This is a genomic window from Parendozoicomonas verongulae, from assembly GCF_009711465.1.
GTDB lineage: Bacteria > Pseudomonadota > Gammaproteobacteria > Pseudomonadales > Endozoicomonadaceae > Sansalvadorimonas > Sansalvadorimonas verongulae.
The window spans coordinates 1-57,671 of record NZ_SMME01000868.1; the positions used below are offsets into that span (position 1 = coordinate 1).

Here is a 57,671-nt window from a genome sequence, read left to right on the forward strand (position 1 = left end):
CGTGAAGTTACGGAAGCCTGACAAAAATGGTTCGGGGGCACATGAAGCCCCCCTCTACATCCTACGGCTAACAAGGGCTAAAGCCTCTTAGCGTACGATTTTTTCCTTTCTATGGCGTGACCCCAAATACTGCTGCACAAATATGCCTTTGGTGTTCCTGTTGCCCGCCAGTTGCAGGACTTTTGCCTGCGAGGACTTCCGCTGGCACAGGGCACGGTCACGGGTGGACTGAAAGTCATCAAACCTCTGTTTGAACCGGTTGTTGAAGCGATCCGGGAACGAGTTTCTCGTGCAAACCAATGGCATGCTGATGAAACCCGCTGGATGGTCTGGAGTGACGAAAAAGGAGCGGCAAAACACTGGCTGTGGGTCTTTCTGTCCAGTACGGCCGCTTACTACAGTGTGGATGACAACCGTTCAGCAAGTGTCCCCAAAGGTTTGTTATCTGAGAGTAATGGCGTGCTTGTCTGTGACCGCTATAGCGCCTACAAATGTCTGGCTCGTGAAAATCAGGATGTGTTTCTTGCCTTCTGTTGGAGCCATGTCCGCAGAGACTTTATCAATGCGGAACGAGGCACAGATGGGATCAAAACATGGAGTGCTACGTGGGTCAGACGGATAGGCAGACTGTACCATCTGAATCATCAACGACTGGGCTGTCTTAATGACAATGAGGAATTCTCAAAACACGACAATGCTCTGAAAGGCCATCTGAGCAACATGGCGAAATGGCGCGATGAAGAGCTGGCCCGGCCCAAGCTGAAGAAACAGTGTCAGAAGGTGCTCACCAGTCTTCAGAATCATTGGGAAGGCCTGTGTCTGTTTGCCGCATACCCAGAAGTACCGATGGATAATAATGCCGCTGAACAGTCGCTTCGTTCACCGGTTGTCGGGCGAAAAAACTTCTATGGTGCAGGCAGTGACTGGAGCGGAGAGCTTACGGCCTGGTTGTTCTCCGTGTTCATGACCCTGAATCTGTGGGACATCAACCCCTGGTTCTGGCTGAGTGAATACCTGCAGGCCTGTGCAAAGAATGATAGAGAAGCCCCCAATGACCTGGCCGACTGGCTCCCATGGCTAATGACGGATGAGCGTCTTGAATCATTGAGGAATCACAATCCTCCAAGTGGTGCAAAGCAACCTCCTCCAGATAATCAAGACACTAAATAATATACGCTAATGGCCAACAGCCGGTGGCGGGGGAGCTATGGGTTCACGGAATACTTACAATTTTTGTCAGGTGTTTATTTGTTCCTGTGTTGCTATAAGGACACCTCCCGTAATACGGTGAATCTGCTCCAGAATATACGTCACTGGCGCCCTGCCAAATCGAAGAACTATTGTGCAGGCAAATCCGCTTATCGTAACTCCAGCAAACACATCACTCGGATAATGTACTCCCAAAGCCATGCGTGAATAGCCAACCACCAGTGCCCAGATAAAAACGACAGCGGTTAATGGTTTTGTTCGATAGAGTGTTGCAACCATAAAAGCAGTAGCAAAAGCGACGGTTGTGTGTCCAGAAGGGAATGACAGTCGGCTGGCATCTGCCAATTGAGTGATTAAGTCCGGGTACGTCACAAACGGGCGTGCACGGTGCAGCCCATGTTTTACCAGCAGTGCGATGACTGCAGAGGCTCCTACGCCTACAAATAGAAGTGCAGCTTTGTACTGAAGAGCTCTGGAACGTTTTACCAGGGCCCGTAAACCAATAATCGCCATACACAATGCACTGGATAAATAGGCCGTGTTGGTGAAAAAGTGCAATGCGCCATCCAGAGCCGGCAGGCGCACAGTGTTCAAGATATGAAGAAGCTGAACATCAACATTTAACAGAGAATTAACGATGGCACTCATAAGCTGTTGTGTGGGCTGTTTGAAAAGGAAAAGCAGGTTAGGGGAGGTGGCTCAGCGGGACAATACGAATACCTCCTCTCAAATTCCTCTTGAGCACCTAAGCTTGTCACTGTGAGTTTCATCAAAAGAGGAAGGGTTGTGGCAACACGTATAGAGTGCGACAGCATGGGGGAGCTGGAAGTACCAGTGGATGCCCTCTACGGTGCACAAACCCAAAGGGCGGTGAATAACTTTCCGGTAAGTGGGCAACCTCTGCCGACTGCCTTTATTCGTTCGCTGCTCATAGTGAAAAAAGCCGCTGCTCTCGCTAACAGCAGGTTAGAGCAAATTTCCGAGGCACAGGGGCAGGCTATTGTTGAGGCCGTGGATTCACTACTGAACGCACCCGATTTCATGGTGCATTTTCCAGTGGATGTTTTTCAAACCGGCTCCGGCACCAGCTCCAATATGAATGCTAATGAAGTACTGGCAACACTGGCGAGCAAAACCACCAGTGAAACTATCAGCCCCAATGACCATGTGAATTATGGTCAGAGCAGTAACGATTCCATTCCCAGTACCATTCATATCAGCGCGGCTTTGGAGTTGCATCAGCGCTTGCTGCCAGCAATGGAGTATTTATCAACAGTGATAAAAACCAAAGCCGCCACCCTGAAAGGGTATGTAAAAACCGGACGCACTCATTTAATGGATGCCATGCCTGTTCGTCTCGAGCAGAGTTTGCTCAGTTGGGCCACGCAGATTGATCAGAACAGAGTCGCGCTGGAAGCCTTGCAGCCCACTCTGCAAAGCCTGGCCCAGGGGGGGACTGCAGTAGGCACCGGAGTTAACGCACATCCTGATTTTTCCACAGTGTTTTGTGAGGAGTTGAATACAGTTTCCGGTTTAACCTTCACCCCCGCCTCTAACCTGTTTACCCATATTGGCACGCAGGACATTGCTGTTTCTGTATCAGGCGCATTGAAAACCACAGCTGTTTCCCTGATGAAAATTGCCAACGACTTGCGCTGGATGAACTCAGGGCCACTGTCCGGGTTGGGAGAGATCGAACTGGAAGCTTTACAGCCTGGTTCTTCCATTATGCCAGGAAAGGTGAACCCGGTTATTCCTGAGGCAACAGCCATGGTAGCTGCCCAGGTGATTGGCAATGACACAACTATCACTATCGCGGGTCAGGCCGGTAACTTTGAGTTGAATGTGATGTTGCCGGTGGTAGCCCGTAACCTTTTGGAGAGCATTCACCTGCTTGCCAATATCTGCCCCTTACTGGCTGATAAGGCTATCCGTTCCTTCAAGGTGAATGAGGATAATCTGAAGCATGCTCTTGCCCGCAATCCTGTTCTTGTCACGGCACTCAACCCGATTATTGGTTATCTCAAAGCTGCAGAGATAGCTAAACAGGCTTATAAAGAGGGCAGGCCGGTGCTGGAGGTGGCACTGGAGAATACAGAGCTTTCCCGAGATCAGTTGGAGGCGCTTCTTGATCCTGCAAAGCTGACCCATTAATAACAGGTTTGTCAGGTTCTTATTGGCCGGCTTGGGAACGATAAGGGTTGTTAAAGTCTCTCTTCCATTAGCGGATGAAAATTGATGGAGTAAGAATGGACAGCCTGACATCGAGAACTTCGCCATCCCCTGGCGATCGCCCATCTTCAGTAGAGGGTACCGAAAAAGCCAAAGCAACGGCAAAAGTATCAGGAAAAAATAGCCCGGCACTGGTTGGTGCTATCGGGAAACAGGTTCCACCGGTATCGGAGCAGAGCAGCCCGTCGGCCACCTCAAAGCACATTGCTGCTGATGTGTCGTCGTCAGCCACAGCGCAGCCTCAGCAGCCAGAGCCGTTGAATATGCAGGTTTACATTCCCGGCATTTGCCATGACCGTGGGCTGGAGGCGATAGCCAGCGAGGTTTGTAAGCTTGAGAAACGGGCTAATGAAGTGAAGGACCCTGATCTTTTACCTTTGCTGCCCCTGGAAGAAAAGCAGCGCCAAATGACAGATGTTATGGCCATTTGGATCGAATCTTTCCAACTGATGCGAAAGTATTGTAAGTATCTGGACACATACCCTGACGAGCGGCAGTGGCTTGCGAAGCCCACACTGGAAACCCCTTCCCAGCAGCAATACCTGCACATGCACCTGGAAATTGCGATGGTGCTGGATCGCAGAGTGTCTCAACTTCCCCATAGTCACTTTTTTAACCAGTTTATTGTGGGTGCTTTTGTACTGCAGGGAACGGGTGCTCCTTTATCGGCCAACGCTGCCAGCCAAACGGATGTGGGGCAGGCCGTCCTGGGTAGTTCGCTGGAGGAATATTTGGGGTGTTTGTTGAGCTTATCTCACCTGACCCGATCAATATCTGCATCATTACCTAAAGAGGCTCGGGATAAGCGACAGGGGTATCACAATGAAAATATTGGTGTGACATTATCCTTCTTCGCTCAGTGTTTCAGCCACTTGAAACAGAGAGGAGGGTTGGAACGATTCAGGCCGGCACTTACCCAGCTCTTTTCAGAAGAGTGGTGTAAGAATCTGTTGGCTGAAGTGGATTACGACACACTCACAAACCTCCTGAAAAAAGACTCCGATGACAATATTGCCCAAAGGTGTGTGCATCTGTCTGCGCGACTGCAATTAATAGCAGAGTTTGAGCCATTGGAGCGGGCAATCCCTCTTTTGTACTGGATAAATAATAATCAGCAGCACTTTTCCGCCGATGGAAGAGAACAGATTACAGACGCTTGTTGCCGTATGATTGCCCGTTACATTGCTGAGGTACGAAGGCAACTTCATCCAGATCATGGTGTACCCGTTATAAAGGCCATTGTAAGGCTCTCAGAAGCAGCAGACTGGGGGGTAAAGCTGAATGGGGCTATCCAGTTACTGAAAAACAAACTGCCTGCTTATAAGAAAAAAACGACTGAAGACGTATTACGAAAGCCGAAGAAGCCACTTTTTCTGTCAGAGCCTGTGGAAGGACGTTATTGGAAACCGGAAGCCGCTCCCTACCCAACTCAACATCCGGATCCCTCATCAGTTATCGCCTGCCAGCGCAATGCGTTGAGTAGAACCAGAGAATGGCAGGTCACAAAGCACATAGACCAGGATAAAGCGCAGAGTTACGTCAAGAAACAGGATTTTTCCCAGCTTCAGGGTTTGAGCCAAAAGGCATGGGCGCTCTCAGCCCAGATCTGTCATCAGAGTAAAGGGAAGCGACAGCCAGCAGCTGAAACCATGGCACAGCTCTTTAAGGAAGGCGCACCGCATGCCGGAGCACGTAGAAAAAAGCCAAAATCAACCTGGCGCCAACAGGCCTTTGAGCTGAACTGCCAGTACCAAATGTATCTTGATGAAAACCCGGCAGAGCGCTGGGTTCTGCAGCTGGGCACTTACAGGCAATTTCAATATGTGCTGGAAATGCACAAACACCTTCAGGACTTTTGCCGTCACTACGCCTTTGGTGTGACAACTCAGCGAGACGAAATGACGAAAGCCTGTGTCCAGTATCAGCAGGCTTACTGTGTGGGTAAAGAAGAAAAAGCCAAAGCAGAGATGCTGCATATTATTGAGTCTCTGCTTGATGCCTATTTCTCTCAGGCTGTAGTCTCTTTCTACCTGGCGACTTCTCTGCGTAAAAAAGGGGAAGGCGTCGAAGTTAAAGAAGTTATGCCTTTACTGAGAGAGGTGAGCAAAAGCTGTCTGGAAGGCTTGAGTGAGGCCGTGAACCTACTGGAGGCAATCAAAGAGAACAAGCCCCGAAGCTCAGAAAAAACAGCGGATGGTGAGTCTTGTACTGCCCGCTGGAACAATCTGTGGACAAGTGTTATTGAAAAGGTGAAATCGACGCCTTTGTACAACTCCCGGGATATAGCCTTGCGCTATGAAATGCCTACATATGCAAGACAACCAGAGGCAGAGCTCGCCAAATGGCATAGAGTCAATGAAGGGCGGCTATTGACCGCATTTTTGCTTGAGCAGTGGTGTGAAGGTGAGCCTGAGAGGGTTTTAGAGCGATTAGATGAGGTTCGACCAGCATTCGACAGGGAAGATATAAGATCCCATGTTTTCAGTGTGTTTCGGGAGTGTATGCAGCTTTGTGTCAAAAGCGCGGTTGCTCTTAATAAAGAGGGCAGCAGTGAGGCTGTGCAGAGAAAAAGCGTGGCAACTCTGCAGGCGATTTCCCATTCCTTAAATTATGGCTGGTTAGGGAAGTACTGGTTTGTATGGACGAGTTTCAACGCCCGGCAACATGGGAAGGCTGTGACCAGAAGTAACAACCTGTATAGCCTGATTGGTAAGGAACTGCCTAAATTGCGGGAGGTAGAAGCGACTTTACAAGCCCAGGATGCCAAGGCTAAGGATGAGCAGGACACGGCTCATGCATTCGCTATTAAGGATATAGAAACCATGAGGCCTGCACCGCGCAAGATCAAGCAGCAGGCTGCGCCCTCTTTCACCCCCCGCACATCTGATGCCTGGAAGCCTGCAAACCCCAAATGCCCAGAGCCTGTGGAAGAGCTTTCACCCCTGGAAAAAGTCTTCAAACCTGTGGACGACATGGTGGCTGGTAATCCTAGAGCTGCAATGGAAAAGGTCAAGGCCCTGATCAAGAAGTACAGTGGCAGCAAGACTGGTGAGCAGGGGCATGAAGAGTATGTTCACCGGGGACAGCTCACCAAAGCTGATGCCGCTATTGTGTTACTGCGAAGGGCATTGCATCCCCTTTCTGGTATGAAAAAAGATTGTGTGGCTTATAGGGAAGCTCTGGAGCAGGCGATTGCTACACCGCCTCATCAATATCCGCCCCATGATCAGTATGAAAGGGTCATGAAACATATACATACCGCCTCATTGCTGCTGCCCAGCCTGGATGGACATCTGATGTCGTGTACAGAGGCTCTGCAAAAAGTGGCGGAGCTGCCACCGAATTTCAGCAAGGATATTGACTCCGGGGTTGTGCTCATGGTGCGCAAAGATTGTGGTGATATTAAAACAGAGGTGGACACGGTGATGGGAGTGGCTGCCAGTTTGAAACGTATTATTGAGTTACGTGGACAGCTGTTCGAACTTAACCCGCCAGCCAAGCCCCTGAGTGAAGAGGCCAAGGCGCAAGGCAAAGAGAATCGGGCGGCGATCAATAAAACCTCAAGTACGCTTACCAAGGTAGAAGGCAAGGTGACATCATTGCTGGGTGCTGTTAACCGAGTTGTTCAAGAGAATGCAGTATTGGAAGAGCTGTCTCATTTTGATGCGGAAGCTGGTTTATAATAATGTTCGCTACGTGGTTGCTCGCGCTCTATTCGCACAATAAAAGGTATAAGAATGCAGTTTCGACCCTGTATAGATCTGCACCATGGCAAGGTGAAACAGATTGTCGGCAGCTCCCTTACGGATGAAAATAACTCTGCTCAGGTGAACTTTGAGAGCGAACACTCTCCAGCGTACTTTGTACAGATGTACCGGCAGGACAGCCTGCGGGGCGGCCACATCATCAAGTTGGGGCCGGGTAATGAGATGGCTGCTCAGGAGGCTCTTGCCGGTTGGTCTGAAGGGCTGCAGATAGGTGGTGGAATCACGGCAGAGAACGCCATGGACCATCTTGATATGGGCGCTTCACACGTGATTGTGACTTCCTATGTATTCCGGGATGGTCGTATAAATTTCGCTAACCTGGAAAAGCTGGTGGCTGTCACCGGTAAAGAGCGTCTGGTGCTCGATCTCTCCTGCAAAGCCCATGACGGGCAGTATTTTATTGTTACCGACCGCTGGCAGACGTTTACCGATACCGTGATTTCTCAGGAGACGCTGAACCAGCTTGCCAGCTACTGTGATGAGTTTCTGGTGCATGCTGCCTCTGTGGAAGGTTTAATGGCCGGACCAGATCTGAAGCTGGTTCGATTGTTAGCAGACTCTTCGCCAATTCCGGTCACCTACGCTGGTGGCATTGCCACGCTTGAAGATGTTGAAGCTGTGCGCTCTGCCGGCTGTAGCCGTGTTCACATTACCATTGGCAGTGCCCTGGATATTTTTGGTGGCCCCCTTTCTTACAGGAGTGTTGTACAAGCCTGCCAGTAATTCTTCATTACTGTGATGAATCGAATACCGGACCTGTCAATTCAAGGTAGAATAAGTACCCACACCATTGATTTCATATATTCTGGCAGTGTCTTTTTCCGCTCGCCATCATTATGCGAAAACAATGGCCCGGGTACTTAAGTTCACTCAAGAATCTGATCTGGAATGAGAAATGGAAGATGTAATTGAACTTTTGCGGGAGCGTAATGAAGACGTCCCCGCACCTCTTGAGCTGCCAGACGACGATGATCTGGTGATTGTTCAGGAGCAAATTCTGATTCACCTGCCCGATGAGTACAAAATCTTTCTCAAGGAAGTGAGTGATGTGATCTGCGGCTCGCTGGAGCCTGCCACGGCTATTGATGAGCATTCCCACACTTACCTGCCAGAGGTAACAGCGCTGGCGTGGGATCTGGGCATGCCCCGGGAAATGATCGCGATTTGTGAGGTGCCAGACGGTTTTTACTGTATAGAGCAGGATGGAAATGTTCGTTTCTGGAATCGAGAGGATGAGGATATGACTGACGAAGAATGGCCTTCTATCTGGCACTGGGCCAGAGATGTATGGCTGGAAAGCTGATTTTTAAACGTCAGCTTTTACGAACCCTGTCGTATGTGGGAAATCGCAGCCCTGGCGGTTGTTTCGGGAAATCTTGAGTGTGCAAACATTGACCTTCCAGTTAGGGTAAGAGTTATCTTGATCTCATAATCTTGTAGGATGTTGTGATTATGAGCACTTTAAATGACTCATTTCTGACTTTGTCTCTGCCCGGTATATCCTGTGCAGGGTGCGTTGGAAAAATCGAAAAAGCCCTTAACGCTGTAGTCGGAGTATCCTCTTGTGCGGTCAATCTTGCAGAGAAAACCGCCCGAGTATACGGAACAGCAGAGTCTGATGCTGTACTGGCGGCTGTTGCCGGTATCGGTTTTGACGTCTCTCTGGTAGAAAGCGAGGCGGAAAACACACGCAAACAGGAACTGAGAGACAAACAGGAACTGGTACGGCGAAAGAAACACACTCTCTTAGCCCTCGGCCTCAGTGTTCCGCTGATGGCCTACGAGATGACTGGCGGCGATATGACCGTAAGCCCGGGCATCAGCCAGATGTACTGGGGGCTGGTGGGCCTTCTGACGCTAGCAGTGCTGGTGATCAGCGGTGGCCACTTCTTCCGTGGTTTCTGGGTATCCCTGAAAAACAGCAGTGCTTCTATGGATTCTCTGGTGGCACTGGGAACCGGCGCCGCATGGCTCTTCTCCATGGTCGTTGTGCTTATCCCCGAAGCTTTGCCAGAAGCGGCTCGCCATGTGTACTTTGAAGCCTCTGCGATGATTATCGGTCTGATTAACTTTGGCCAGATGCTTGAGCTGCGAGCTAAAGGAAAAACCAGTAATACTATTAAACGTCTTCTTAACCTGCAGGCTCCGGTTGCACGACTGGTGACTGCTGAGGGTGAAAAGGATGTACCGGTTGAGACGATAAAGGTTGGCGATATCATCCGCATCCGCCCGGGCGACAGTATTCCCGTTGATGCTGTAGTGACCGGTGGCGAAACGCTGATGGATGAATCCATGCTCACCGGCGAGCCTGTTCGGGTTCAAAAGGTTGTCGGTGACACAATCAGTGCCGGTACCTTAAACGGCAATGGTTCTATTCTGGCCAAAGCGGAAAAGGTGGGAAGTGATACTGCGCTGGCAAAGATTATTGCTCTGGTTAAGCAGGCGCAAAACTCCAAAATGCCTATCGCACAACTGGCAGACAAAGTTGCTTCCATCTTTGTTCCAACAGTGATTGTGATTGCACTGCTGGCCGCTGCGGTGTGGTTTACCGTTGGCCCCGCACCTGCGCTGACTCACTCTCTTGTTGTGCTGGTGACAGTGCTGATTATCGCCTGCCCCTGTGCGCTGGGTCTGGCTACGCCCATGTCTGTCATAGTGGGTGTCGGCAAGGCTGCCGAGCTGGGTATGCTGGTGCGTAAAGGTGAAGCGCTGCAAACGGCAAGCACTCTGACCACTGTTGTTCTGGATAAAACCGGCACTATCACCGAAGGCCGGCCCACCGTGACCACTGTTGAGACGACTGATGGCTTTGATAGTAAGCGCGTACTTACGCTGGCTGCGGCTGTAGAAGCCGGTTCTGGCCACCCTCTGGCAGAATCTGTGGTTAATGCTGCACAAAATCAGGCACTGGTTCTGCCTGCCGTTGCAGACTTTTCTTCTATCACCGGCATGGGGGTTCAGGGCACTGTGGAAGGGCAGCAGATCCTTCTTGGTAATGAACGACTGATGTCATCCCATCAGGTTGAGCTTTCTTCTTTGGCCACTAAAGCTTCCGAACTGGAAACGGAAGGACAGACTGTCGTTTATCTGGCTGTAGATAACATACTTGCCGGCCTGCTGGCGATTACTGATTCTGTACGGGAAGACTCTGCCGACGCCATTGACCGACTGCATAAGCTCGGCCTGAAAGTAGTCATGCTCACCGGTGATACCCCAAAAACTGCCAAACTGGTGGCTGAGAAAACTGGTATCGATACTTTCCATGCCCAGGTGCTGCCGGAAGATAAAGAGCGTTATGTGCGTGAGTTGCAGGAAAAAGGTGAAATTGTTGGTATGACCGGTGATGGCATTAACGATGCGCCTGCACTGGCCCGTGCCAATGTTGGTCTGGCGATTGGCGCAGGTGCTGATGTGGCCATTGAAACGGCAGATATCACCTTGATGCGCTCGTCCCTCCACGGTTTGGCCGATGCGGTTGAGCTGTCCAAGGCGACTTTGAAAAATATCCGCCAGAACCTGTTTGGTGCGTTCCTGTACAACTCGCTGGGTATTCCTGTGGCGGCAGGTGTGCTGTATCCGTTTATCGGTATGTTGTTGAATCCGATGGTGGCGGGCGCTGCGATGGCACTGTCGTCTGTGACCGTGGTAACCAACGCGAACCGACTGCGCTTTTTCAAGCCAGAAGGAGGACGTCGTTCATGAATATTTCCAAAGCGGCAGAAACCACCGGGCTTACGGCGAAAACGATTCGTTATTACGAAAGCATTGGGCTGATGAGCCCTGCCTATCGCAAAGCAAACGGTTACCGGGATTATGATGATCAGCATATACGGCAGCTGAATTTTCTCCGCCATGCCCGTGAGTTGGGCTTCTCTCTGGATCAGTGTGGTGAGCTGCTGGGGCTCTACCAGAAGAGTGACCGTCGCAGTGCCGATGTCAAAGCCATGGCCCTGGCCCGTATTGATGATATCGAGCAGAAGATTACTCAGTTGCAAACTATGCGGGATAGTCTGAAAGAGCTGGCGTCATGCTGCCATGGCAATGATCAGCCGGATTGCCCGATTCTGGATAATCTGGCGAGGGATGCTTAAGTCTGACTTGAAACAGTTGACTTGCGCCCTCATTGATTTAGGGTGCAAGTTCAATTTCTCGTAGACTTGAGGAGTTCTGACGAAATCCCATGATGAAACGACTTTTTCCGGTATTGGCTGTTATGCTGGCCTTTACCATGACTCTTGCCCCGAACGATGCTTACGCCAAACGGTTTGGCGGTGGTAAGTCTTTCGGCAAGAGTTTCCGTACAGCGCCTTCCCAGAATAGTCTGTTTAAAGCGCCGCCTGCGAAAAACACATCGCAGCAAACAGGTTTTAATAATGCCAGCACATCCAACCCGCAAAGTGCCATGAAGAGCCAGAACCCATCCCGTAAAAGAGGTTTTCTTGGCGGCATGATGGGTGGTCTGCTGGGTGGTATGCTGATGGGCGGTTTGATAGGCTCGATGCTGGGCGGTGGTCCGTTCCACGGTATCCAGTTTATGGATATCCTGATTTTTGCGGGCCTGGCTTTCCTGCTGTTTAAACTGTTCCGGATGATGAATCGTCCCAGGGCCTCGGCCATGAATGGTGGGTATCAGAGTCAGCAATCGCCCTGGCAGGGCGGTCAGCAGCTATCCCAGCAAAGCAATCCATTCCAGAGCAATATGTCCCAGAGCAATCTGTCCCAGAGTTCCAGCTGGGCGGATGATGTGAGCTTCCGTAACGACAGTAGCTCATCCAGGGATGCTGATTTTGGCAGTTTTGAACCAGCATCACCTGGGGCCAGCCATCAAAGCAATGGGTTTGGAGCCTCGGAGAACGATGTACCGTTTAACCTGCCTGCAGATTTCGATCTGAACGGTTTCCTTAATCGCTCCCGTAACCATTACCGTGCGATTCAAGAGGCCTGGAACAGTGGCGATCTGGAGACTATTCGGGATTATGTTTCCCCCGACCTGTTCGACCACCTGAAACGTGAACGCGCAACCCTGACTGGCGACCAGCATACAGAAGTCATGTATGTGGATGCGGAGCTGGTGCGTGCTGATCATCTGATGGGTAAGACTGAACTGAGTCTGAAATTCAGCGGCCGTTACCGTGACAATGTGGAGCGGGTTGAAGAGAAGATTACCGACATCTGGCATTTGGAACAGGCCCGTGAGGGGGCGCCATGGCTGATTGTTGGGATTGAATATTCCGAGTAAATCCTCAAGCGCTATACAATCAAAAGCCCCGCTGCAGAAAGAATTGCATCGGGGCTTTTGAAAGCCCCATCAGCATGGTGCTCGCGGTACCGCTTGGAGCAGTGTTTTACCGGCCGGTTAGCTTAACGGCGGCTTTTCGATTTTCGTGGTGTTCTTTGCGACTTTTGTGAACCGGCACGACGGCCGGGTAAAGGGCGGCTGGAGGCTGTGCTGGCACCTTTAGGAACTCGCTTAAGCAGATCAGCCGGAGCTGGAATGGTTTTCCACTCACCGGGAGCCAGATTGTCAACTGTCCAGGGGCCAATGGCATAGCGTACCAGCCGCAAGGTGGGGAAGCCGATGGCTGCTGTCATCCGGCGAACCTGTCGGTTACGGCCTTCTGAGATTTTAATCTCCAGCCAACAGTCTGGAATGCTGGCTCTCTCTCGAATCGGGGGATTACGAGGCCAGATATCAGGGGCATTCATTCGGCGTACCCTGGCTGGGCGGGTCGGGCCATCCTTCAAGGTTATGCCCTTGCGCAGCTGTTCGAGATCACCCTCCTGTGGCAGTCCCTCTACCTGAACCCAGTAGGTTTTTTCCATTTTGTGCCTGGGGTCGGAGATTTTATTCTGAACGGTGCCGTTATTAGTGAGCAGGAGCAGCCCTTCACTGTCTCTGTCCAGGCGCCCGGACGCGTACACGCCCGGGCGCTTGATATAATCAGCCAGCGTTGCCCGACCTTCTTTATCTGTAAACTGACAAAGCACCATGAATGGTTTGTTAAAAAGAAGTATTTCCGGGCTGTCTGACATGAGAATCTGGGTGTTGCAGGAAAAGAGCGGTGATTATACGTGGCTCATTGCAAAACACCTATTCCGCCGTTAGGGTCTGTTGAGGTTTTATGATCGAATCTTATGACTTCTATGTGTGATGTAACGCCAGGCCAAGTGTCCACTGAGCCGCTTGTGGAAAAAGAAACCCTCGAAATTTTGTATCAGGACGAGTATCTGGTAGTGGTGAATAAACCATCAGGGCTTTTGGTGCATCGCTCCATGATTGATCGCTATGAAACCCGTTTTGCCATGCAAATTGTACGGGATCAGATGGGTCAGCATGTTTTCCCGGTGCATCGGCTGGATAAACCCACCTCTGGCGTTCTGGTGTTTGCACTCAGCAGCGAGATAGCCCGTAAGTTGGGGGAGCAATTTCAGGACACGGGCGTTGAGAAAACCTATCTGGCAGTCGTACGAGGAGTGCCCCCTGAAGGTGGTTTAATTGATCACGCCCTGAAAGAAAAGCACGATAAAATAACGGATAAAAAAGCCAGAAAAGATAAGCCTGCCCAAGAGGCAGTATCAGAGTATCGTCGTCTGGCCACAGTGGAGCTGCCGGTTCAGATCGATCGTTATCCCCAAAGTCGTTACTCTCTGGTGGAGGTGAAGCCTAAAACCGGCCGCAAGCATCAGGTTCGACGACATATGAAGCATATCGCCCATCCGATTATCGGTGATGCAAAACATGGAAAAGGGAACCACAATCGCTATTTTGCCAAGCACCTGAATGCTGGGCGCTTGCTGCTGGCCTGCACAAGTATGAGTTTTCAGCATCCGGTAACAGGTGAGAGCTTGCATATAACCGCACCACTGGACTCAGTGTTTAGTGAATTGATGGTACAATTTGGCTGGTCTGATTTTCTGGTTTAGCTTATGGTTGGCTTTCTTTTACTAGTTCAAAACAATCAACGTGTGCTCAACATCGTAGATCAAACCATTCAGAAAGTAGGTGGTTTGAGACGTAAACGAGCAGGCAATAAACACGCAGCTTGCCCAAACCGTCAGCCAAAATGTTTTACGGAATGAAGGCTTTGCTGTTTTATGGTTAAACAGCAATTGGGCCAGCACCGCACCGGGCCAGCCTCCGAACAGGGAAAAGAGATGCAGTATTTTTTCGCTGATGCGCCACTTGCCTCGCAAGGCAGCGTACTTGTCTTTGGCATATAGCAAAATCGAGATAATACTGTTGATGCAGATTACATACAGAATCTCGATGGGATATTGGTTTGTGCAAACCGAATAACAGATAAAGGCGAAAAAACAAAAAGCCATAACAACACTGAATAGCAGAGAGGTTCGGCTTTTGGGCTGGAGAGTTTTCCTTGCAGTCATATCGCACCTCCTTTGCTGAATCGTCCGGATTTAATCAGATGTGCGCATTTAAAGCATATCGGTAACATTTCAGTGAAGCGATAGGGCTAACTACTCGTTTATTTGCGCCATGCATGGGTGTAGAAAAACAATTGCGTGGCTACCTCTAGGTTTTATAGGCCTTTGCTTCTATGATTGCGGGCAATTGATCCAGTTTGTGAGAAAACTCATGAAAATGCTGAACCGTTCAGCTTTGCGCCTGCGTGCTCGTCCTGCGTTTTTGGAATGGTGTGCCAGCGTGGCACCGGACGATGCCGAAGAACTTTCAGCACTGAAAGTCCAGTTGGAGCAAACGGGTACCGTTTATTTGATTGATGAAGTGGAATCCGAGCAGGACTTTATCAATGCGGTTGTGAATAGTGCCGTGAATATTCTCACTAATGAGTTATCAACCTGGTGCGCAGATACCGCTTTATGGCCCCAGAATCTGACCCTCGAACTGCTGGAAAACTGGTTCACTATTGATACCGAGCTGATGTGTTTTGATCTTTCCGCTCAACCACTGCTGGTGGCCGACCCGGAAGCACTGGGTGGCGATGGTGAGATCATAGAAGATTTTTAAAGCCGGTTAAGGTTTCTCTCTCTGTCCAGCTCCCAGCAACCGTGGTCTGTGGCCAGGGTTACGGTGCCTGAGAAAACAGATTGTGCCTCCTGTCGCAGTTCTTCCACACCAAATTGGCCAGGGCGCGGCTTTTTCTGGTAGCGGTTGCTGAAGTGGGTGAGAATCACATGTTTTACACCGGCCTTCTCGGCTGCATGACCCACTTGTTCTGGCGTGCTGTGCATCCACTGGCCGCCCACCTTTTCCCGTACAGGTGTGGAAAAGGTGGCTTCATGAACCAGTAAGTCGGCTTTGGAGAGTACATCGTGCAGAAGTTCGGGGGTATCGTTGTCACCGCCAATAACAGCAAAGCGCCCTTTGCTGGGTGGCTCTCTGACATCATTCGATGAAATCATTCGTCCGTCGTTGAGAGTGACAGATTCTCCCTGTTGCAGTTTGCCCCATAAAGGGCCTCTGGGCACATTGAGTTGCTTGAGCTTGTCTTGACTGAGTTGCCTTTGCTCCGAGTGCTCATCAAAACCATAGGCAAAGCAGGGGACACGGTGGGAGAGTGGGTGCGAGGTGACAGTAAAGTCGTGGGTTGTGTGGGAGAAATTCTCACTGTCGGAGCGGTAAAATACCAGCTCAAAAGGAAGCTGGGTGACTGCTGCACAGGAAAGGGCGTGGCGAACAAAACTTTCTACACCTTCCGGCGCACAAATTACCAGAGACTCGGTGCGACCCTGCATACTGGCGCTGGTTATTAAACCGGGCAGGCCAAACATATGATCCCCATGAACGTGGGTGATAAAAATAGCTTGAAGGTTTTTCAGGGTGTAACGGCTGGATAAAAGCTGGTGTTGCGTCCCTTCTCCGCAGTCAATCAGGCACCACTCCCGGCTATCATCTTTGGCAAGAATCAGAGCTGTGACATTTCTGTCCTTTGAAGGCAGGCCCGCAGCTGTGCCGAGAAAGGTAAGACGCATATATAACCTCGCTTAAAACAGGCCATTCATTAAGGTATGCCTGTCGGTGCCCCTCCGATACTATCGCAAAAGCTTTAATGCAAATCCAATATCCCTTAGATAAGTCAGTCGGAATCATCAGAGGGGGCTGCAGATAACAAACTCAGCTGTTCATCACTCTTTGGGGTCGATATGTCATGATTTGATGTTGCCAAATCGTACAGAAAACGGTCAATAAAGTTATCATTGAACCCTTCTGTGGCTGTCTTGAGGGGCAGCGTATGTTGCTTGGGCATGTCTGGCGTAGAGAGGGAATTCAGCTCCGGAGGCGTGCTGACAGGTGGGGCCCGATGCTTGCCTTTAGCCTGAGCACTTATTGCTGGCGTCTGTTCCATCATCGTGGGCAGAGGGTTGCTTGACGGACGTAGTGACTTTTGGGCTGACTCGCGACGGATAAAGGCCGCAACCAATTCTCCTCTCATGAGCAGATTAACTGGTGGACTTACGGAATCAAATGCTTCTCCATTAGCTAATCTGCGCAGCTTTCCATTTGCAAGTAAACAAAAATCTTGCCTCTCGAAGAGTGAGGCATGGTAGAAGTGAGGTTCAGGAGTTTGACCCGCCCCACTAAAATGTCCTTTATCCAGACCTGACTGCACAGCGGTCTCATAACATTTGAGAGCTTTATCATAACGCTTGAGAGCTTCGATTGTGAACAATATCACATCGGGTTGGGATAACTCTTTTTTTGGGGTGGGCCGTTCTATAAACAGAGTTTTTTTCTCGAACTCGGTCATGTCTTCCAGACCGTAGGACAGTCCTTGATTTTTCAGCTTTTTTATCTCTTTTTCAAAGTCAAAAATCGCCGGTATGTATCTTGGGGTGACGAGCTCACGAAGTATATCGATCTGTTCAAACTCCCCCTTCCTTCTTTTAGAAGAAGTAAAGCGCTGTCGTGCCGCCCTTGCAGGTGTCAATTTAGTGGGTTTCTTTTGTTTTGGGGGCGTTTTCTTTACTCCTCTGAGAGGTCTTGTCGCAGGAGAAGCCTGTGAGTCACCGCTGCCACAACTTTCATCCGACTGGGTTGACGATACTAAATTCTCTTGAGGGCTCTGGAGCGACAGTGTTCTTCCACCTAACCCCGTTGGTTGCTTTTGATCACTGGTGCCGGAAGCACTGATAGAGTCGGCTTGATTATGGCTGGAGCCGGTGCCTTTGATGGGTAAAGACATGATTGTAGCCCTCACAAAATGAATATGGCTATAAATATGTACGGGATACTGACCGGCGACTATTAGACATTAGTAGAAGGTTGGAAGCCTTTGTCTTGACAGGTGAGCGGCCACAATACGGAGACTGAGATTGTGAAGCGGTGTTCTAACCGGTACCATTTCCCGATTGATGGTATGTTTACCTATTAATTTTCTATTCCACCATGCAGATGCGGAGTGAGTACATGATATCTGGCAGTTTAGTGGCTCTGGTGACCCCGATGCTGCCCAACGGTGAGCTGGACTGGCAGCGCTTGCACGACCTGATCGAGTTTCATATTGAAAAGGGAACCGATGGGATTGTGGCCGTAGGGACAACCGGTGAATCGGCAACTGTAACCATTGAAGAGCACTGTCAGATACTCAAACGGGTAGTTGATCAGGTGAATGGCCGTGTTCCGGTGATAGCTGGCAGCGGTGGTAATGCGACTCAGGAAGCCGTTCACCTCACTGCAGAAGCCAAGGCTATTGGCGCTGATGCCTGCCTGCTGGTTACGCCTTATTACAATAAGCCGACCCAGGAAGGCCTGTATCGTCACTTTGCCACCATCGCGGAGGCTGTGGCGATTCCTCAGATTCTCTATAATGTTCCCGGTCGTACCTCTGTAGATATGCTTAACAGCACAGTTGATCGCCTGGCAGGCTTTGACAATATTATTGCGATCAAAGATGCCACAGGTGATCTTGCCCGGGGTAAGGAATTGATTGAAATGTGCAGCAATCGCATTGATATTCTCTCTGGTGATGATGCCACTGCAGCAGAGCTGATTTTGATGGGCGGCAAAGGCGATATCTCGGTAACCGCTAATGTCGCGCCAGCTGAAATGCACAAGCTCTGTGCACTCGCCATGGCGGGCAAGGCGGAAGAAGCACGAGCATTGAATGACAGACTCATGCCGCTACACAAAAAACTGTTTATAGAATCCAACCCTATTCCTGTGAAGTTCGCCCTGCAGGAAATGGGATTGATTGACAGCGGCATTCGTTTGCCTCTGACGCCTCTGGATACGTCTCATCACGCGATTGTGTGTGATGCTCTGGCTGCCTGCGGGCTGGCTGTTACGGAATCAGTGGGATAATAAAGGGAGAGTGCATGAAGCACATATACAAGCTTACGACACTGGCCTGTGTCTCACTGGTTTTGGGTGGGTGCAGCAGTTTCTTCGGGAAGAGTGGTTACATCCGTGACAAGGGTGGCGACTACATTAATGAAGAGATGACGCCAGCCCTCAAGGTTCCATCTTCACTGAATGTGGTGCAATCCACAGAATTTATGGTGATCCCCGAGATCTCTAACCATGTGAAACCCGTTGAAGGTGATGTGGTGCCTCGTGCAGATCGTCGTGTTGTGCGCGATGATGGCGATGCGTACCAGATTATTTCCGGACTGGATGGTCGCCATCTGATGGCAGAGCGTGCACCGGATGAGGTGTGGAGCCAGCTGGTACATTTCTGGGAAGCCAACGAGATTTCTCTGGCAGAACAGGAACCCCGTGAAGGCGTAATGGAAACTGACTGGGTGCAAATTAATGGCACGTCCAACCCTGGCCTGATGCGCCGCATGATGGGGCGGGTGCTTGATCTGGATAATTCCCGGGACAGTCAGGAAAAATTCCTTGTGCGTGTTCGTCAGGGCGTCCGTGCAGGAACCAGCGATATCCAGCTTCTGCATGCTCGCAGAGCCACCGGCTCTGACTTATCCACTCCTGTGGACTGGAACAGCGTGACTGACAGCAGCGACGCTCTGGAAAACGGTATGCTGAATGAAATGCTGGTGTTCCTGGTGCAGAACCGCGATGATGTCAGCGTTTCCCTGTTAGCCAAAGATCTCGGTGTGGGCGAGCAGACCAGCATTATTCGGGACGGTAACGGAAACCCGGTTCTCAAAATCGACCTCGGTTTTGCCCGTAGCTGGCAAGGTGTAGAGCTGGCCTTGAAAAAAACTGGCATTAGCGTGGTGGATAAAAACCGGAGTGCGGGGTTGATCTTCATCAACCTGCCAGCAGGCAACCTGGATGGCGATGAACTGGAAAAGAAGGATAGTGGCTGGTTCAGTGGCCTGTTCGGTTCCAGTGATGAAGACGAAGCCGCAGGAATGGAAGAGTACCGCATTCGTGTGCAGAGCGTGGGCAGTGCAACCCATGTAACGCTGGAGAAAAGTCTGGAGGCTCTGGCGACAGAAGAGCTGAGTCTTAAGTTCCTTGAGCGTTTGAGAGAAAATCTCGGATAAAGTGTGATCAAACAAAAAACCAGGCCCTGCGCCTGGTTTTTTGTTTTCATAAGTAAAAAAGGTGAGTGCGGCCAGTGTTGCTCACCCACGGCACTGGCCCCGGGAATAATCGTGAAGCTATATCAGGAGTGCTCGCGTATGTCTCTTGCAGATAAAATTCTGGCGGTAAATAACGACCTGCCCATTCGTACCAACAGCCCTGTTCACAGCGGTAAGGTGCGCTCTGTGTATTGGCTGACAGAAGACGATAGCCGCCGTTTGATTAAGGAGAAAGAGTACAACGTCGCTGAAGATACGCCGTTAGCTATCATGGTGATCAGTGATCGTATCTCTGCCTTTGACTGCATCTGGCACGGCGAAGGTGGTATAAACGGTGTGCCGGGTAAAGGCGCGGCGCTCAATGCTATCTCCAATCACTGGTTCAAGCTGTTTCGGGAGCAGGGGCTGGCAGACAGTCATATTCTCGATATACCTCATCCGCTGGTGTGGATTGTCCAGAAAGCCCGCCCTGTGATGATAGAAGCCATCTGTCGCCAGTATATTACCGGCTCCATGTGGCGTGCTTACGACAAAGGAGAGCGTACTTTCTGTGGCATTGAATTGCCTGACAACCTTGAAAAGAATCAGAAGCTGCCGGAGGTGCTGATTACCCCATCCACTAAGGGCGTGCTCGCAGGCATCCCGGGCATACCAGCTGTGGATGATGTGAATGTTACACGTAAGGATATTGTCGATAACTTTGCTGCCTTCAATTTCACCAAAGAGAGTGATGTTGATCTCTATGAAAAGCTGCTTAAGGATGGTTTTGAGGTTATCAGTCACGCACTGGCCGAGCTGGATCAAATCTTTGTAGATACCAAGTTTGAGTTTGGTTATGTGACCGATGTCCATGGTCAGGAAAAGCTGATTTATATGGATGAAGTCGGGACCCCCGACTCTTCCCGTATCTGGGATGGCCCATCCAGACGCAAAGGTAAGGTGATAGAAAAATCCAAAGAGAGCTTCCGTCAGCTGCTGCTCAATCACTTCCCTGACCCGGATATTCTCCTGAATAAAGACCGTATGGATGAACGGCAGGCACTAGCGCGGGATAATGCCTTACCCGAGAGTGTGCTGGTGGATATATCCCGTACTTATATTGATATTGCCGAAAAAGTGATCGGTGAAAAAATTACGTTGAGTGATAACCCCAAGGTGGAGATTGTGAACATTCTCCGGGATGAATATGGGCTTGTTGATTGAAGTGAGTTCCTGCCTGCTTGTATGACCTGGTGTCGTATAAGCAGGCTCTGATACCGCACCGGTAAAATGCTCTTATAAAGTTATGCACCGCGACATCTGTGATTAACTCTTTTTTTTAAACGGCCATGTTTTTCTAAGTATGGAAAAAATCCATAAATAATGTGGTTTTGCAAGCAAAGCTTACGTATTTCTACGTGTTTATGCACAAACTAATGGTGAAAGTTGTCTTATGTCAATACTTTCTGGGGGAAACTTTAAAAATATCCTTTAACTGCGTAACCTATTGAAAAATAAGCAAAAAAACTTCTGTATAAAAAACGTACAATTTGCTGGAATGCAAGTAACTGCAAGGGTTCTGGAACTATTGCAATTGGATATCCACAAAGTTATCCACTGATATGGTGGATAAGAGTTATTAACAGAATAAAGTCTGTTTTTGAGGTTAGATAAGTGCCGTTGTCAAGATTTTTTCAGTACAATTTCAGCTGTTAATAGAATATTTTGTGAGATAAAAACTCCATGAATGATCGCTCGGTACACGACCATGGACAAGCAACTTCAGAGGCCTTTATTCCTGTCGTTGAGGTAACTGCCACCAACCTGAAGGCAGAGGTGCTGGAGGCGTCTCAGCACGTACCTGTGCTGCTGGATATCTGGGCAGAATGGTGTGCTCCCTGCAAAGCGCAGCTGCCGATACTGATGAAACTGGTAGAGGATTATCAGGGCAAGTTTCGTTTAGCCAAATTGAATGCGGAAGACCCAGATCCTGCAACCGGGCAAATGGCACAACAGTTGATGATGCAGTTGCAGGTACGCAGCATTCCCACTCTTGTTATGATTCATCAGGGGCAGCCAGTCAAGGTTCTTACCGGTTTGCAAAAGGAGAGTGACCTCCGTGCCTTATTGGATGAACTGACCATGAGCCCTGCGGAATTGATTCAGCAACAGATTGATCAACTGATTGACGCAGGGCAGCCTGAGCAGGCTCTGGGGCTTCTCCAGCAGGTGCTTGAGGATGAGCCGGGTAACACTGCTTTGCAGGTGTTGCAGGCCAAACTGCTGCTGCAGCTGGGGCGTATAGACGACGCTCGTAAAGTGATTGCTGCTCTACCAGACGATGCACCCGGCGCCGGGCAGCCTAAGGCTAAGCTGGCATTTCTGGATATGGCAGAAGGCTTGGAACCTCGCCCGGTAGTGGAACAAAAGCTGGCAGCTGATGAATCTGATCTGGAAGCCCGCTATCAACTGGCTGTGCATCAAGTGCTGGATGATAACGAGGAAGCAGCCTTTGAAAGTTTGCTGCTGATTGTGCGTAAAGACAGAAGCTTCCGCGACGACGGTGCACGCCTGCTTATGCTGAAAATCTTTGAGCAGAAAGGCGCGGCAGACCCTGTCGTTCGCCGGTACCGTAATCGTTTATTCAGTTTGATGCACTGACTTTATACCGATAAGCTTCCTTCCCCTTCTCTTCAGATTGGCGAGTGGGGGAGGATTAAAGTTGAGCCACTTCCTGTGTATAACGCCTTCGCCAGATTAACAGCCTGTCTATCTCTTCGAGCATAATATTGAAGAGTGGCCCGCAATTTTTCAGCCCTTCATCTTCTTTTAAGTTACGTTTGAGGTGTAACTCCAGCTCCTGACAAGCCATCCGCAGAGGTCGTGTCCCGCAGTAGCGCGCGGCACCGTGAAGTTTATGGACTTCTGTCAGCAGTGCCTCGACGTCGTTTAATTGTTGACTGCTCAACAAGGCTTCCCGCGTCTCTTCCAGCGTACCAAGCAGCATACTTAAAAGCTCATCAGCCAACTCTTCACGCCCTCCTGCCAGTTGTATGCCTTCTTGCCAGTTTACCGGCAAATTACGAGTGCCCTGTGGCTTTATTTCAGCCCAGTAGGAAATGGTATGAAGGAGTTGCTGTTCACTCACAGGCTTGGTGAGGTAATCATCCATACCAGCATGGGTCAGCTCTCTTTTCTCCTCTGCCAGAGCGTGGGCTGTGAGAGCAATGACTGGCAGATGATGACCGTCTGACTCCTGATCTCCGCATACGAGGGTGGTTTCCAGACCGTCTATTCCCGGCATCTGAACATCCATAAACACCATGTCGTAAGTGTGTTGAGAGATCAGATCCAGTGCATCAAAGCCGGATGCTGCCGTATCGGTTGTAATACCTGCATCTGTAAGAAGAGTATGGAGAAGTTTGCGATTGGGTTCGTTGTCATCCACTGCCAAAACTCTCAGACCTTGCTGTGCAATGGATGAGGCTGTTTTATCATAGGGGTGATCCAGTGACTGTCTCTCGGGGCAGATGCGTGTCAAGGCTTCCTGCAGGCGTTTTTGTGAGAGAGGATAAGAGATGGCAGCTATACGATCTTGGTCGAGTATGCCAGAGAGCTTTTCTATACGTTCAGCGGCTGTGACCATCACAATGGGGCAGTTGTCCGGTATGTGCCGGATGTCTGTTATGGGTTGATCCCCCATAACCACCAGAGATGGTTTGTTTTTCTCCAGTTGTTCCGGTGAAGGTAAATTGTCCAATGCAGACACTTGATATCCTTCGCTTTCCAGCAGCAGGCACACGCTCTTTCTCGTCGAGCTTTTCGCCTCTATAACCAGTGCAGTTCCACAAGGTATTGGTTCAATAGGAATAAACTGCGGGTTCAGGGGCAATCGTAAGGTAAACCAGAAACGTGCACCTCGTCCGGGTTGGCTGTCGAAACCGATAGAGCCCTGCATTTGTTCCACAAGGCTTTTACATATTACCAATCCCAGCCCTGTACCATTGGTATTGCGATTCCGGGATGAGTCTACCTGAGAAAACGCTTTGAACAGTTTTCGGGCATCCTCCGGATGAATACCGATACCCGTATCCTTCACGCTAATATGCAGATTGGCATGGGTGTCTGAGTGTTTGTCACTATGTACCTGAATTACGACAGAGCCTGAATCGGTAAACTTAATAGCATTGCTGATGAGGTTGGAGAGAATCTGCTTCAAACGATTTGTGTCGCCTGTCAGGTGAACAGGTACGTCATTGGGTACAATGGCTGTCAGTTCTAACTTCTTTTTGTTTGCACAAGGGCTGTTCATGGCCAGTACATCGTCAATGACTGTACGCAGATTGAGAGGGCTTCTTTCCAGTACCAGTTTGCCTGCTTCCAGTTTGGAAAAGTCGAGAATGTCATCAATGATAGCCAGCAGCGAATCAGCTGCAGTGGTAAGCGTGCGCAGGTGCTCTCTCTGGGAGTCTTCCAGCTGTGAACGCATAAGCAGCTCGGCATAGCCGAAAATACTATTGAGAGGCGTACGCATTTCATGGCTCATATTGGCAAGAAAAACAGTTTTGGATTTGTTGGCCTGCATAGCCCGCTTACGGGATAAATCCAGCTCGGCGTTGTTCAACTCAAGGGTTTCCATATTCTTTTTCAGCTCATCGGCCACCATCTCCACTTCGGCCCTTGCATCCCTGTAGCTGATCTGGAGTTTGGCTAGCAGGATGTTGAGGTTGCGGATAAGTACATTGAGGTGAGGGTTGTAGCTGGGAGGGATACGGGCCGTTAAATCATCCACGTTAATCTGGGACAGCGCAGTGGTAATACGCTCAAGAGGGATAGAAATGCTGTTACCAAGACGAAGGCTGAAAACCGTTGCCAGTAGAAGACACAGTGCGCATATCAAGCTGCCCAGCAAAATCCATTGGTACTGATTCACCAGGTTGGCATTGCGGTCGAACTCCAGCTCCAGCCAGAGGCCCTGATGATCCGGGTGGGAGGTTGCAAGCCGGGTGGTAATAAGAATACTACTGTTGTCTTCCAACTGTTGCGGCCGTAGTACGGGGGATACTGCCCAGTCTCTCATTTGCAGAGGGGGGCCAGCATCATGCAAGGCTTCACCACGACTGTTACTCACTCGCAAGCTGCGTAAACCTTCGTGCTGAAGGGATACCCGTGTAACTCTTTGAATGGTGATACGGTCGTTCATGTCCAGAGCAGCAGCAAGCAGGAGTGAAAGCTGGCTGCTGGTTAAGGATACTTTTTTCTCAAAGATGATTTGGCTTTGGTGCAGGGACAGGAGTGTTGATAAAACGCCAAAGCTGAGGGACAGTGCCAGTATGGGGATCAGGCCGGCTTTGAGGATGTGGTTTTTAAGGCCCCGGTACATGTGGGTCATAGCAACATTCTACTATTCGTTATTCTTCTAGTTATATGAAAAAGCATTATACAAATCTTTCGCCCAATACCGTTACTATGGCCGTCAAAATTGAAAACAAGACATTGATATGACCATTGATTCTTACCCCACTATCGAGTCTCTCATTGGAGGGACTCCGCTTATACGCTTACAGCGGCTCGGGCCAGCCGACAGAAACAATATCGTGCTGCTGAAACTGGAAGGGCAAAACCCCGCAGGTTCCGTGAAAGACAGGCCAGCACTCTTCATGATACAGGAGGCGGAGCGGGCCGGGCGCATTTCTCCAGGCGACACACTTATCGAAGCGACCAGTGGCAATACCGGCATTGCCCTGGCCATGGTGGCTGCTATTCGCGGTTACACCATCAAGTTGATCATGCCGGAGAATATGAGCGAAGAACGTAAGACGGCGATGTCAGCCTACGGTGCAGAGCTAGTACTGGTAACAAAGGAAGAGGGCATGGAGGGCGCGCGGGACCTGGCGCTCGACATGGAGGCAAGAGGAGAGGGTGTTGTGCTGAATCAGTTCAGCAACCCTCACAATACGCTGGCCCATATACGGGGTACCGGCCCGGAAATCTGGGAACAAACCCAAGGGCAGGTGACTCACTTTGTCAGCTCTATGGGAACGACGGGTACGATTGTTGGTACATCAACCTTCTTGAAAGAGAAGAACCCGGATATAGAAATTATCGGCCTGCAGCCTGCAGATGGCGCCAGCATCCCTGGTATACGGCGTTGGCCCAAAGAGTATATGCCGGCTATTTTTGATGCCACCCGTGTGGATAAAGTGATGGATGTTCTGCAGGAGGATGCAGAGAACACTATGCGCGCTCTGGCCAAAGAAGAAGGTATTTTCTGTGGTGTCTCGTCTGGTGGCTCTGTATCAGCGGCACTGGCACTGGAGCGGACTGTAAGGGATGCAACTATTGTCGCCGTGATCTGCGATCGCGGTGATCGTTATCTCTCCACCGGTGTGTTCACCGAGCCTGCTGAACGGTAACTGGACGCGCCGGTGCACTGCGGTCCGGCGAGCCTCATAGTTATTGGAAGAGGCTTACCCAAGACAGAATCCCAATAAGGCTATACAATGCAGCTCTTTTCTCTGTCTGTTCCTTTCCATGCACATCAAGCGTAATCAGTCTTCCCGCTCCGGCGGTTTTCGCCGTACCGGTACAGCGTCCCAGCGCAGCGCCAGCGCCCAGAAAAACGGCCCTCTTGAGGTTGTCATCAACTCTCTGACCCACGATGGTCGCGGTGTTGCCAGAGAGAAAGGGCGGGTCGTGTTTGTTGAGGGAGCTGTACCCGGCGATAGGGTGAAAGTTCGCCTGATCAGGCAGACATCCAAACTGACAGAAGGTGTTATCGCCAAAATTCTTGAACCATCTTCTGACAGAGTGGAACCGCCATGCCCCTGGTATAGCCAGTGTGGAGGTTGCAACCTGCAGCACCTCAAAGCCGAACGTTTGCTGACAATCAAAGAGCAGACAGTGCTTGGGCAATTGAAGCGCTTCGGCGATTTTGAGCCGGACAATCTTGAGGCTCCTCTCACCAGCCCGGAACTGGGTTATCGTACTCGTGCACGCCTTGCTGTACGCTGGTGGAATGGCAAGCTGCACTTTGGTTTTCGGGCGTCTGGCAGCAAGGATATTGTGGCGATTGAGCGTTGCGCCGTTTTGGTACCGGAACTGTCCCGCCTGCTGCCTTTGCTTCGTGCCACTCTGGAGCAAGGCCAAAACAAACGCGCGGTGAGCCATATCGAACTGGCTGCTGCTGAGAATGGGCACGGCGTGTTGCTAAGAACTGTAGCCAAACTGCCAGACGAAGATCGGGAAAGCTGGTTGAGTCTGGCCCGGGAACACAACTTGCACCTGTATCTACAGCCGGAATCAAGCTCGGATTCTTTAACCTGTGTTCATGCTCCTGATAACTCAGAGGCTTTGCACTACACGTTGTCTCAGCAGAATGTAAAGCTGCAGTATCTGCCTGTTGATTTCACTCAGGTGAACACCCATGTCAATGAGAAAATGGTTACTCAGGCCTTAGAATGGCTGGATTTAACAGGTAACGAGCAGGTGCTGGACCTGTTCTGTGGTATGGGCAACTTTACCTTGCCACTGGCCAGAGCTTGCCGCAAAGTTGTGGGTGTGGAAGGTGTTCAGGCGCTGGTAGAACGGGGTGAAAAGAACGCTCTTTTGAATAATATTGAAAACAGCAGCTTTGCCAGAGCGGATCTGGCTGCAGAGCCAGGACGCAGAACCTGGCTGGACGAAAAATATGATGCCTTGCTGCTCGACCCGCCCCGCACCGGTGCGCTGGACATTCTCCAGCTGATGGGCAAAAGCCTGCCGAACAGGATTCTGTATGTGTCCTGCAACCCGGCAACACTGGCGCGGGATGCTGGATTTTTGAAAGAGCAGGGCTACCGTTTGTCACGTTTTTGTGTGATGGATATGTTCCCCCAGACAACCCACGTAGAGAGCATGGGATTGTTTTTGAAGGGTTAAAAGCTACCAGAGGTTAAAGCGGAATCCTTATGGTTAAGGTGCGTGAAGATCACCCGGTCACACCGGATGGTGCGATAGATATCAACTCCTGGCTGACCAAACAGAAAAGCCACGTCACCCTCAAGGACGAGCAGGCTGTGCGTGATGCTTGCGAAATGGCCCGGGAAGCAGCGATGCGCCCTGGAAAGGGGAGTGTCTGGTCTGATCAGCAGGGGTTGCTGGCCATTGGTTTGCAGATGGCAGATATTCTGGCGGAACTGAAGCTGGACCAAACCTCCCTGATTGCTGCGGTGCTGTATCGTACCGTGAGGGAGCACCGCCTGAGTCTGGACGTGATTGAAGACCGCTTTGGCTCTGAGGTAGTACGCCTGATCAAAGGTGTTCTGGGTATGGCGGTGATCAGCGCCATTCAGAACCCGGCTCGCACTCAGGTGCTGGGGCAGCAGCAGGATCAGCTGGAGAAAGTCCGCAAAATGCTGGTGTCTATCGTGGACGATGTGCGGGTGGCCTTGATCAAGCTGGCGGAACGGACCTGTGCGATTCGTGCCGTGAAAAATGCCGACCGTGAGCGTCGTCAGCGAGTAGCCCGGGAAGTGTTTGAGATTTACGCGCCTCTTGCTCACCGTCTGGGTATCGGTTATATCAAGTGGGAGCTGGAAGATCTGGCGTTCCGCTATCTCAAACCCCAGGATTACAAAAAGATTGCCCGCCTGCTGGATGAAAAGCGCCTCGACCGTGAACAGTATATTCAGGACACCATGGACAGCATCCGTAATGCACTGGCTGCTGAAGGGATTACGGCTGAAGTCAGTGGTCGGGTAAAACACATCTACAGTATCTGGCGGAAGATGAAGCGCAAGGGCGTGGAATTCCGCGAGCTGTATGATATCCGCGCCATGCGTATTTATGTAGATCAAGTACAGGAATGTTATGCCGCATTGGGCATTGTGCACTCCCTGTGGAACCATATTCCCAAAGAGTTTGACGACTACATTGCCACCCCAAAAGAGAATGGCTATCAGTCTCTGCACACAGCCGTTGTAGGGCCATCTGGGAAAACTCTGGAAGTGCAGATTCGTACCCATGCCATGCACGAAGAGGCAGAGCTGGGCGTATGTGCCCACTGGAAATACAAAGGCACCGACACCAACAGCGAAAGCGACAGCTACGAGGAGAAGCTCAACTGGCTGCGTCAGGTGCTGGACTGGCAGGAAGAAATCGGTCAGGGCATGGAAGGACTGGCGGACCAGTGGCGTCTGGATGTGGAGCCGGATCGTGTGTATGTATTCACACGGGATGGCCATGTGGTGGACCTGCCCGTTGGCGCTACGCCTATTGACTTCGCCTATCGTGTGCACACAGAGGTGGGCAATAAGTGCCGGGGAGCCAAGGTCGCAGGCCGTATTATTCCCCTGAACAGTCAGTTGAAAACCGGCGATCAGGTGGAGATCCTTACCGCCAAAAACGCTACCCCGAGTCGTGACTGGCTGAACTCTAACCTTGGCTATGTTGGCACCAGCCGTGCCCGGGCGAAAATTGTCAGCTGGTTCCGTCAGCAGGATCGAGACTCCAATATCTCGGCGGGTCGCGGCATGCTGGAAGCAGAATTCAAGCGGATGGGTATTTCAGGTGTGGACTTTGCCGCACTGGCGCATTCCATCAAACTGCAGGATGTGGATGAGATGCTGGCCAAGGTAGGGGCTGGTGATCTGCGGACTCTGCAGGTTGTTCATGCTGCCCAGCGTTTGATCGAACCGGAGAAAGAAAAAGATACATTCGTATTCAAACCTCGGCCCAGCAAACAGGTGCATGGCGATGGCGACATCAGTGTAGAAGGTGTTGGTAATCTGATGACTCAGATGGCCAGGTGCTGCCACCCTGTGCCCGGTGATCCGATTATTGGCTATATCACCCTTGGGCGCGGTGTATCTGTTCACCGTATGGATTGTACCAATGCACTCCAGCTTCGTGAGCAGGAACCGGACAGGGTGATTGAGGTGAGCTGGGGACAGAAGCAGGAATCCACTTACCCGGTGCGTATTGTGATTGATGCCTATGACCGTCCGGGGCTGCTTCGCGATATTACTGTTGTGATTGCCAATGAAAAGGTGAATGTGCGGGATATGAGAACCAACACGAATCTGGCAGACAATATGGCGAAGATGTCGTTTGTTCTGGATATTTCCAGCCTTGAAACACTGGGTAAGGTGTTAGCAAAGCTCAATCAGTTGCCTAATATTCTGGATGCCCATCGGGATCGCCAGACTGTGAAGACTGCCTGATAGCTTGAGTGCTGCTTTGCGATGAAACAAAATCAATACACCCTTAATGACCTGCTGGCCATCATGGCTCGTCTTCGTGATCCTGAAACCGGCTGCCCCTGGGATAAAGCGCAAACCTTCCGCACGATTGCGCCCTATACCCTTGAAGAAGCCTATGAAGTGGTGGATACCATTGAACGGGATGATATGGCTCACCTGAAAGAGGAACTGGGGGATTTGCTGTTTCAGGTGGTGTACCACGCACAAATGGCGAGTGAGCTGGAGCAGGGAGCTTTTGATTTCTCCAGTGTTGTACAAAAGCTGGCGGAAAAGCTTGTACGACGCCATCCTCATATCTTTCCAAATGGCTCACTCACACAAACAGATACTCCTGAACTGACGGCAGACGAGGTAAGGGAGGCCTGGCAGAATATTAAGGCTCAGGAGAAAGAGCAAAAAGAGAATGCCTCTTTATTGGATGGCATCTCTAACAACCTCCCTGCTCTTGTTATTGCACAGAAACTGCAGGACAAAGCTGCCAGAGTAAACTTTGACTGGCCTGATGTACGTCCTGTTATCGCTAAACTCAAGGAAGAGATTACCGAGATAGAAGAAGCGATTGAACAAGGCGATCAGGACGCCGTGGCTTCGGAAGTAGGGGATTTTCTGTTTGCAGCAACCAATATGGCCCGACACTTGAAAGTTGATGCGGAGCAGTCTGTACGGGGCTGTAATCAGAAATTTCGTAAGCGGTTTGCCTTTATTGAACAGGCTGTTTTAGCGCAGGGTAAAGAGATGAAAGATTGTACTCTCGAAGAGCTGGACCGCTTTTGGGATAAAGCAAAAGAAGCGGGTTTTTGACTCGATCGTGCGGAAAAGACGCCACATCATTATGCAAGAGCAATAGTCCGGATACTTACTGGCAGGATAGCTAAACACTTCGATTATACCTTTCTCCAAGACTGTTTTGTGATTGGGTAAATATTTCTAGAGGACGATAAAAAACAAGGCATTTCTTGGCATAAGACAATGTTTTTCTCTCTGCCTAGTTCACTATGTAGCACTACGTAAAAACGAAAACTTATTTGGTCCGTACACCCGCGGCTGATAGGTTGGTATGCCACGATGTGGACATGTGAAATAGGTAGCCATACCTAGAGCTGTACTTGAAACAGCCTAAGGTCGAAATGGAAGAGAAAGGGCAGTATTCATGCTGGAGAATTTCGGATCATATCTGAAAAAACGGCGCAAGGAAGCCGGTCTGACACAAGATCGGCTCGCCATGGCTTTATCATGCTATTCACCGGTTTTGTCCGGTATTGATTCCGTGACAATCAGTCGCTGGGAACGTGCCACCACAGAGCCCACGGGCGAACGTCAGCGTCAGGTGATTGCATACTTCCATGATGACGTGGAAAAGATATTTCCGTTCCGTTCCAGCCGCTCCCAGATTTTGACCCCTGATCAGTCAATGGAATATTTGACTCGTCATTATCTGAATTCCCCCAAGCTGGGACACAAGGTGGGTACCTTTCCTGAGCAGGAGGGGCGGCGCTACCGGCTGGAAAATCTGACGGCTGCCCCAGAGCATCACCCGTTCCTCGATATGATTACAGAGTATGATGATGCTATTTATGAAAGTTCTGTATCCACCGACAGAAACCGGCTAGCGGGCTGGGTAAATCGCTGTAATCGACTCAGCATTGTTTGCCGTAAACACAGCCATTACTTTGGTCATGTTGTTGCGTTGCCTCTCAAGGAGGAAGTGTTCTGGCAGTTGATTCATGCCAAGCGAGAAGAAGCCTCTATTGCTCTGGACGATATTGTTTCCCCCCACGAACCCCACTGCCTGTATATCTATTCGCTATACGGCGCAAGTCGTTTGGCCGCAGGCCGACTGATTATGGAAATCATCCGTTACCTGGGCCGCCACTACGACCATGTGAATTATATCGGCGGTTTGTGTGCCACCAGTGATGGGACTCGTCTGGCGCGTTCTTTCCATCTGGAGCCACAGGACGTTGGGCCATCTATGCCTAATGGTGCTGTGCGTTATCAGGGGAGGGAAGTGAAATTTGTGACTTACGCTGCGCAGCTGGCCCATATCCTTGAAGATCCGGGCCTGCGCAAGCTGTTACCTTCCTGATGACTCTTCTTTGTCGTCTTTTACAGCCGCGTTCTGACGAATGCGGCTCAACATTCCCCTCAGAATATTTATCTCTTCCTGCTCCGGGCGGGCGCGGTTAAAGAAGCGACGCAGTTTGGTCATGATCTTGCCGGGGTGTTGGCGAATGATAAAGTGAATATCTCCCAGAGCCAGTTCCAGCTGCTCGTAGAACAACTCCATCTGACGAGTATCAGGATAAGGTGCAGCATCCTCTGTCTCTTCCTGTTTCTCTTGCTGGGCCAGCAGAGCCTGACGCACCTCGTAACAAAGAATCTGAACGGCAGATGCCACATTCAGTACCGGGTAATCCGGATTGGCATCAATAGAGACATGGAAGTGGCACTGCTGCAGCTCCTCATTGGTCATCCCGGACGTTTCCTGACCGAACACTAAGGCTACTTCGCCAGTTTTCGCCTCTTTCACAAGTTTCTCGCCACACTGACGGCTGGTGAGCATCGGCCAGGGAAAGCTGCGGCTTCGAGCAGATGTGCCAATCACCAGATTGCAGCCATCGATAGCCTCTTCCAGAGAACTGACTACGTCTACGTTATCCAGCATATCCGCAGCCCCGGCCGCCATACTGGTGGCAATGCTTTTAGAATCACCGTGGGGCCACTCATTGGGGTCCGCCAGAACCAGTCGGGTGAGGCCCATGGTTTTCATGGCGCGCAGGGCCGATCCAATATTGCCCGGGTGCCAGGTGCGAAGCATTACGATACGGATGGAATCAAGCATGGGGAAGCTTTCAGATACGAAAAAACCGGAGATTATACGTGAAATCTCCGGTTGGGTGAGTGTTTCGAGAAGAGTTAGAAGATCATTTTAGCGATCAGCACAATCACCGGAAGAGTGACAACAGGCCCTAAGCGTCAGCCAGAAACTCTTCACTCAGATGCAATTCCTCGTTGGAATTGATGCTGATACCGCTTTTCAGAACAGCTTTGGCAATGCTTTTAGCATCATCCAGAGAGTGCATAGTATAAGTGCCGCACTGGTATTCATTCAGTTCAGGAATATCATCTTCACCGGGAACCTTCAGCACATCGTTCATAGATGCTGTCCAGGCGTCTGCAACCTGTCCTTCAGCGGGAGTACCGATCAGGCTCATATAAAAGCCAGTGCGACAGCCCATGGGAGAGATATCAATAATCTCAACACTCTCGCCATTGAGATGGTCACGCATAAAGCCTGCAAACAGATGCTCCAGAGTGTGGATGCCACGCTCTGACAGCATGTCTTTGTTTGGAATGGTGAAGCGCAGGTCGAAAACGGTAATGGTGTCGCCACCGGGAGTTGTCATGGTTTTGGCAACTCGTACGGCGGGTGCCTGCATGCGGGTGTGGTCAACACGGAAACTATCGAGCAAAGGCATACTGCGGCTCCTTATTATCACAGCCAGAGCGGGGGAAGGCCGCGATTATACGCAGTCTGTCTGGTTGGTGACAGAACTCCATTTCAATAATTGACGGGAAAATGCGTGATCACTCCTAATGTGCTGCCGCCTCTCTGCTTGGTAATGTACACGACACTTACACGGTAATAGAGAAGGTCTTCAGTAGTGACCAGAGAGAAGAAACCTGTTGGTATTATTGGCGCAATGGATCAGGAAGTTGATCAGCTGCGCGCAGCACTGGAAAATAGGCAGGAAATGTCTCTGGGGGGCGTAACCTTTTATCAGGGTGAGCTGGACGGCACACCCGTTGTTCTGCAGAAGTGCGGTATCGGCAAAGTAAATGCTGCTATCGGGACCACGATTCTTATCGATCGTTTTCAGCCATCCGCTATTTTGAACACTGGCTCTGCCGGTGGTATGGATCATTCCTACAACGTGGGTGATGTGGTGATTTCCACAGAGGTGCGTCACCACGATGTGAACGTAACCGCCTTTGGTTACGAGTTCGGTCAGGTGCCGCAACTGCCACCGGCCTTTATGCCCTGTGATGATCTGGTGAAAAAGGCTGTGAAAGCCTTGGAAGGGTTGAAAGAAAAAGAAGAGGGAAAAGATTACCGCATTGGCCAGGGTCTGATTCTGACGGGCGACTCCTTTATGCAGAGCGCTTCTCAGGTAAATGTGGTGCGCGAGCGTTTCCCGGGCTCTACCGCTATTGAGATGGAAGCTGCTGCTATTGCGCAGGTTTGCCATCAGATGGGTGTACCGTTTCTGGTGATTCGCTCTCTGTCTGATATTGCTGGCAAAGAGTCCAACGTAAGCTTTGACCAGTTTCTGGAAACAGCAGCGACTCACTCTGCAGATATGATTCAGGCGATTGTGCACCAGATTGCGCTGGACGCCACTTCCGATCGGGAAGCGGCTTAGTAACTTCCAAAATTCTCACATTTGTAAATTTAATAAGTAGTATTGAGTAAATCAATTGGAAGGGTAGTGAATACACACTAGGTACAAAGCCTGCAGATGCGTACAATACATGCCCTTTAGATTTTGTGTTTATAAAGTCAAGCAGGTATTGAATGCATAAGGAACGGGAACAGGTATTGCAGTCCTGGCTCCAGCTCCGTCAGGCAGCGGTTCGTCCATTGATTGGTCGCACTGTGGCTTTTGGATTTGGCCAGTATTTTTTTGTGGTCATTCAGGCAGCTCTGCTGGCCTGGATTATTGATCAGGCAGTGATGGGGGGAACCCCGGCCGCGGATCTTATCCTTCCCTTTGTATTGCTGATTGGCTGTGGATTAGGGCGTGCCCTGTGCGCAAGAGAGCGAGAGCTGGCCGGTCACAGGGCCGGCGCTGAACTGCGTCAGGGTCTGCGCAGTGAGATTCTGGATAAAGTCTCGGCTTCCGGCCCGGCCATTCTTGCAGACAAACAAGCGGGCAGCTGGCTCACCCTGATTATGGAACAGGTGGATAATCTTCACGATTACTATGCCAGCTACCTGCCCCAGATGATGATGGTGCGGGTGCTGCCTGTGCTCACTGTCATTCTTGTGGCACCTTTCAGCTGGGCCGTGGCGTTAATACTTTTGTTTACGGCACCACTGATTATCCTGTTTATGATTTTTGTCGGGAATCGTGCTGCTGCGGCCAGTCGTCGTAATGTGCAGGCGCTGTCCCGCCTCAGTGCTCATTTCCTCGACCGCCTCCAGGGTCTTTCCACCCTCAAACTCTTCGATCAAAGCCAGCAGGAAAAACAAGCCATTGCTTCGGCTGCTGAATCTTTCCGTGATAAGACCATGCAGGTTTTGCGCATGGCGTTTCTCTCATCAACGGTGCTGGAATTTTTTACAGCGGTGTCCATTGCCATGACCGCCGTGTATCTGGGGATGAGTTATCTGGGCCATTTGAACTTTGGCTTTTGGGGTAACCACCTGACGCTGTTTACCGGCCTGTTTCTGTTATTGCTGGCCCCTGAGTATTACCTGCCTTTGCGGGATCTGGGCACTCACTACCATGCTAAGGCTGACGCCATTGGTGCAGCAGATGATATTGAAACGTTTCTGAAAGAAGCTCCTTCCGAGTTAAGCGCAGGTGAAACACAATGCCCTGCGCAGCAGGCTGCAGGGATCTCTTTTCAGAACGTGTCTGTCGTGACAGCGAGCGGTCGTCGTATTCTCGATGATATTTCCTTTGATATTGCCCCTGGAAAACGGCTGGCCATTATCGGGGAATCTGGTGCGGGAAAAACCACTCTGCTGAATGTGCTGCTCGGGTTTATGCCCTATGAAGGGACGGTACTGGTGAATGGTATTTCTCTGCGTAACCTCAATCTGGAGAGCTGGAGACAACAGGTGGCATGGCTGGGGCAGAACCCTCAGTTATTCCACGGTACGTTGAGGGAAAATATTGTGCTGGCCGCCCCTGATGCCAGTGATGGGCAGGTGAATGAGGTGATAAAAACCGCTCATATCAATGAGTTTCTGGAGCGTCTTCCCAAGGGTTTAAAGAGTGTTATCGGTGATGCTTCCGCCGGATTGTCTGTTGGGCAGGCGCAGCGTGTGGCGTTGGCCAGAGCCTTGATCAAACCTTTTCAACTGTTGGTGCTGGATGAGCCAACGGCCAGCCTCGACAGTCGCAGTGCCAGCATTGTCAGCGATGCCGTGGATGCTTCAGCGGCAGGGCGAACGATTGTCACTGTCAGCCACCATCCGGAAAGCCTGACTTCTGTTGATACCATCCTGATGCTGAAAGATGGCCGTGCTGTGGCCTGCGGTTCCAGGCATGAACTGTTGGAAACAAGCACAGAATTTCAGCATATGAGTAGCTACTGGCAGCAGCTCAATACGATAGAAACCAGAGCGTTTGAAGACAGCGAAGAGGTGACTTATGTTTGAGGCATTACGAGACCTCTGGCCTTATCTGCGCCTCACTGGGCACTATGGCGGGCGCTTTACGGCTGGCTACCTGCTCGCCCTGGCGACCCTCGTGGCCAGTGTCGGCTTGCTGGCTTTGTCTGGCTGGTTTATTACAGCCACAGCCATTGCCGGATTAAGTGTCGCAACGGCTCAGGTGTTTAACTTTTTTACTCCCGGTGCCGGTGTGCGGGGCTTTTCCATTGCCCGGACGGCAGGTCGTTACGGTGAACGGATTGTGACCCACGATGCAACGTTTCATCTGCTGGCTGGTTTGCGAGTCTGGTTTTTTGAAAAGGTGGAGCCTCTGGCTCCCGCCGGGTTGAGGCGTTTTCGTCAGGGAGATTTGCTGAACCGGCTGGTGGCTGACATTGATACCCTTGATGGCCTCTACTTACGGTTGATCAGCCCACTGATGCTGGCTGTTATGGCAAGCCTTGCGCTGGTGATTCTCAGTGTCATTTTCACAACAGATGTCGCTTTGTTTCTGGCTGTTGTGCTGGGTGTGATTGTACTGGTTTTGCCAGGGTTGTTTTACCGTTTGGGCAGTAAACCCGGCGATAACCTTGCTCGTACACGGGGGGTGCTGCGTACCCGCCTGCTGGACTTTGTCTCCGGTCAGACAGAACTGCACCTCTCCGGAGCCACTGGTCGTTATCGCGCGCGTATTGAGGAGGCAGAGCAGCAGGTATTCAATGACGAGCAGCGTATCGCCAGTGTCACAGGTTTTTCCCTGTTTCTGGTTACGCTGCTGACAGGTGTCACCGTAGCGGGTGTGCTCTGGCTGGGAATACTGGATAAGGAAACCACAGGGCTGGCTGGCCCACTGGTCGTGATGCTGGTGTTAGCCACTCTGGCAGCCTTTGAAGCTATTATGCCTTTGCCCGGTGCCTTTCAGATGCTGGGGCAGACCCGTCGCTCGGCGGCACGGCTGACAGAAGTCGCGGAGCAGAAACCCGCTGTCGTGTTTCCTCGCGCTTCCCAGGGTACGGGTGAGCCCGATATCCTGTCTGCAGGCAGGCTGGAACTCACCGGTATTCACTTTACCTATCCAACCAGCGATCCGGTTTTACAGAATTTTAACCTGACCCTGGAACCGAATGAGCGAGTAGCACTCACAGGCCCAACCGGTTGTGGTAAATCCACCATCTTGCAGTTGCTGAGTCGGGACTGGCCCTGTGATGGCCAGATTATGCTGAATGACAGCTTGCTGGACAGTTATTCGGAATCTGATCTGCGCAGACAAATGGCCGTTATGCCTCAGCGTATTCACCTGTTCAGTGCAACACTACGGGATAATCTGCTGATGGCCTGCACACCTGAAATGCCAAAGCCCAGTGATGAATCCCTGCTGGAGCTGTTGGAGGAGGTCAGGCTGAGTCATATCGCACCGGAAGCGGAATTGCTGGATATCTGGCTGGGGGCCGCAGGACAATCTCTCTCCGGAGGGGAGCAGCGTCGCATAGGGCTGGCCCGTGTACTGCTGCGCATGCGTGATCCTGAGTGTCGTTTTGTTCTGTTAGATGAACCAACCGAAGGTTTGGATCCCGATACAGAAGGGCGCATGATTGCAGTGCTGAATGAGGAGCTGCTGGGGAAAACCTTGCTGGTTGTCACCCATCGCCCTGCGGCACTGGAGCTAGTTGAGCGGATTGTCGCTGTTAGTAGCTGATTGAGCTGAAGGCCGGTGGAGCATAAAGCTCCACCGCGTCTGTCGCCTATATAAGGTTCAAGTTGCCTCAGCATTAATACGATGGAAGTCGATATGCTCTTCTTGCACGCCGGCCTGGGGATCATTGAATACATCAACATCCAGCATGCCTTCTGACTTTGCCACCACGCAGGTCACCGCACAGTCACCGGCTACGTTCATGGCAGTGCGGGTCATATCCAACAGGCGATCCACCCCCATAATCAGTGCTACACCTTCCAGCGGCAGGCCAACCTGCTGCAACACCATAGCCAGCATGACCAGACCAACGCCGGGTACACCGGCCGTTCCAACTGAAGCCAGTGTAGCGGTCATAATCACAGTAAGGTAATCACCGGTGGTTAGAGGAATGCCGTAAGCCTGTGCGATAAAGACAGTTGCCACGCCCTGCATAATCGCTGTGCCATCCATATTAATAGTGGCACCCAGCGGGATAGTGAAAGACGACACACGGTTAGAAACACCTAAGCGCTGGGTCACGGTTTCCATAGTGACAGGCAAAGTTGCATTACTGGATGCGGTGCTGAAAGCAAACATCATGGCATCTTCCATTTTCTTCAGGAAGATACGCGGGCTCAAACCACCTGCAAGCTTCAGCAGGGAGCAGTAGGTGATCAGCAAGTGTGCAGCCAGAACGCCCAGTAGCAGTACAAAGTATTTGGCAAGGTTGCCGATGGCGCCAAATTCGATGGTAGTGAACAGGTGGGCCATCAGTGCGAACACACCGTAGGGCGCCACATTCATCAGCAGGGCGACCAGTTTCATCATCACTTCATTCAGGGATATAAACAGGTCGGCTACCTTTTGGCCTTTTTTGCCCGATGCGGCAATAGATATGCCAAACAGCAGCGCGAATACAATAACCTGCAGAGTATTGCCACTGGCCATGGACGCAATAGGGTTGCTGGGGAACATGCCTATCAAGACTTCGCTCAGAGCAGGTGCGGGCTTGCTGGCAAAGGCATGGGTGGATTCCAGGTTTGCACCAACACCTGGCTGAACCAGCAGGCCACCGAGTATTGCCAGTGTGATAGCAATGGCTGTGGTTATCAGATAAACACCAATGGTTTTCAGGCCCAGGCGACCAAGGGATGTTGCATCACGCAGGGAGCAGGTACCACACACCAAAGAGGTGAAAATCAGAGGGACAACCAGCATCTTCAAGCAGGTGATGAAGATTTTTCCAATCACCAGAAAAAGACCATCGGTGATGTAGGTGTGTACGAAAGTGCTATTTGAGAAGACGTTTCTTGAAATCAGGCCGAGGCTTACGCCCAGTACCATGCCGATAAGAACTTTGGACGTCAGTGATAGGGTATTCCAGCGTCGAATTGCAGGCATTCAGTCTTTCCTTTATATAAGTTGGACGAAGCCATAAGTCAGGTCTGTATCAGAAAGCCGTAAAGAGTCAGCGGCCGGCACGGGATGGGGTTAACCTTCGCGTGACGCCGGTGGCTTATCAGAGCCTGAACTATGGGTTCGTAAGGTCCGTTCGGAGGAAAGTGCTTTGAAGGGTTATTTCTTTCCGGAGGGTCAGCAAAAAAACGAGGCTGACGGTGATCTAAAAAATGCAGATCTAAAGACAAAGTTGCCGAACGGTATGGATTTTGTAAGGCTGACTTTGGGCAAAATATCAGGAGGGTCTGTCACTAAACATGGCATATGTCGTGTATTTTTTTTGTTGATCGTGCCTAGTTTGAGTGTTATGTGCTGGTTTTACTTTGTTTTCAGGGGGAAGTTTTGCGCTTTATATGAAAGCCCTGGAGCGCGGTGGGCCCTGCGCTCCAGGGCAAAAGAGTCACTGTTGGGAGAGGTTGAGTTTTGAGGCTTCTCTTGCTAACTCTGTGATAGTGCCCCAATCATTTCTTGCAACAGCATCCTTCGGAAAAATCCACGAGCCACTTACACAGGTCACGTTAGGGAGAGCAAGATAATCTGGAGCATTGTTGATATTGATGCCTCCACTTGGACAGAACGTGATTTCCCGGAAAGGGCCCGCCAGTGCTTTCAGAGCAGTTGCTCCACCGTATTGCTCTGCAGGGAAGAATTTAAGAATTTCGAATCCGGCATTGACTGCTGTCATTACATCACTGGGGGTTGCTACGCCAGGAATGAAGGGAATAGCCATATCCTGAGCCATGTTGATCATGTCGTCGTTCATTCCGGGGGAGACTATAAAATCTCCACCTGCCCAGGCCACTTGCTGGAACTGATCGGTATTAATAACCGTTCCTGCACCGATGGAGCATTCTGGCATGTTCTTCTTCAGAAGTTTAATAGCATCAAGAGCACAGGCTGTGCGGAGGGTAACTTCAAAAACAGTAAGCCCGCCATCCTTTAAGGCTTGTGCCATAGGAAGGGCCTGTTCGAGTGAGTCAATGACCATCAAGGGTATGATGGATTGCGCCTGATCGATAATCTCTTGAAGCTCATCTTTCATAACCAAACCTGCTCAGAACGAAAGGGGTTAAAACAGTTTATCTGTGAGTTTACGCAGGGCAATGGCACCTTTATACAGAATCCTGAAGGAAAAAGTGCCGTGCGGTGAAAATCCGTTCACTGATGAACTTATTGTGGGGTAGGTGGTTGTACGTATCAGATCAATATAGTGATTCGTAAAAGCCGTTATCATGGGAATCAGGCAAGGAAAAAGGAAACAGGTTATGCAGTTGCAGTTTTTCGGTGGTGCAGGCTCTGTAACGGGTTCCAAGTCTTTGGTGACATCCCATGGGCGTCGCATACTTGTAGATTGCGGTTTGTATCAGGGAGTGAAAAACGAAAGGGAGCGTAACTGGCAAAAGTTTCCGATTCCTGTTAATCAACTCGATGCCATAGTGCTCACCCATGCTCATATTGATCACAGTGGCTATCTGCCAGCGCTTGTTCGCCAGGGTTACGAAGGGCCTGTTTACTGCAGTCCTGGAACCTATGATCTGTGCAAGGTCCTGTTGCCAGACGCAGGGTTTCTGCAGGAAGAAGATGCCCGCTTTGCTAACAAGAAAGGCTTTTCCCGGCATAGCCCGGCGATGCCTTTGTACACGGAAGAAGACGCTCGACGTTCGTTGAAGCTGTTTCAGGTGCGGGAATTTCATAAACAGTATGAATTGCCCGGTAAGCTGACCATGCGCTTTCACCGTGCAGGACATATTCTTGGCGCTGCCAGTGTAGAGCTGTTTAATGGCAAGCATATGCTGGTGTTTAGCGGTGATATCGGTCGTATGAACGACCCTGTGATGTACCCGCCTGAGCCCGTGCCCAGAGCTGACTGGCTGGTGTTGGAATCTACTTATGGTGACAGGTTGCATCAGGACATAGACCCTCTGCCTCAGCTGGAGAAAATTATAAACCGCACCATGAAGCAGGGCGGCTCGGTGCTTATTCCCGCCTTTGCCGTTGGCCGTGTTCAGCTGGTACTGCACATGATTCAGCAACTGAAAGACAGTGGCCGGATAGCTCAGGATATTCCCGTTTATCTGAATAGCCCCATGGCGATTACAGCCACAGAAATGTTCTGCAAAAATCACCAAAAGCACAAACTCACTCAAGAAGACTGCGCTCGTATAGATGCCAATACCCGCTACGTGCGTACTGTTGATGATTCCATCGCTCTCAATAAAAGCCGTTATCCTGCCATTATTATTTCTGCCAGCGGCATGGCCAGTGGCGGGAGGGTTGTACATCACCTAAATACGCTGGCTCCTGACCACCGCAACAGCATTGTACTGATGGGTTTTCAGGCACCGGGAACACGTGGTGAGAAACTGTTGAATGGCTGTGAGAGTATTCGGATATTTGGGCAGGATGTGCCAGTGAAAGCCAGCGTGCATAGAATCGATAACCTCTCAGCTCATGGAGATTATGAAGAGATTCTTAGCTGGCTGGGCGGTGTGCGGCAGGCACCTAAAAAGGTGTTGATCAATCATGGTACGCAAGAATCTTCCGAAGGTTTGGCCCAGCATATCCGGGAGCGGTTTGGCTGGGAGGTTGAAGTGGCTTGTATGAAGGATTTGGTTGTTATTCCAGATGGGGCGTGAGCTCACTGCTGGTACAGATATGCCCACATGCAAGATGTGGGCATTTTCGTGTTTGTGATTATTGATAGAGAGATCACTCTGCGGAATGACAGCAGTGTGAGTCTCTAATACGTTTGCAATATCAACTTCTCTTCAACGGTTCGGGTTGAGCTCAGCGCTGGCCTCAGGGTATTGAGTACTTGCTGGACATCAATCGCTTTCAGGCACTGGTTATCGGTACAACTTGTTTTTCTATGATTACCGGCACTGACACAGGGGGAGCAGGGCAAATTGGCATAGATAGGCGTTGAGTTTCCGAGGGCGCCATAAAGCGCTGGCGTCTCAGGGCCAAAAATCACAAACGTTTTTAAGTCGGTTACCGAGGCAAAATGAGGAGGCCCTGAGTCATTGGATAACATTATCTCTGAAATAGAGTACAGAGGTACCAGCTCGTTGAACTCAAATACCCCGGCACTGTTGACACATCGGCCATGGCTAACCTGCATCTTCAGTATATCTGCTTCAGGGCGCTCACTTGGTGCACCTGTGATAACTACCAGAATATCAGAATACTCTGCCAGCAAGGCCTGAATCACTTTCACATAACGGTCTTTCATCCACCGGCGCTGGGGAAGTAAATCGCTGGCATTGGGGTTAATAAGTACCAGACGCTGTTTATCAGGCTGATAATCACTGTAGAGTGTTTTGATTTTGCGAATCACAGACATCCGCAAATCAGGATTAATCTCGGCCCGTGCCAGCTTGATGGGCTCCTCATTGATATTTTTCTGATAAGGCTGATGAGGGCTTTTCAGTGAAGCCTGTACCAGAGTCATAAAGTTTTTGGATATATGGCGGTGCGGATTGTACATCACCGGATGGGTAAGGTAGTTCCCCCGGTAGAGGCCTTCTTCATGCACGCGATCAAACCCGACCCGGTTATCCGCCCCACTGAGCCGACTCAGAATGGATGTCACTCGAGAGAACAGTTCAAGGTCAATAACGGTGTCAATTTTCTTTTTCCGGCACCATATCAGAAACTGCAGGCTGCTTATGGCAAGGCTGAAAAAGGTGTCGGCCTTGATTAGAAAAATATTTTCTCGATCAATGGTGTTAAGCAGTTTCAGGCTCGCTGCGTTCTTTTCAAAGATAACAAAATGCAGTGTTTTGCCTTGTTCTTTCAGCCAGCGCATGGAAGGATCGGCAAGGATCGCGCTGCCCATTTCAGACAATTCAATAAACAGAACATTTCTGGAGTTCGTTGTTTTGTTGCGCTGCAACCAGTCAAACGGCCAAAATATCAGTTTCAATAGATAACATAGGGGGACGCCGATATAACGATCCACCCAACGCATGGTATCAACTTTCACAGACTAATTCCTCAGACCATGCTGGACTTTTGTCCTGTAAAAGACAAATGTAGACGCAATGGTAAAGTTGAACAGCATACCAGCAAGGACGCCGACAAAAAGTGCCAATTGCTTGTATTGCGTAAAGAAAGGGATAAATGTTGTCAGTAAATAATAGGAGCCCCAGTTAGGAATAAAGCTAACCAGACACATGCTCAGATATTTACCCCACTGCTTCAGCTTCTTTTCCCTTGGGGCATGGGAAAATGTGAAGGTTCGGTTCCAGAACCAGTTCCAGCTGGCTGCAACCCAGTACGACCCGCCTCTGGCAACCAGGTGGGGCGCTCCCAGCCATTGACCGATCAAGGTATATACCCCCATGTCCACAACAAATCCACTGGCGCCTACCAAACCAAATTTGATGAACCTCTGTCCTTGACAGAACAACTTATTCAACAAAGTTCCAGGCTGTTTAACGCGACTTTTCAGTTCATCCTGATAGAGAGAAACTGCACAATAGACAGATCCCGCGAGTGCCAGCACAGCAAGCACTATTTGCTGGTAAACAACTACGGTAAATGTACGAAAACCATTGTCATATAACGGGAGAAGGCCTACGCACAGCAGCCCAAGTAAAATAAAGGCAATCCGGGCTTTTATGCCTGAGTTTGTCTTACTAACGAGATAATCTCCTACTACGGCCGACATAATACCCACCCAGGCTCCCAGAGCCAAATCTAGGGGCCAGTGTGCTCCAACAACACTCCGGGAGAGTGCACACAGGGTTGCAATCAGTACGACCAGGGACCGGAGCCAGCCTCGCAAATACAGAAGTGCCAGACCTGCCGCAAGAAAAACAGTTGCGGTATGACCAGAAGGCAGAGAATGTGCTTTTAATACCGGCCCCAGTACATGGACAGCATCAACACCCAAAACACCAACCGGCCTTATGCTTCCAAACAACGCTTTGGCACCATTGATAAAAATAGCGCCAGCCAGCATAGTGAATATAACTGCCAGCTGCTTATCCGGCTTTTTACAGAAAAGGAGCATCACAAGGGGGAAAAGAAAAAATCCATCCCCCAGGTTGGTCAGAACTACCCAGACGTCAGGTACAGGCCACATGGCGTTCCAGCTGTTGATCTGAAAGAAAACAGTAGTATTCAGGGAAGTTAATGCCAAAAGGGCAACTAAAGGCAATAGCAACCCACTGGCCATTAAAACTATGGAACGGGGCCGATTAAGGTCAGCCCCTGAAATCTTCAACATCGTTTACCCTCAATGGCGTTTTTTTATTTAATGAGCGGGTTCACAGCGATAAAACTGAAACCTGTTAATCACGATTCTATCCAGAGTTGCTTCGGTCTGATCAAATAACGAGCAGGAAAAACCTTTGAGTGTGAGATGGCCACTCTCTGGCGCAGATTTTTTATCGCGGATCAATATACCGTATGTATCCGGCCCTGGTTTGCCATGCCAGAAATCAAACTGGGTTAAACGGTCTGTCACTAGCTGGACTGGCTCAGGGTAGGCATACCAGGCAATACGGCTGGCTTTACTCCAGTTATCGATCAGCAGAACCGGATCTCTGCCTTCCTCCTTTCGCCATTCCTGCTTGAGTGCCACGGCATGTTTTGCCGCTTCATTCCATCCTACAAGGTCTTTTATCAAAGGCGACATAAAAGGGAAGGTCGACAGGGGCATGAATGCCAGAAATATAAACAGGAAACTGATCAGTGCGAGTGATAGAACAGAGGAGACAACCACGAGGGACTTGACCCAGAGCTTGTGCCAACCCCGGCAGATCCAGTAAGAGGATAAAGGCGCCAGCAATGTCCAGCCTAAAGCTGGCCAGTTAGGTAGAAAAGTACCGTCACCTGCAGACCAGCCGACGACGAGCAGTAACGGCAAAGCGCTCCAGATAATCAACCAGCAAGATGCCCTGTCCTGTTCAGGAATATTTTTGCGCAATACTGCGACAATAGCGGCAATGGCCGCCACATACGCCAGAACAGAATACAGAACCACCTGGGCCAGCTGCATGGCAACAACTTTTCTTGCCGCCCAGCTTTTTACTCCGACTCCTCGATCAAACTGATAGGCCAGAGAGGCCCAGTCATTTTGAGCGTTCCATATCAATACCGGCGAAATGATTATCAGAGCAATCAGAGCTGCCAGCCATGGCCCCCGCCCCTTAAGCCACTTGAGGCCGTTGTACTGAATCATGAAAATGATCATACCCGCGGGTAAAAAAACCGCCGTGTATTTGCTCAATCCAGCCAAACCATAAACAACCCCCAGTGCAATCCAGTGTTTGTGTTGATTGTATTTATGAATACTCAGAATCAGCTCCAGTGACAGCAGCCCTAACGCCATTAAAGGCAAATCAGGTACCAGACCCCACCCCATCAATTGGAATATAGGGGCAGAATTTATCAGCAAAACAGAGAGAAGCCCCACATATGCAGGGCCTTCAGGAAAGAGTCGATAACTGACTCGAAACGCCAGATAGCTGCTCAGGGCATAAAGCAGTGCAGGTATAAGCCTGACAGTAAACTCGTCATAACCCAGTGGCGCAATCAGCATCTGTAGCCAGCCGACCATTGGTGGGTGGTCAAAATAGCTAAGCGCCGGGTGCAGCGCATAGAGTGCGTAATGGGCTTCATCGACCCCCAGAGGTACGCCGGATGCCATCACCAAATGTATAAAGAGCACGCCGATAATGATGCCCAAGGCGTGAAGCCGCCCTTGCTGCTGCATAAGGATTATCCTGAAAATCAGAGAAGTACTGAAATACTTAGTCGTTGGAGAGTTGATACTTGTGCATTGTCTAACGGTGAAAAGAGGATTCTGGATTTTCGTCACAAAGATGTCCACAAAACGTCCACAAAAAGCTGCTGTGGGCTTTAGCAGACTGTCATTTTCAGTCTAATGCCCTTCATCAATGGTCTGGGTAACTGGCAGGTGCTATTTATTAACCCGCTTCAGTCTGGCTCTGGCGCAGTAAGAACTGAGCAATCGATGCTTTGGGCATGCGTCCCAGCTTTTTCATAAACGGGAATGTGAGATTGTCCAGTTGATGGTCCGCCTGAAGATCATCCAGTATTTTTATCCACAGATTTGCCGTCATTTCGGCATCCGCAAGTGCTCTATGAAACTCACCTGCCAAGGGTAGCTTTTTATAGCGAACCAGTGTCCCCAGCTTATGGTCTGGTGCATTCTGGTAGATGCGTCGTGCAATCAGCATGGAACAGGCAAACGTCCCCTGGTAGGACTGTCTGGCCAGTGCCATCTCAGCATCCATAAACTTTTTATCAAACGACGCATTGTGAGCAACCAGATTATGGTTGCCGATAAACCTGGCCAGCTCCTTGAAAACACCGGTAGCAGAAGGTGCGCTCCTCAGCATTGTGTTGGAGATGCCCGTCAGGCGTTCAATAAATGAGTCAACTCGGAACCCAGGGTTTATCAGGCTCTGGTATCGGTCTGTGATAGAGCCATTTTCTAATAGAACTGCACCCACCTCTATGGCGCGATCACCAAGGTTGGGAGAAAGGCCAGAGGTTTCGAAATCCAGTACAACAACGGTATTGGCCTTGGGGTGTCTGGATGGCATGGCTTGGATTCATACTTCAGTTAGATGACAGTCTCAAAGCATACCATGCCAGAAGGAAAATTTTGGAGTCCTGGAACGGATGTTTTGGCTTTCTGTGCGCTTAGTCATCCATATCCTGTACCGGACTGACAGGCTTGTTAGCTAATTAGAAAAAATTGTGTGATTAAGTAACCTGCAACTGCTGTCAAAGTCTGGTATGTCATACAGTGGTGTGGAAATTATGGAAGCCAAAATAAGTGGGAGAACTGGGGAGAGCCCTTGCACGCATGCTCATCAGAAGCCGGATAGCGTGGGGGTAATTAGCGGAAAGGCCGTCACTGAAGTGAGTGTGGATAGTACAGAGCCCAAGCAGTCCAGCAAACTTTTGCGGAGCAAAGCTGTTACACAAAGGCCAGTTGTGTCTTGCCAGCAAAAAAAACGCGAACTTATAGATTCGCTCAACCTGCTTTATCAACAGTGCTGGGAGAGCAAAGAAACGAAAAACCAGTGGCAAGTCATTAAGGATTTCAATCAGACTCTTAGTGATCTCTTGCAGATCAACCCTGTGCTTAGAAAATACCTTGTTATTCGTGAACAAGAAATTGATGGAATTAGATATGCAAGACTCACCCAGAAAGGAATAACGAGAGCTTTGGAACTGCGCTTTCCTGACCAGATTAAATCCGGACATCTGGAACATTGGCATCTGGATTTCCAGCCGGACAAGGTCTGTTTAGGGCCAATGAAAACATGGTTGCGGAGCCAATATGGGGAGAAAGAAAGCTCTCTAATGTATAAGGATGATGATGAATTACGCAGTCTGATTAAAACTTTGGGGAAAGGAGGGAGGCTCAATCAATTAACATATCCTCGTTCATTAGTATGTCTGGGCGCAATGCTGTGTAACAAATTGCATGGGCTCAGTGATGAAGAAGACTGTATTGTACTGGTTGACTTTGGGGTGCATTGCTCTGTTCTCTATTTGCGAAAAAAGAGCAGTTATGAGTATCGGATCTTACTTCTGGATAGTCTTGAAGCATTTTTGGATGAGGATGACTATAGAATCCATATGGATTCTGAAATGTGCTTGGTTGCAATTCAGGCAGCTGTAATGGATCTAAAGGCTACGGCCAATATGTATTACATACCAGGCTCAAGGCAAAGTTCAAAAGTGCATTGCTATGAGTTCGCTTTTCATGACATTGAAGTTCTTCTTGAATCACCTATGATTCCGAAAGCAGGTTATCAAGCCTCTCCCGCTAAGGGTGTTGGTGTCCTATCTGTTTCGCAGGCATTCTGCGAAGCCATGTTCGAAAACAGAGGATGTGGGATATCTATCAATAATCAACCATCCCTGGAAGTTTCAGCCAAAGGAGTAGAACCTTTTGTATCCTGTCTGAAGGAGGTGTTGGCACCACGCATGGGTGTGCAGGCGACGAAAGTACCTCTTAAGGAAGAATTTAGATGCAGACTTTTGAAACTGGGAGCCTTCCCGGTCAGTTTTCTTGATTTTACCCAAAGCACTAGAGAGTTGGAGAGAATTGTGAGCAAACTGCCTCCCTCTGAGATAAAAATTGCCAAGAGCCGGATTGAAAAAACCAGTGGCCTGGCCCGTACCGACAAGGGAGAGGTTAAACGACTTAATCTTGCAGCCCAGCTCCGTTCGATGAGAACAATCATCAGTCTTGCCGAATTAAGCTAATAAGTACCCAAATAAGCGGCCAAATCAAAACCCCTAATCATCTTCACCCCAGGTGTCTGGATTAATATGGCTGTCATCTGCTTTGTTCGCATCAGGTATCAGACCAAGATTTACTAATGTTTCGTGAGGTGTAAGAGATAAAGCTGAATTCCTTGAAGGGGAAACCAGTAGGTAGGAATTTAAAGAAGGGGCAAAAAACATATTATCTTCTGAGGAGTCTTCGCCGGCTAACTCTGAGAAAAGGTGAGTGACGGTTGGATCAAATGAAGACTCTTCTAACCCTGGATGTATAACAGCTGTTTCTATCGTTCTAGACAGCTGTGAAGGTGAAAGATTACCAGCTATCGAAAATTCAACAGGTACCAGACTAGGGATAAGCTTTGAGCCTTTTCCGGGAGGAATTATTTCAATCCCTTCATCCGAGTCCGCAGGAAAAGTTAGAAACTTCCTGTTTATGGCTGGCAGGCCAAAAATCGTAGATGGAAAGTCAAAAGTAGATCTGGGTATAAATAAAGGTGTTTTATAAAGTAATGTCCGGAGTGGATAGTGGAGATCATGTCTAAAATCCTTGGAGATTTGTGCAGACACGAAGTGAGATCTGGCATCATGCCCCTCCGATGATACAACACGCTTTTGAGGAAGTGCCTGCCAATCCACCTTCTTAAGATTATGAATATTCCAAGTGTTGTGTAGCCGGGGCTTTGGACCTTTTGAAATTCTTGGCAAACTACGCGAAGTTAATTGGTAATAATGCATCTCAGCAGTCGCACTTTTTGCACCTTCTGGGATTGAAGTTCTGACAAGACCCTGTACAAGAGTGCTGAGATTCGGCAAAAACCTTATAAGCCAGAAGTAATCATTTTTAGATGCTATAACAATCTCAGGTATAGTGGATAAAAAAATGAAAAAGATCAGTCGGCTTAAAAATTGCATCTTGTTCTCAATTCTTCATCAGGGATGAGTTTACTGTGAGCGAATTTTATTAAATGCTGACACTTCTCTCAAAGTATACATATTCATAACACTATGATGTTTTATATGTTTGGGTTCTTTCTCGATTAATAACGTGGTTTTCGATTGCACTTATTACTTGAATCCAGCATTGCTATTGGTTATTACGGGTGCCACTTGGATAATTTCCATACTGCGAGGCAGTAAGGAGAGTGTTTGTGAGAACTATCATGGGCACCATTTGTCCAGAACGGCTTCAAGCTTTTGTAAGGCAGCCTGATGCTGTTGTCCAGGCATTTTCTCAATATTTATCATCTTCCATTTAACCGCAGGAAGGTTAGCCGCCTCAGGATACTGAAACAATGTCCAGTCCGGATACTTGCGTTTCACTGATAACAAAAATTGGGCATCCTGAGCGGTACAGTGTGAGCGTAGTGCTTCCAGCATGTCATTTCTGGCATTGAGTAAATCTTGCTCTGACACCGTTGTGAGCGTCATACCCGAGAATTCGTAATCAAACACCGGCTGTAGAGGCTTAAAGTGTGGATCCAGTAGTTCTGACATGGGGCGAGGGTGCCCTAAAAGGTAAACCATGAAGCCCTCAAAAACGGATCTGTCGAGTTCACCAGCTTCCATCAGTAACTTGATATCAAACAAATCTCTTGGGTGTTGGCGATCCAGCGCTGCGCAGATTTTTCCTCCATAAAGATCAGGCAGATTAACAACGGCGATGGAGGCAAAACCAAAAGTATCCTCAACAGTTACTGTCACGTCCTTCTCAACCGGAGGGAGTAACGTTCCTCGTGCAACGGGAGATACTTCAATTTTCACCTGAACCCCCTGATTGGAAACCAAAATACGCAGTTCATCCACGCGATTAGATTGCATGTGGGCTGAACAGGCGAGCTGGGCATTCACGTTTTTAGCGATTCGCCCCAATGCCGCTTTGGCGTCTGGCAAAGCTTTATCACGCGGTTGGAGGGGAAGGTAAGCAAGATCAATATCGACCGAGAGCCTTGGCAAATCCCGGACGAATAAATTGATAGCGGTTCCCCCTTTCAGAGCGAAGCAGGGCTCTTCACTTACGAGAGGAAGTAGTCTTACAAGAAGCTGAACCTGTTTGAACCAAGGCGTTCCGGATAGCTGTTTGGTCAAGGATGTGAGCCCTGTGGTTTTTGGAATTTCGTTGGAACTGTGATGTTCCATTTGGAATTAAAGGTGCCGCCCGTGACGATCTGCCGTTTACCTCTCCCCAGATTTATACGTGTCAGATCCAGTCTTTCCAGCCACTTGTGCTGATAGTATTCAGCCAGAAATAAAAACAAGCGTTTAGCTTGTATACTGGAACAAGTTTCCAACAGACCTTGCAGTTTCCTTGGGCTGAGGTGAGTAGCGCCCTGCATAACCTCAGCCGCGAAATCAAAGCTCCATTTCTTGGGAACACCTTGCAGCATTTCCAGTGCTGCTCTCTCTGGTGACGACACCCACACAGTAAAGCCCTGCACATGCTTTTCAGCAAGGCCTGAATTGTCGGTCATACCCCTATGTACGGGCCATAACGGGGTTGTCTGCCACAGAAGCTTTGCACTCCAGTTGTAATCCTGCACCCATTTTGGCAACTGTGTCCCACTCGGCCCGAATAATGTGATGGTCTCCCGCCCGAGAGGGAGATAGTGGATCAAGCTATGAAGGGAGAGGGCATATACACCTCCAACCCAGATAACTTTGCCCTGCTGTTGAAGAGCTGACAGGGCGCCAGGCCACAAAGGGTTGTCTCCCTTGCGAGCATAGGCTCCATAGCCGATGGATGTTATCCAGCCTCCCTCAACATATTTTTTTGCCAGTCCGCGACTGACTCCCATGGATGTCAGCCACTGTGACGTTGCCACAAATCCGGGAGGCCATGCCTCAAAGAGTCGGTTTAGAATTCCTCTCACTTGTATCCTCCATGGTGCCAGTTAAGGGATGTACTAAGCGTGTGTGTTTATTCTTATTTTTAAAAGTATACCCCAAGTGTACATTCTATGGATTTTATAAACATGTAGAGCGAAAGGCGTTGATAACAACCCTTGAATTCAAACGTTGCAGACAAATGCCAGATATAAAGCGCGTCATCATGAGAGGTCACCCAAAGTCGTTATTACTGCCAAATTGGTCTCAGTCAGTGATATTGAACGCTTTGAGGTTGATGGCTGGACTTATCCTGTGAGTGTGCAGTTTTTTGTAGTCAATGGTTGTTATCAACGGCTTGAACAAGCAAGTACGGCTCAAATCAGTCTTTGACTGACCCAGTTATTAGAAAGTGAGGAGTGGAGGGAGGAGTTTTCATTAGGAGTAAAAAAAGCCCCAAAGGGTACTTTGGGGCATGGAACGAAACGGATTATAGCCTCTAGGCACAACGCAAATTGGTGCCTAGCGGCATTTGGCCTTATCTAACTATTTGTTTTCATTGTCAAAATCGCCTTCCTGAAACTCATACCACATCACGTTAATGATGCCGAAAGAGCAGGCCAGCAGCACGCCAAGTATCCATGCAAAATACCACATAATATAAACCTCCTGGCTCTTCTTGTTAGTACAGGGAATGTGTATTGTTTTCGATATGAGCGGCGTCTACACGGCCCCACATCTTATAGAAGCACCATGACGTGTAACACAGAATTGCGGGTACCATCACGGCGGCTACGAAGGTCATAATGCCCAGGGTCAGCTCACTGGATGTAGCATCCCATACGGTCAGGCTCACATTCGGATTACTGCTGGAAGGCAGAATGAATGGGAACAGAGATAGACCGGCAGTCGCCACAATACCACCAACACTCAAGGAACTGGCGAGGAAAGACAGGGTTGGCTTGGTGCGAATCAGCAGAATAACGCCGATGCTACCGAGAAAGCCGATAGCCGGGGCCAGCATCATTAATGGATACTGGGAGTAGTTATTCATCCATGCACCAACAGCGCCAAACTCAACCACTTTACTCAGGGGGCTGGAGGGGGCGTTAGGGTCAATGATACTGGTGATTTCATAGCCGGGCAGTTGTGCAGCCCATACGCCACCGATAGCAAAGGTAACGAGCACTACGGTAGCCAGCAGGCGAGCCACATTGGAGGCACGCTCCTGTACGACATCGGCCGTACGCAGGCTCAGCCAGGTTGCACCCTGCATCAGCAGCATGGACAGGCTGACCACACCGCATAGCAGTGCAAACGGATTCAGCAGGTCGAGTAAGCCAGAGGTGTAAGACACCATCATGTATTCATTCAGGTTATAACCGAAACCCTGGAACAGGTTGCCAAAGGCTACTCCGAAAATCAGGGAAGGAATAAGGCCACTGATAACAAGGCCAAGGTCACACCATTTCTTCTGATGATCTTCGAGCTTCGCGCGATACTCAAAGGCCAGCGGACGCAGCATTAACGCAAACAGTACGAGCAGCAACGCCCAGTAGAAACCATTAAACGCTGTCGCATAAACAGTTGGCCATGCTGCAAAGATGGCACCAGCACCGGTGATCAACCACACTTGGTTCCCATCCCAGTGAGGAGCGACCGCATTGATAACAACCCGACGTTCAGTGTCGTTTTTTCCAAGGAAGGTCAGCAGGCCCGCAGCGCCCATGTCGTAGCCGTCCATGATGGCGAAGCCGATCAGCAGGATGCCGATCAACAGCCACCAGATAAGCTTTAATACTTCGTAATCAAACATCATGGCCTCCGTCAGTGTGTGCTCATGGCGGGTTCGCCAGAAGTGAGTTTTTCATGGTGGTAGCGACCAGTCTGCAGGCTGCTTGGACCCTTCTTGGCATACTTCACCATCAGGTACACTTCAATCACAGCAAAGACGGCGTAGAAGATAGTGAAGCCTGCAATACTCATATACAGGTCGCCGGGTGTGAGATTAGATGCAGACATCCATGTAGGCAGCATACCGGCAACAGTCCATGGCTGACGGCCATATTCTGCAACAAACCAGCCTGCTTCAGAGGCGATCCATGGCAGTGGCATAGACCACAGTACCAGCTTCAGGAACAACGGGCTCTTGTACTCGGTACGGCGTGCAGTTTTGTAGAAAGACAGGCCAATAACCAGCAACATCAGCATGCCGCAACCAACCATGATGCGGAAGGCAAAGAAGATTGGCCAAACCTGAGGGATAGTATCAACGGCAGCCTGACGAATCTGTTCTGGAGTCGCGTCAACCACGTCATCAGTGTAACGCTTCAGCAGCAGGCCATAACCCAGGGTATCCTGAACAGCGAGGAAGGCCTCACGGTTCTCAGGAGTATCGTTACCAGCTTTGAGCGTTTCCAGCAGGCGATAGGCTTCGATACCGTCGTAAATGCGATGCTCGTTACGGTCGATCAGATCCTTGATACCCATCACCTGCTCGTCGAAGGAACGAGTGGCGATAACGCCCATTATGTAAGGGATATGAATGCCGTAATTGGTTTCCATGGTTTCCTGATTAGGAATACCAATGGCGGTAAAGGATGCAGGTGCAGGCTGTGTGTCCCATTCTGCTTCCATAGCTGCCAGTTTCACTTGTTGAACGTCACCCAGCTGGTAACCGGATTCGTCACCCAGCATTATCACAGACAAGATGGAGGCCATACCAAAACCAGCAGCAATGGCAAAGGAGCGACGGGCAAAGCCCATGTCACGCTTCTTCAGCAGGTAGTAAGCGCTGATAGACAGTACAAACATAGCCGCAGTGGTGTAACCGGCGGCTACGGTGTGAACAAATTTCACCTGGGCAACAGGGTTAAGGATGATAGCTGCGAAGTCCACCATCTCCATACGCATGGTTTCAAAGTTGAACTCTGCACCCACTGGGTTTTGCATCCAGGCGTTGGCGATCAGAATCCACAACGCGGAGAAGTTAGAGCCCAGGGCAACCAGCCAGGTGCAGGTCAGGTGCTGACGGCGGGTCATGCGATCCCAGCCGAAGAAGAACATGCCCACAAAGGTTGACTCAAGGAAGAAGGCTACAAGAGCTTCGATGGCGAGAGGTGCACCAAAAATATCGCCTACGTAGTGGGAGTAAAACGACCAGTTGGTACCGAACTGAAACTCCATGGTTAAACCGGTCGCAACACCCAGGGCAAAGTTAATGCCGAAGAGCTTGCCCCAGAAGCGGGTCATGTCCTTATAGATCTGCTTGCCGGTCATCACATAAACCGACTCCATAATGGCGAGCATAAAGCTCATACCAAGGGTCAGCGGAACAAAAAGGAAGTGATATAAGGCCGTCAGCGCGAACTGAAGCCGCGACAGATCGACAACATAGTCTGAAATCATAGGGGGGTACCGTGCAGCAAGTGTATATGTTCGGTAAGGCGGTCCAGAGCGGCAGGTCTTATTCTACGGAATACTGCGGCTGGTGGTTCAGGGTTTTCCTGTGGCCTTCTACGTAGCAACGGCAATTATAGGAGGCGTATTTAGGAGGGGCGATTGATCTACATCAATAAAAAAAGAACTGTCGATGAGCTTTTCCTATTGTAGTGTTTAATTTTTTCTATTACTTCTTTCTGCAGATGATGCAATGTAGCCGTCTAAATCTGGCTCAATGCCCTCTACGCCAGTCAATCAATAGGCAATCTTTGGGGAGAGGTACTCATTATTACCTATGCAAGAGTGAATTGTAAGACCAAGAGGGTTATGATTTTCCAGGCGATAATGACAATGACGGAAGATCTTCGTTCACACAGGTATTTTCTATGTCTGTACAATTTATTAAGTCCAAAGCTGCTATTGCCTGGAAAGCCGGCGAGCCACTGTCTGTGGAAGAAGTAGACGTTATGCTACCCAAAGCCGGTGAAGTGCTGGTGCGCATTGTAGCAACCGGCGTTTGCCATACCGATGCCTTTACGCTTTCAGGTGATGACCCTGAAGGTGTATTCCCGGCGATTCTCGGCCATGAAGGTGGTGGTATTGTTGAGCAGGTGGGAGAGGGAGTAACCAGTGTTAAGGTAGGTGATCATGTTATCCCTCTTTACACCGCTGAATGTGGCGAGTGTAAATTCTGCACATCCGGTAAAACCAACTTGTGTAGTGCTGTACGTGAAACCCAGGGCAAAGGTTTGATGCCAGATGGTACAACTCGTTTTTACAAAGATGGTCAGCCTATTTACCACTACATGGGTTGCTCAACTTTCTCCGAATATACGGTACTTCCGGAAATCTCTCTGGCTAAGGTAAACCCTGATGCACCATTGGAGGAAGTGTGCCTGCTGGGCTGTGGTGTAACCACAGGTATGGGGGCCGTACTGAAAACCGCAAAGGTTCAAAAAGGCGACACGGTTGCGATTTTCGGCCTGGGGGGCATTGGTCTGTCTGCCATTATCGGTGCAACCATGGCAGGAGCCAGCCGGATTATCGGTATAGACATCAACGAATCCAAGTTTGAACTGGCGAAAAAACTGGGGGCAACAGATTGCATTAACTCGAAAGATTACGATAAGCCGATTCAGGACGTGATTGTTGAAATGACTGATGGGGGTGTGGATTTTTCTTTCGAGTGTATCGGCAACGTGAATGTGATGCGTAGTGCGCTGGAATGCTGTCATAAAGGCTGGGGTGAGTCTGTGGTGATCGGTGTGGCCGGTGCCGGTCAGGAAATCTCAACCCGTCCGTTTCAGTTGGTAACTGGCCGTGTATGGCGCGGCAGTGCTTTTGGTGGAGTGAAAGGTCGTTCCGAGCTACCCGGCATTGTAGAGCAATACATGGATGGTGAATTCAGGCTGGATGACTTTATTACCCATACCATGGGCCTGGAAAACATTAACGAGTCATTCGATCTGATGCATAAAGGCGAAAGTATTCGCTCAGTGATTCATTACAATAAATAATTGTAAGTACCCGGACTTCTTTATGTCACTTGAAATCAGCAGTGCCACAAAATCGTTTGGTGGCTGGCATAAGCAATACACCCACCGTTCTGATGCCTTGCATTGTGATATGCGCTTTGCCATTTACCTGCCCCCCAGAGCCGACACAGAAAATGTGCCCGTTCTTTACTGGTTGTCAGGCCTGACCTGCACGGATGAAAACTTTATGCAGAAAGCCGGTGCCCATAAACTGGCTGCAGAACTGGGCGTTGCCATTGTTGCCCCAGACACCAGCCCCCGTGGTGACAATGTGCCTGATGATAAAGAGGGTGCATACGACTTTGGGCTGGGTGCCGGGTTTTACCTGAATGCAACTCAGCCTCCCTGGAGTCGTCATTACCAGATGTACGACTATGTGACCAAAGAATTGCCTGCCTTGGTAGAAACCCACTTTCCTGTGACGGATGTACGCAGTATCAGTGGCCATTCAATGGGCGGCCATGGCGCTTTAATGATCGCACTGAGGAACCCTGAGCGTTATCGTTCAGTGTCAGCCTTCAGTCCTATCTGTAATCCAGTGAGTTGCCCCTGGGGGAAGAAAGCATTTATGGGTTATCTCGGAGAAGATAAAACCCAGTGGCTGCAATACGACGCCTGTGAATTAATGACCAAGACAACACAGCCTGTACCTGCATTGGTGGATCAGGGAACAAACGACAGCTTTCTTAAAGAACAATTAAAGCCGGAAGCACTGGAGCAGGCAGCCAGGCATTCGAACTACCCTCTCGAGTTGCGCAGGCAGGAGGGTTACGACCATAGCTACTACTTTATCGCCAGCTTTATTGAGGATCACCTGCGCTTCCATGCCCGCTATTTTGATTGAGACTCACGGGTATATCAGGAAAACTGGTTTACCGTACGCCGTGCATTATACAGGGTACTCTGCCAGTACCGTGGAATGTCTGGAATGGTAATTGTGGGGTTGGTTTGGGTATTGCCCGGTGTTTGAGGTTGCTCATTCCGGGCAATAAATTCCAGTCGTGAGCGATTAGCATTATAGGTTTCCACCAGAAAGTGTATGGTCGCTTCGCTCAATGGCACCCGGTAATAACGAATCAGGTTCTGTGCCAGCTTTTCGGCCATTTCCCCCAGATTTACAGATACAGCATTGGCCATGGCCTGGCCAAGGGCTGCTTTGGTCATGGGGCTCATACC

Annotated in this window: 47 protein-coding genes (1 of these 47 running past the window's edge); 26 read left to right on the forward strand and 21 right to left on the reverse strand. The window is 50.0% G+C overall.

Annotated elements, in window-relative coordinates; genetic code table 11:
- Positions 1-132: 132 nt before the first annotated feature.
- On the forward strand, positions 133-1,170 hold the full coding sequence (tnpC, locus tag E1189_RS19500) for an IS66 family transposase (RefSeq protein WP_268921667.1): 1,038 nt from the start codon (positions 133-135) through the stop codon (positions 1,168-1,170).
- 66 nt (positions 1,171-1,236) lie between these two features.
- Here the strand turns inward: tnpC and E1189_RS19505 are convergent, their stop codons facing one another.
- A complete protein-coding gene (locus E1189_RS19505; RefSeq protein ID WP_155162674.1) occupies positions 1,237-1,857 on the reverse strand; it encodes a phosphatase PAP2 family protein in 621 nt (206 codons plus the stop codon).
- A 138-nt stretch (positions 1,858-1,995) separates the two neighbouring features.
- Between E1189_RS19505 and E1189_RS19510 the strand changes: the two genes are divergently transcribed.
- From E1189_RS19510 to E1189_RS19540, 7 genes are all read left to right on the forward strand, one after another.
- Positions 1,996-3,363, forward strand: coding sequence for a class II fumarate hydratase (locus tag E1189_RS19510; RefSeq protein WP_329602131.1), 1,368 nt, complete (start codon positions 1,996-1,998; stop codon positions 3,361-3,363).
- A gap of 95 nt (positions 3,364-3,458) precedes the next feature.
- A complete protein-coding gene (locus E1189_RS19515; RefSeq protein ID WP_155162676.1) occupies positions 3,459-7,124 on the forward strand; it encodes a hypothetical protein in 3,666 nt (1,221 codons plus the stop codon).
- A gap of 54 nt (positions 7,125-7,178) precedes the next feature.
- Positions 7,179-7,931, forward strand: coding sequence for a phosphoribosylformimino-5-aminoimidazole carboxamide ribotide isomerase (gene hisA / locus E1189_RS19520; RefSeq protein WP_155162678.1), 753 nt, complete (start codon positions 7,179-7,181; stop codon positions 7,929-7,931).
- Positions 7,932-8,103: 172 nt separating this feature from the next.
- Positions 8,104-8,511: an SMI1/KNR4 family protein gene (locus tag E1189_RS19525; protein WP_155162679.1), complete on the forward strand. Its 408-nt coding sequence runs from the start codon at positions 8,104-8,106 to the stop codon at positions 8,509-8,511.
- 149 nt (positions 8,512-8,660) lie between these two features.
- Positions 8,661-10,910, forward strand: coding sequence for a heavy metal translocating P-type ATPase (locus E1189_RS19530; RefSeq protein ID WP_155162682.1), 2,250 nt, complete (start codon positions 8,661-8,663; stop codon positions 10,908-10,910).
- On the forward strand, positions 10,907-11,299 hold the full coding sequence (gene cueR / locus E1189_RS19535; protein ID WP_155162684.1) for a Cu(I)-responsive transcriptional regulator: 393 nt from the start codon (positions 10,907-10,909) through the stop codon (positions 11,297-11,299). Before E1189_RS19530 ends, cueR begins: the two co-directional genes overlap by 4 nt.
- 89 nt (positions 11,300-11,388) lie before the next feature.
- Complete coding sequence (locus E1189_RS19540) at positions 11,389-12,447, forward strand: Tim44 domain-containing protein (RefSeq protein ID WP_230460541.1); 1,059 nt, start codon at positions 11,389-11,391, stop codon at positions 12,445-12,447.
- A 122-nt stretch (positions 12,448-12,569) separates the two neighbouring features.
- Here E1189_RS19540 and E1189_RS19545 read toward each other — a convergent pair whose 3' ends face one another.
- The gene (locus tag E1189_RS19545; RefSeq protein ID WP_155162687.1) at positions 12,570-13,241 is read right to left on the reverse strand and encodes a pseudouridine synthase; all 672 of its coding nucleotides are present in this window, start codon (positions 13,239-13,241) and stop codon (positions 12,570-12,572) included.
- 153 nt (positions 13,242-13,394) lie between these two features.
- Here E1189_RS19545 and truC point away from each other — a divergent pair, with 153 nt between their 5' ends.
- On the forward strand, positions 13,395-14,132 hold the full coding sequence (truC, locus tag E1189_RS19550) for a tRNA pseudouridine(65) synthase TruC (RefSeq protein WP_329602132.1): 738 nt from the start codon (positions 13,395-13,397) through the stop codon (positions 14,130-14,132).
- A gap of 21 nt (positions 14,133-14,153) precedes the next feature.
- Here truC and E1189_RS19555 read toward each other — a convergent pair whose 3' ends face one another.
- Complete coding sequence (locus E1189_RS19555; RefSeq protein WP_155162689.1) at positions 14,154-14,594, reverse strand: DUF1294 domain-containing protein; 441 nt, start codon at positions 14,592-14,594, stop codon at positions 14,154-14,156.
- Between the two features lie 208 nt (positions 14,595-14,802).
- On the opposite strand from E1189_RS19555, the gene E1189_RS19560 reads away from it, so the two are divergent.
- On the forward strand, positions 14,803-15,195 hold the full coding sequence (locus E1189_RS19560) for a hypothetical protein (RefSeq protein ID WP_155162691.1): 393 nt from the start codon (positions 14,803-14,805) through the stop codon (positions 15,193-15,195).
- Here the strand turns inward: E1189_RS19560 and E1189_RS19565 are convergent.
- On the reverse strand, positions 15,192-16,160 hold the full coding sequence (locus tag E1189_RS19565; protein WP_155162693.1) for a ribonuclease Z: 969 nt from the start codon (positions 16,158-16,160) through the stop codon (positions 15,192-15,194). The genes E1189_RS19560 and E1189_RS19565 overlap by 4 nt on opposite strands.
- Before the next feature lie 104 nt (positions 16,161-16,264).
- Positions 16,265-17,371 (reverse strand): hypothetical protein, encoded by a 1,107-nt coding sequence (locus E1189_RS19570; RefSeq protein ID WP_155162694.1) that lies wholly within the window; start codon positions 17,369-17,371, stop codon positions 16,265-16,267.
- Positions 17,372-17,595: 224 nt separating this feature from the next.
- Between E1189_RS19570 and dapA the strand changes: the two genes are divergently transcribed.
- The 4 genes from dapA (at position 17,596) to E1189_RS19590 (ending at position 22,319) form a co-directional block, all read left to right on the forward strand.
- On the forward strand, positions 17,596-18,489 hold the full coding sequence (gene dapA, locus E1189_RS19575; protein ID WP_155162696.1) for a 4-hydroxy-tetrahydrodipicolinate synthase: 894 nt from the start codon (positions 17,596-17,598) through the stop codon (positions 18,487-18,489).
- Positions 18,490-18,503: 14 nt separating this feature from the next.
- Positions 18,504-19,640: an NlpB/DapX family lipoprotein gene (gene bamC / locus E1189_RS19580; RefSeq protein WP_155162697.1), complete on the forward strand. Its 1,137-nt coding sequence runs from the start codon at positions 18,504-18,506 to the stop codon at positions 19,638-19,640.
- Between the two features lie 138 nt (positions 19,641-19,778).
- Complete coding sequence (locus E1189_RS19585) at positions 19,779-20,882, forward strand: phosphoribosylaminoimidazolesuccinocarboxamide synthase (RefSeq protein WP_155162700.1); 1,104 nt, start codon at positions 19,779-19,781, stop codon at positions 20,880-20,882.
- A gap of 519 nt (positions 20,883-21,401) precedes the next feature.
- Complete coding sequence (locus tag E1189_RS19590) at positions 21,402-22,319, forward strand: tetratricopeptide repeat protein (RefSeq protein ID WP_155162702.1); 918 nt, start codon at positions 21,402-21,404, stop codon at positions 22,317-22,319.
- Positions 22,320-22,374: 55 nt separating this feature from the next.
- Here E1189_RS19590 and E1189_RS19595 read toward each other — a convergent pair whose 3' ends face one another.
- A complete protein-coding gene (locus E1189_RS19595) occupies positions 22,375-25,050 on the reverse strand; it encodes a response regulator (RefSeq protein WP_155162704.1) in 2,676 nt (891 codons plus the stop codon).
- 109 nt (positions 25,051-25,159) lie between these two features.
- On the opposite strand from E1189_RS19595, the gene cysM reads away from it, so the two are divergent.
- The 5 genes from cysM to E1189_RS19620 all read left to right on the forward strand — a co-directional run bounded on the left by cysM (position 25,160) and on the right by E1189_RS19620 (position 31,985).
- A complete protein-coding gene (gene cysM, locus E1189_RS19600; RefSeq protein ID WP_155162707.1) occupies positions 25,160-26,074 on the forward strand; it encodes a cysteine synthase CysM in 915 nt (304 codons plus the stop codon).
- A gap of 118 nt (positions 26,075-26,192) precedes the next feature.
- A complete protein-coding gene (gene rlmD, locus E1189_RS19605) occupies positions 26,193-27,578 on the forward strand; it encodes a 23S rRNA (uracil(1939)-C(5))-methyltransferase RlmD (RefSeq protein WP_155162709.1) in 1,386 nt (461 codons plus the stop codon).
- A 29-nt stretch (positions 27,579-27,607) separates the two neighbouring features.
- Positions 27,608-29,860 (forward strand): GTP diphosphokinase, encoded by a 2,253-nt coding sequence (relA, locus tag E1189_RS19610; protein WP_155162711.1) that lies wholly within the window; start codon positions 27,608-27,610, stop codon positions 29,858-29,860.
- 21 nt (positions 29,861-29,881) lie between these two features.
- Positions 29,882-30,700: a nucleoside triphosphate pyrophosphohydrolase gene (gene mazG / locus E1189_RS19615; protein WP_155162713.1), complete on the forward strand. Its 819-nt coding sequence runs from the start codon at positions 29,882-29,884 to the stop codon at positions 30,698-30,700.
- Positions 30,701-31,121: 421 nt separating this feature from the next.
- Positions 31,122-31,985, forward strand: a complete 864-nt coding sequence (locus E1189_RS19620) for a hypothetical protein (RefSeq protein WP_155162715.1) — start codon at positions 31,122-31,124, stop codon at positions 31,983-31,985.
- On the opposite strand, the gene trmJ is transcribed toward E1189_RS19620, so the two are convergent.
- On the reverse strand, positions 31,974-32,741 hold the full coding sequence (trmJ, locus tag E1189_RS19625; protein WP_155162718.1) for a tRNA (cytosine(32)/uridine(32)-2'-O)-methyltransferase TrmJ: 768 nt from the start codon (positions 32,739-32,741) through the stop codon (positions 31,974-31,976). The two genes, E1189_RS19620 and trmJ, sit on opposite strands and share 12 nt — an antisense overlap.
- 127 nt (positions 32,742-32,868) lie before the next feature.
- Positions 32,869-33,378, reverse strand: a complete 510-nt coding sequence (gene luxS / locus E1189_RS19630) for an S-ribosylhomocysteine lyase (RefSeq protein WP_155162720.1) — start codon at positions 33,376-33,378, stop codon at positions 32,869-32,871.
- Between the two features lie 186 nt (positions 33,379-33,564).
- Here luxS and mtnN point away from each other — a divergent pair, with 186 nt between their 5' ends.
- The 3 genes from mtnN to cydC all read left to right on the forward strand — a co-directional run bounded on the left by mtnN (position 33,565) and on the right by cydC (position 37,980).
- Positions 33,565-34,323, forward strand: a complete 759-nt coding sequence (mtnN, locus tag E1189_RS19635) for a 5'-methylthioadenosine/S-adenosylhomocysteine nucleosidase (protein WP_329602133.1) — start codon at positions 33,565-33,567, stop codon at positions 34,321-34,323.
- Between the two features lie 152 nt (positions 34,324-34,475).
- On the forward strand, positions 34,476-36,290 hold the full coding sequence (gene cydD, locus E1189_RS19640) for a heme ABC transporter permease/ATP-binding protein CydD (RefSeq protein ID WP_155162722.1): 1,815 nt from the start codon (positions 34,476-34,478) through the stop codon (positions 36,288-36,290).
- A complete protein-coding gene (gene cydC / locus E1189_RS19645; protein ID WP_155162724.1) occupies positions 36,283-37,980 on the forward strand; it encodes a heme ABC transporter ATP-binding protein/permease CydC in 1,698 nt (565 codons plus the stop codon). The genes cydD and cydC overlap by 8 nt, the downstream gene beginning before the upstream one ends.
- A gap of 57 nt (positions 37,981-38,037) precedes the next feature.
- On the opposite strand, the gene E1189_RS19650 is transcribed toward cydC, so the two are convergent.
- Complete coding sequence (locus tag E1189_RS19650) at positions 38,038-39,360, reverse strand: dicarboxylate/amino acid:cation symporter (RefSeq protein WP_155162726.1); 1,323 nt, start codon at positions 39,358-39,360, stop codon at positions 38,038-38,040.
- Between the two features lie 457 nt (positions 39,361-39,817).
- Complete coding sequence (locus E1189_RS19655) at positions 39,818-40,459, reverse strand: bifunctional 4-hydroxy-2-oxoglutarate aldolase/2-dehydro-3-deoxy-phosphogluconate aldolase (protein WP_155162728.1); 642 nt, start codon at positions 40,457-40,459, stop codon at positions 39,818-39,820.
- A 223-nt stretch (positions 40,460-40,682) separates the two neighbouring features.
- Between E1189_RS19655 and E1189_RS19660 the strand changes: the two genes are divergently transcribed.
- Positions 40,683-42,053, forward strand: coding sequence for an MBL fold metallo-hydrolase RNA specificity domain-containing protein (locus E1189_RS19660; protein ID WP_155162730.1), 1,371 nt, complete (start codon positions 40,683-40,685; stop codon positions 42,051-42,053).
- Positions 42,054-42,157: 104 nt separating this feature from the next.
- On the opposite strand, the gene E1189_RS19665 is transcribed toward E1189_RS19660, so the two are convergent.
- The 4 genes from E1189_RS19665 to E1189_RS19680 all read right to left on the reverse strand — a co-directional run bounded on the left by E1189_RS19665 (position 42,158) and on the right by E1189_RS19680 (position 46,997).
- Complete coding sequence (locus tag E1189_RS19665; RefSeq protein ID WP_329602134.1) at positions 42,158-43,402, reverse strand: glycosyltransferase family 9 protein; 1,245 nt, start codon at positions 43,400-43,402, stop codon at positions 42,158-42,160.
- 3 nt (positions 43,403-43,405) lie between these two features.
- Positions 43,406-44,650 (reverse strand): GtrA family protein, encoded by a 1,245-nt coding sequence (locus tag E1189_RS19670; RefSeq protein ID WP_155162733.1) that lies wholly within the window; start codon positions 44,648-44,650, stop codon positions 43,406-43,408.
- Between the two features lie 27 nt (positions 44,651-44,677).
- Positions 44,678-46,141 carry a glycosyltransferase family 39 protein gene (locus E1189_RS19675; RefSeq protein WP_155162736.1) on the reverse strand — a complete coding sequence of 488 codons (1,464 nt, stop codon included), beginning with the start codon at positions 46,139-46,141 and terminating at the stop codon, positions 44,678-44,680.
- Between the two features lie 214 nt (positions 46,142-46,355).
- Positions 46,356-46,997: a 3'-5' exonuclease gene (locus E1189_RS19680; RefSeq protein WP_155162738.1), complete on the reverse strand. Its 642-nt coding sequence runs from the start codon at positions 46,995-46,997 to the stop codon at positions 46,356-46,358.
- Positions 46,998-47,217: 220 nt separating this feature from the next.
- Here E1189_RS19680 and E1189_RS19685 point away from each other — a divergent pair, with 220 nt between their 5' ends.
- A complete protein-coding gene (locus tag E1189_RS19685; RefSeq protein ID WP_155162740.1) occupies positions 47,218-48,678 on the forward strand; it encodes a hypothetical protein in 1,461 nt (486 codons plus the stop codon).
- 33 nt (positions 48,679-48,711) lie between these two features.
- Here the strand turns inward: E1189_RS19685 and E1189_RS19690 are convergent, their stop codons facing one another.
- The 6 genes from E1189_RS19690 to E1189_RS19715 all read right to left on the reverse strand — a co-directional run bounded on the left by E1189_RS19690 (position 48,712) and on the right by E1189_RS19715 (position 54,927).
- Positions 48,712-49,611 (reverse strand): hypothetical protein, encoded by a 900-nt coding sequence (locus E1189_RS19690; protein ID WP_155162742.1) that lies wholly within the window; start codon positions 49,609-49,611, stop codon positions 48,712-48,714.
- Between the two features lie 246 nt (positions 49,612-49,857).
- Complete coding sequence (locus E1189_RS19695) at positions 49,858-50,784, reverse strand: nucleotidyl transferase AbiEii/AbiGii toxin family protein (protein WP_230460542.1); 927 nt, start codon at positions 50,782-50,784, stop codon at positions 49,858-49,860.
- A complete protein-coding gene (locus tag E1189_RS19700) occupies positions 50,781-51,566 on the reverse strand; it encodes a type IV toxin-antitoxin system AbiEi family antitoxin domain-containing protein (RefSeq protein WP_155162746.1) in 786 nt (261 codons plus the stop codon). Before E1189_RS19700 ends, E1189_RS19695 begins: the two co-directional genes overlap by 4 nt.
- 499 nt (positions 51,567-52,065) lie before the next feature.
- Positions 52,066-52,176, reverse strand: coding sequence for a cytochrome bd-I oxidase subunit CydX (gene cydX / locus E1189_RS19705; protein WP_155162748.1), 111 nt, complete (start codon positions 52,174-52,176; stop codon positions 52,066-52,068).
- Positions 52,177-52,201: 25 nt separating this feature from the next.
- Positions 52,202-53,338, reverse strand: a complete 1,137-nt coding sequence (gene cydB / locus E1189_RS19710) for a cytochrome d ubiquinol oxidase subunit II (protein ID WP_329602135.1) — start codon at positions 53,336-53,338, stop codon at positions 52,202-52,204.
- A gap of 8 nt (positions 53,339-53,346) precedes the next feature.
- A complete protein-coding gene (locus tag E1189_RS19715) occupies positions 53,347-54,927 on the reverse strand; it encodes a cytochrome ubiquinol oxidase subunit I (protein WP_155162751.1) in 1,581 nt (526 codons plus the stop codon).
- A 419-nt stretch (positions 54,928-55,346) separates the two neighbouring features.
- Here E1189_RS19715 and E1189_RS19720 point away from each other — a divergent pair, with 419 nt between their 5' ends.
- Both E1189_RS19720 and fghA read left to right on the forward strand, forming a co-directional pair.
- Positions 55,347-56,477: an S-(hydroxymethyl)glutathione dehydrogenase/class III alcohol dehydrogenase gene (locus E1189_RS19720; protein WP_155162753.1), complete on the forward strand. Its 1,131-nt coding sequence runs from the start codon at positions 55,347-55,349 to the stop codon at positions 56,475-56,477.
- Between the two features lie 22 nt (positions 56,478-56,499).
- Complete coding sequence (gene fghA / locus E1189_RS19725; protein WP_155162754.1) at positions 56,500-57,339, forward strand: S-formylglutathione hydrolase; 840 nt, start codon at positions 56,500-56,502, stop codon at positions 57,337-57,339.
- Between the two features lie 14 nt (positions 57,340-57,353).
- On the opposite strand, the gene E1189_RS19730 is transcribed toward fghA, so the two are convergent.
- On the reverse strand, positions 57,354-57,671 hold the 3' portion of the coding sequence (locus E1189_RS19730; protein ID WP_155162757.1) for a hypothetical protein. It continues 1,575 nt past the right edge of the window; the window shows 318 of its 1,893 coding nt (coding positions 1,576-1,893); its start codon lies off the right edge, out of view; it ends in the stop codon at positions 57,354-57,356.

What these genes read in the sequence shown, in the direction of transcription:
- E1189_RS19505 (WP_155162674.1), bottom strand. Translation starts at nt 1,857, where the DNA reads ATGAGTGCCATCGTTAATTCTCTGTTAAATGTTGATGTTCAGCTTCTT.
- E1189_RS19515 (WP_155162676.1), top strand. Translation starts at nt 3,459, where the DNA reads ATGGACAGCCTGACATCGAGAACTTCGCCATCCCCTGGCGATCGCCCA.
- hisA (WP_155162678.1), top strand. Translation starts at nt 7,179, where the DNA reads ATGCAGTTTCGACCCTGTATAGATCTGCACCATGGCAAGGTGAAACAG.
- E1189_RS19525 (WP_155162679.1), top strand. Translation starts at nt 8,104, where the DNA reads ATGGAAGATGTAATTGAACTTTTGCGGGAGCGTAATGAAGACGTCCCC.
- E1189_RS19530 (WP_155162682.1), top strand. Translation starts at nt 8,661, where the DNA reads ATGAGCACTTTAAATGACTCATTTCTGACTTTGTCTCTGCCCGGTATA.
- cueR (WP_155162684.1), top strand. Translation starts at nt 10,907, where the DNA reads ATGAATATTTCCAAAGCGGCAGAAACCACCGGGCTTACGGCGAAAACG.
- E1189_RS19540 (WP_230460541.1), top strand. Translation starts at nt 11,389, where the DNA reads ATGATGAAACGACTTTTTCCGGTATTGGCTGTTATGCTGGCCTTTACC.
- E1189_RS19545 (WP_155162687.1), bottom strand. Translation starts at nt 13,241, where the DNA reads ATGTCAGACAGCCCGGAAATACTTCTTTTTAACAAACCATTCATGGTG.
- E1189_RS19555 (WP_155162689.1), bottom strand. Translation starts at nt 14,594, where the DNA reads ATGACTGCAAGGAAAACTCTCCAGCCCAAAAGCCGAACCTCTCTGCTA.
- E1189_RS19560 (WP_155162691.1), top strand. Translation starts at nt 14,803, where the DNA reads ATGAAAATGCTGAACCGTTCAGCTTTGCGCCTGCGTGCTCGTCCTGCG.
- E1189_RS19565 (WP_155162693.1), bottom strand. Translation starts at nt 16,160, where the DNA reads ATGCGTCTTACCTTTCTCGGCACAGCTGCGGGCCTGCCTTCAAAGGAC.
- E1189_RS19570 (WP_155162694.1), bottom strand. Translation starts at nt 17,371, where the DNA reads ATGTCTTTACCCATCAAAGGCACCGGCTCCAGCCATAATCAAGCCGAC.
- dapA (WP_155162696.1), top strand. Translation starts at nt 17,596, where the DNA reads ATGATATCTGGCAGTTTAGTGGCTCTGGTGACCCCGATGCTGCCCAAC.
- bamC (WP_155162697.1), top strand. Translation starts at nt 18,504, where the DNA reads ATGAAGCACATATACAAGCTTACGACACTGGCCTGTGTCTCACTGGTT.
- E1189_RS19585 (WP_155162700.1), top strand. Translation starts at nt 19,779, where the DNA reads ATGTCTCTTGCAGATAAAATTCTGGCGGTAAATAACGACCTGCCCATT.
- E1189_RS19590 (WP_155162702.1), top strand. Translation starts at nt 21,402, where the DNA reads ATGAATGATCGCTCGGTACACGACCATGGACAAGCAACTTCAGAGGCC.
- E1189_RS19595 (WP_155162704.1), bottom strand. Translation starts at nt 25,050, where the DNA reads ATGACCCACATGTACCGGGGCCTTAAAAACCACATCCTCAAAGCCGGC.
- cysM (WP_155162707.1), top strand. Translation starts at nt 25,160, where the DNA reads ATGACCATTGATTCTTACCCCACTATCGAGTCTCTCATTGGAGGGACT.
- rlmD (WP_155162709.1), top strand. Translation starts at nt 26,193, where the DNA reads ATGCACATCAAGCGTAATCAGTCTTCCCGCTCCGGCGGTTTTCGCCGT.
- relA (WP_155162711.1), top strand. Translation starts at nt 27,608, where the DNA reads ATGGTTAAGGTGCGTGAAGATCACCCGGTCACACCGGATGGTGCGATA.
- mazG (WP_155162713.1), top strand. Translation starts at nt 29,882, where the DNA reads ATGAAACAAAATCAATACACCCTTAATGACCTGCTGGCCATCATGGCT.
- E1189_RS19620 (WP_155162715.1), top strand. Translation starts at nt 31,122, where the DNA reads ATGGCTTTATCATGCTATTCACCGGTTTTGTCCGGTATTGATTCCGTG.
- trmJ (WP_155162718.1), bottom strand. Translation starts at nt 32,741, where the DNA reads ATGCTTGATTCCATCCGTATCGTAATGCTTCGCACCTGGCACCCGGGC.
- luxS (WP_155162720.1), bottom strand. Translation starts at nt 33,378, where the DNA reads ATGCCTTTGCTCGATAGTTTCCGTGTTGACCACACCCGCATGCAGGCA.
- cydD (WP_155162722.1), top strand. Translation starts at nt 34,476, where the DNA reads ATGCATAAGGAACGGGAACAGGTATTGCAGTCCTGGCTCCAGCTCCGT.
- cydC (WP_155162724.1), top strand. Translation starts at nt 36,283, where the DNA reads ATGTTTGAGGCATTACGAGACCTCTGGCCTTATCTGCGCCTCACTGGG.
- E1189_RS19650 (WP_155162726.1), bottom strand. Translation starts at nt 39,360, where the DNA reads ATGCCTGCAATTCGACGCTGGAATACCCTATCACTGACGTCCAAAGTT.
- E1189_RS19655 (WP_155162728.1), bottom strand. Translation starts at nt 40,459, where the DNA reads ATGAAAGATGAGCTTCAAGAGATTATCGATCAGGCGCAATCCATCATA.
- E1189_RS19660 (WP_155162730.1), top strand. Translation starts at nt 40,683, where the DNA reads ATGCAGTTGCAGTTTTTCGGTGGTGCAGGCTCTGTAACGGGTTCCAAG.
- E1189_RS19670 (WP_155162733.1), bottom strand. Translation starts at nt 44,650, where the DNA reads ATGTTGAAGATTTCAGGGGCTGACCTTAATCGGCCCCGTTCCATAGTT.
- E1189_RS19675 (WP_155162736.1), bottom strand. Translation starts at nt 46,141, where the DNA reads ATGCAGCAGCAAGGGCGGCTTCACGCCTTGGGCATCATTATCGGCGTG.
- E1189_RS19680 (WP_155162738.1), bottom strand. Translation starts at nt 46,997, where the DNA reads ATGCCATCCAGACACCCCAAGGCCAATACCGTTGTTGTACTGGATTTC.
- E1189_RS19685 (WP_155162740.1), top strand. Translation starts at nt 47,218, where the DNA reads ATGGAAGCCAAAATAAGTGGGAGAACTGGGGAGAGCCCTTGCACGCAT.
- E1189_RS19690 (WP_155162742.1), bottom strand. Translation starts at nt 49,611, where the DNA reads ATGCAATTTTTAAGCCGACTGATCTTTTTCATTTTTTTATCCACTATA.
- cydX (WP_155162748.1), bottom strand. Translation starts at nt 52,176, where the DNA reads ATGTGGTATTTTGCATGGATACTTGGCGTGCTGCTGGCCTGCTCTTTC.
- cydB (WP_329602135.1), bottom strand. Translation starts at nt 53,338, where the DNA reads ATGATGTTTGATTACGAAGTATTAAAGCTTATCTGGTGGCTGTTGATC.
- E1189_RS19715 (WP_155162751.1), bottom strand. Translation starts at nt 54,927, where the DNA reads ATGATTTCAGACTATGTTGTCGATCTGTCGCGGCTTCAGTTCGCGCTG.
- E1189_RS19720 (WP_155162753.1), top strand. Translation starts at nt 55,347, where the DNA reads ATGTCTGTACAATTTATTAAGTCCAAAGCTGCTATTGCCTGGAAAGCC.
- fghA (WP_155162754.1), top strand. Translation starts at nt 56,500, where the DNA reads ATGTCACTTGAAATCAGCAGTGCCACAAAATCGTTTGGTGGCTGGCAT.